Raw genomic sequence first — 56456 nt, 5'->3', positions numbered from 1 at the left:
GCTGCGTCGGAGCGGTGACCACCAGGAAGCCGCCGACGTCGCCTCGCGCGTGTTGTGGATCCGCCGCCTGGCGATCCTGCTGCTGGCGCTGATGGCCTACAGCTACTACCGCACCAGCAGCAACGACAGCACGCTGGCCTCGTACGGCCTGATGGCGTTCGCAGCGGTGGCGCAGTTCGCGCCCGGCCTGATCGGCGGCCTGTACTGGCGCGGTGCCAGCCGGCGCGGCGTCGAAGTGGGCATGCTGCTGGGCTTCGCCACCTGGCTGTACACCCTGCTGCTGCCGGCGATGACCATGGCCGGCTGGGTCGACGCCGGCTGGGTGCAGCACGGCCCGTTCGGCATCGAGTGGCTGCGTCCGCAGCAGCTGTTCGGCATGTCCGGCTGGGATCCGCTGACCCACGGCACGTTCTGGTCGCTGCTGGTCAATGCGGCCACGATGATGCTGGTGTCCGCACGCTGGCGGCCCGGCGTCGACGAGCGCCTGCGTGCGGCACCGTTCCTCGACCCGTATGCCGAGCGCCCGTCGGTGGCCGGCGGCTGGCCCGGCCACGTGCATGTGGGCGACCTGCTGGCGCTGGCCTCGCGCGTGGTCGGCGAACGTCATGCGCGGCGTTCGTTCTTCGAGCAGGCGCAGTCACTGGGCCGTGAACTGCAATCCTCCGCGCCTGCAGACCGCCCGTGGGTGCAGTTCACCGAACGCCTGCTGGCCGCGTCGATCGGCGCGGCGTCCGCACGCCTGCTGCTGACCAGCCTGCTGCGTGGCTCGGGCATGGACCTGGGTGAAGTGGTGGCGGTACTGGACGAAGCCGGGCAGGAACTGCGCTTCAACCGCGAGATCCTGTCGACCACGCTGGAGAACATCAGCGCCGGGGTCAGCGTGGTCGATCCGGACATGCGCCTGACCGCATGGAACCGCCGCTACCAGGACATGTTCGGCTACCCCGACGGCATGCTCTACGTGGGCCGCCCGGTGGCCGACCTGATCCGCTACAACGCCGAGCGCGGCGAGCTGGGCGAGGGCGATATCGAAGTGCAGATCAACCGCCGCATCGGTTACATGCGCGCCGGTTCGCCGCACGTGTTCGAGCGCACCCGCAGCGACGGCAAGGTGATCGAGATGCGCGGCCAGGCGCTGCCGGGCGGCGGCTACGTGACCAGCTACAACGACATCACCGACTACAAGCACGCTGAAAGGGCGCTGCTTGAAGCCAACGAGACGCTGGAACAGCGCGTGGCCGAGCGCTCGCATGAGGCCGAGGTCGCGCAGCAGTCGAAGACCCGTTTCCTGGCGGCGATCAGCCATGACGTGCTGCAGCCGTTGAATGCGGCGCGCCTGTTTGCGTCCGCGCTGCGCGACAGCGATCACGTGAGCGACGAACAAAAGCATCTGGCCGAACGCGTGGACGCGTCGCTGCGCGCAGCCGAAGAACTGCTTGATGGCCTGCTGGACGTGTCGCGGCTGGATGCCGGTGGCCTGCACCCGGTGATCGGCGAGTTCGATGTGAGTGCGTTGATGCGCGAGCTGGCCGCGCAGTACACGCCGGTCGCCGCAGGCCGTGGCCTGCGCCTGGATCTGTTCGCACGCGCGGCCTGGGTACGCAGCGATCGCCGCCTGCTGCGCCGCGTACTGCAGAACTTCCTGGCCAATGCGCTGCGCTACACGCGCCAGGGGCGCATCGTGCTGGCCGTGCGCCAGCGCGGCGACGAGGTGGAACTGCAGGTGTGGGACACCGGCCCGGGCATTCCCGAACACCACATGCGGCAGATCTTCGACGAGTTCCACCGCTACCAGCAGCCGTTCGACTGGGGCGAGCAGGGGTTGGGCCTGGGCCTGTCGATCTGCCAGCGCATCTCGCGCCTGCTCGACCATCGTCTCAATGCACGCAGCCGCGTTGGCAGTGGCTCGATGTTCTCGATCATCCTGCCGCGGGTTGCGCCCTTGCCCGGCTACACCGAGCCTGCCAAGGCGACCCAGGCCGTGGCCACACCGGTGCGCAGCGATTCGCTGGCGGGCCTGCGGGTGCTGTGCGTGGACAACGACGAGGAAATCCTCGACGGCATGCGCGCACTGCTCGGCCGTTGGCAGGTGCAGGTGATCACCGCCGCCACCGTCGACCAGGCGCTGGAGAAGATTGCCGAGCGTCCGCAGGTGATGCTGGTGGACTACCACCTGCACGATCGCATGGATGGCCTTGATGCCCTGGTGGCGCTGCGCGAGGCCGCCGGCTACCCGCTGCCGGGTGCGCTGCTGACCGCCGATGGGCGTGACGAACTGAAGCGGATGGCACGCGAGCGTGGCTACCGCGTGCTGACCAAGCCGATCAAGCCGGCCTCGCTGCGCGCCTTCCTCGGCGCGCTGCGCGATGCCGGCAAAAGCGATGCCTGATGGCGATGTAGAGCCGAGTCCGCACTCGGCTGCTGCGCGGGGCATGGTGTTCCGTGGCCCGGCCGAACAGCAGCCGAGCATTGGCTCGGCTCTACAAAAATCCAGTTGCGTGGGCCCTCTGTAGAGCCGAGCCCGCGCGCAGCGACGTGCTGATATAGCCATCGCTATACAAACCAGCCCTGCCTGCGCGTTTCGATGGAAATGCGCCACGCGTGGATCGCGATGCTAAGCTTCGCGTCCCCTTGGGGAGTAGCCGGATTCCTTCGCAGGAATCGTCCACGTCAACATACTCGGCCAGTGCGCCGTGGCGTGGACAACCATGATGGTTGGCGAGACCAGCGGCCCGCGCGCGCAACGTCAGGTTGGGCGCGAGCGCCGGCCGTGCGTCCGTCCTAGCCCGACCTTCAGCAGTCGCCAATGTCCCCCATCTCGATCCTCTTGATCGGCTTTGCCATGTCCACCGATGCCTTCGCAGCCGCGATCGGCAAGGGTGCCGCCATGCGCAAACCGGTGTTCCGTGACGCGCTGCGCGCCGGCATCATCTTCGGTGTCATCGAGGCAATCACGCCCATCATCGGCTGGCTGCTCGGCCGTGCCGCCCTGCAGTACGTGGAAGCTTTCGACCACTGGATCGCCTTCGGCCTGCTCGGCGCGCTGGGCATCCACATGATCTACAACGGCCTGCGCCCGGACAGTGGCGAAGATGATGAAGACCCTTCGCAGCACCACGGCTTCTGGAAGCTGGCGCTGACCGGTTTCGCCACCAGCATCGACGCAATGGCCGTGGGCATCGGCCTGGCCTTCATGGACGTGCATATCGGCGTGATGGCCGCGGTCATCGGTCTGTGCACGCTGACCATGGTGACCGTCGGCATCATGCTCGGCCGCGTGCTGGGCAGCATGGTCGGCAAGCGTGCCGAGATCATCGGCGGCGTGATCCTGGTGATCATCGGCGCGACGATCCTGTACGAACACCTGCACGGCGTGGGGTGAGCAGGGAAACCTGTAGAGCCGAGCCCACGCTCGGCTGCTTTGCATGGCAGCCGAGCATGGGCTCGGCTCTACATCAGAGTGTTGGCTGACAAGCATTGCGGTGTTGCACTGATGGAGAGACTGGCATGCGTGCCATAGCCTCTTCGCATGGCCAGTCCCGCACTCCGTTATGGTCGTTGGTCGCATACCGGCAATGTCTATGCACTTACCACGGTGACGCATGCGCGTCGTCCCTGGTTCAGTGACAAGGCCAACGTCGATCTGCTGATCGAAGCCCTGCGGACCGTAGAGCGGACGGGGCGCACCTCCTCCCTCGCCTGGGTGGTCATGCCGGATCATCTGCATTGGCTGTTCGAACTCCGTACCGGCACGCTTGCCGGCTGCATGCAGATCCTCAAATCACGGAGCGGGCGTTCCATCGGCAGGCGCGCTGAGGCCAACGCGCCGATCTGGCAGCCGGGATACTACGATCATGCGCTGCGCGGCGATGAGTGCCTGCGCACGCAGGCGATGTACATCGCGGCCAATCCAGTGCGTGCTGGGCTGGCCACGCGCATCGGGGAATACCCCTATGTGTGGAGTCGATGGCCGCTTGAGGAGTGATTGGTATTGAGGCAAAGAGCAGCCGAGCATGGGCTCGGCTCTACAGGGGCATCATGACGTCTGTAGAGCCGAGCCCATGCTCGGCTCCATAGTCGGTCACAATCAGTCTTCTTCCGGCGGCAGCACGATGGCGTCGTCGTCGATGGCCAGCTTGCCGGCCATCAGTACGGCCTGGGTGCGGTTGGTCACGCCCAGCTTGCGCAGGATGGCGGTGACGTGGGCCTTGATCGTCGCTTCGGAGACGTTGAGGTCGTAGGCGATCTGCTTGTTCAAGCGGCCGGCGCCGAGCATCTGCAGCACGCGGAACTGCTGCGGGGTCAGCTCGCGCAGGCGCTGGCCGACTTCGCGTTCTTCGCTGCCGGTGGGCGGTACGTTGTGCGCTTCCGGCGGTGCCCAGGTCTCGCCATCGAGGATGGTGCCCAGCGCATGGCCGATGGTGTCCGAATCCGCAGACTTCGGGATGAAGCCCAGCGCACCGTGGTCGAGCGCGCGGCGCATCACCGTGGCCTCTTCGCGCGCGGACACCACCACCACTGGCAGCTGGGGGTGCAGTGAGCGCATGTGCACCAGTGCGTTGAAGCCCTGCGCACCGGGCATGTTGAGATCCATCAGGACCAGGTCGGCGTCGTTGTGCTGGTCGGCCAGCGCGTACAGCGCTTCCACGCTGTCGGCCTCGAACAGCTGCACGCCCGGGATGACCCGCTGCACGGCGCCGCGCAGGGCTTCGCGGAACAGCGGGTGGTCATCGGCAATCAGGAGGGTGGTCATGGTCGGGGGGAACCGTGGGGGAAAGCAGATGGGGTCAGAGCCCTTTCCTTGAGGAAAGGGATCCGACCCCGGGTCGTACGTCATCGCACCTTGCGCTCGTCCACCAGCGATGCCACCACCGATGGATCGGCCAGGGTCGAGGTGTCGCCGAGCTGGTCCGGTGCGTTTTCGGCGATCTTGCGCAGGATGCGGCGCATGATCTTGCCCGAGCGGGTCTTCGGCAGGCCCGGCGCCCACTGCAGGTGGTCCGGTGTGGCGATCGGGCCGATCTCCTTGCGCACCCAGGCGATCAGTTCCTTGTGCAGCTCATCGCTCGGCGCCTCTTCGGCCACCAGGGTGACGTAGGCGTAGATGCCCTGGCCCTTCACGTCGTGCGGGAAGCCGACCACGGCCGCTTCGGCCACCTTCGGGTGCGAGACCAGCGCGCTTTCCACTTCGGCGGTGCCGATGCGGTGGCCGGACACATTGATCACGTCGTCAACGCGGCCGGTGATCCAGTAATAGCCGTCTTCGTCGCGGCGGCACCCGTCACCGGTGAAGTAGCTGCCCGGGTAGGTGCGGAAATAGGTATCGATGAAGCGCTGGTGGTCGCCGTACACCGTGCGCATCTGGCCCGGCCAGGAATCACGGATGATCAGGTTGCCCTCGGTCGGGCCGTTCTGGATCTCGCCATCGGCATTGACCAGCGCCGGCTGCACGCCGAAGAAGGGCAGGGTGGCCGAACCCGGCTTGAGGTCCATCGCGCCGGCCAGCGGCGAGATCAGGATGCCGCCGGTCTCGGTCTGCCACCAGGTATCGACGATCGGGCAGCGGCTGTCGCCGACCACCTCGTAGTACCAGCGCCAGGCTTCCGGGTTGATCGGCTCGCCGACGCTGCCGAGCAGGCGCAGCGACGCGCGCGAGGTCTTCTTCACCGGCTCCTCGCCCTCGCGCATCAGTGCACGGATGGCGGTCGGGGCGGTGTAGAAGATGGTCACCTTGTGCTTGTCGATGACATTCCAGAAGCGCGAGGTGTCCGGGTAGTTCGGCACGCCTTCGAACATCAGCGAGGTCGCGCCGTTGGCCAGCGGGCCGTACACGATGTAGCTGTGGCCGGTGACCCAGCCGACGTCGGCGGTGCACCAGTAGATGTCGTCCTCGCGCAGGTCGAACACCGCTTCATGGGTGTAGGCCGCATACAGCAGGTAACCGCCGGTGGTGTGCAGCACACCCTTCGGCTTGCCGGTGGAACCGGAGGTGTAGAGGATGAACAACGGGTCTTCCGCGTTCATGCGTTCCGGTTCGCAGGTGGACGGCTGGCTGTCCACCACGTCGTGGAACCAGCGGTCGCGCGGGGCCTGCATGTCCACCGCGCCGCCGGTGTGGCGCACCACCAGCACGGTTTCAACCGTGTTCGTGCCCGGCAGCTTCAGCGCGGCATCGACGTTGGCCTTCAGCGGAATCCTGCGGCCACCACGCAGGCCTTCGTCGGCGGTAATGATCAGCTTGCTCTGGCAGTCGCTGACGCGGTCGGCGATCGAGTTCGGCGCGAAGCCACCGAACACCACCGAGTGGATCGCACCGATGCGCGCGCAGGCCAGCATGGCCACGGCGGCGTCGACGATCATCGGCAGGTAGATGGTGACGCGGTCGCCCTTCTTGACCCCGAGGTTGCGCAGCGCATTGCCGAGGCGGCAGGTGCGCTCGTACAGCTCGCGATAGGTCACGTGCTGGGCGGGTGCATCCGGGCCGTCCGGCTCGAACAGCAGGGCGGTCTTGTCGCCGCGCGTCTCGAGCTGGCGATCCAGGCAGTTCACGCTGGCATTGAGCTCGCCATCCTCGAACCACTTGATGTGGAAGTCGGACAGGTCATAGCTGACGTTCTTGATCTTCGTCGGCTTGCGCATCCATTGCAGGCGCTCGGCGGCCTTGCCCCAGAATCCATCCGGATCGGCCACCGACGCCTGGTACTGCTGTTCATAGGTCTTCTTGTCGATGCGTGCCTTGGCGGCGAACTGCGGATCGACGGGGTAGATATCAGCCATGGCACCCTCACTTGCACGTTGACTTTGTATGTGCGGTCGCAGCATCGCGGCGACCGATCCCCCTCAGTTTGCCCCATCCACCCCCGGCCGCGTCACCACCCTGGTTAGACCATGGTCGAAAGTGAGCGCCCTGCAGGGCCGGGTTCGACCAATGGCGAATAGCCGCTATACATAATCGCCCCGCAGTCTCGGCTCGACCGTGCCCCACGCGCGGCATCACCTTGCCACTTGGGAGAGAGGGCAACATGAGCCACCGTACGTTGAAAGCCGTGCGCACACCTTTGGCGGCCTGCATGCTGGTCGCCCTGGTCGCACCGGGCATGGCGTTCGCAGAGACCGCCAAAGAGAAGGCACTGGAAGCACGCGTTGCCGAACTGGAACGCCAGGTCCAGCTGCTGTTGTCTTCGCAGCAACAACAACAGACCCAGATCAGCCAGACCCAGCAGGCGGTGACCGAAGTGCGCACGGTGCAGGCCGGGCAGAAGCCGGTCGCACAGGTGCCGGCCGGCAAGCAGCCGATCCAGGTCACCACCCTCACCCCGGGCGCGGCACCGGGCACCACGGTCAAGATCGGCGGCTTCATCAAGGCCGACTTCCTGGCCACCCAGACCAGCGATGGCCAGCTGGCCGACGACGCCACCGGCCGTTCGCTGTATCTGCCGGGCCAGACCCCGGTGGAAGGCGCCGGCGGCAGCGGCAAGCGCTCGGGCACCGATTTCAACGCCCACGCCAAGTTCTCGCGCTTCAACCTGGGCATCGACAACGTCAGCGAATCGGGCAACAAGGCCGGTGCGTTCTTCGAGATGGACTTCTTCGGCAACTCGCTGGGCAACCAGACCGCCACCAATACCTACGGCGTGACCCTGCGCCACGCCTACATGTACTGGAACAACTGGCTGGCCGGCCAGACCTGGTCCAACTTCATGGACGCGGCCGCACTGCCGGAAGCGGTCGACTTCGTCGGCCCCACCGACGGCGTGATCTTCGTGCGCCAGGCGCAGGTGCGCTACACCCAGGGCGGCTTCAGCGTCGCACTGGAAAACCCGGAAACCACCACCCTCACCGGCACCCGCAACCCGGTCACCGGTGCCTGGACCAACGCCAGCGCCAACTCCGACCGTGGCAGCCTGCCCGACCTGACCCTGCGCTATGGCTGGAAGGGCGACTGGGGCACCTTCGGCGTCGGCGGCATCGTCCGTCAGCTGAAGGTCGACAACCAGGCGACCGGCGCGAAGGCCGACAAGGTGGCCGGCGGCCTGACCCTGGGCGGCAAGTGGGTGATGGGTGACAGCGATTCGCTGCATTACCAGTTGACCGGCGGCGAAGGCATCGCCCGCTACATCGGCCTGGGCATCACTGCCGACAGCGCCTACGACGTGGCCCGTGATGAGCTCAACCCGACCGGCGTGCTGGCCGGCTATGTCGGCTGGCGGCATGCGTTCTCGCCGAAGCTGCGCACCAACCTGATCTACGCGCGCAGCGACTACGACAACGACAGCATCCTCGGCCCGCTGGTGACCAAGAGCGTGCAGAGCGTCCGCGGCAACATTTTCTATTCACCGCTGCCCAAGGTCGATATCGGCGCCGAGCTGATGTATGGCCGTCGCGAAGTGGAGAACGGCAACAAGGGTGACATCACCCGGTTGCAGTTCACTACGAAGTACAGCTTCTAGGAGCGTGCCGGCCAGCGGCCGGCACCTACCGAGATGGGGTGCCGGCCAAGGTCGGCATCTACCGAATTGAGTGCCGACCAACGGTCGGCACCCACCAACAACGATTGCTTCGGAGGGGAAGCGTCCCATGTCCAGTACACCCAGCACCGCACATAAAGCGGGCACCCTGACCAAGGGCCACAAGAAGGTCATCTTCGCATCGAGCCTCGGCACGGTGTTCGAGTGGTATGACTTCTTCCTGTACGGCTCGCTCGCGGCCATCATCGCCAAGCAGTTCTTCAGTGGCGTCAATGAAACCACGGGCATGATCTTCGCCCTGCTGGCGTTCGCCGCCGGCTTCTTCGTGCGTCCGTTCGGCGCGGCCTTCTTCGGCAGCCTCGGCGACCGCATCGGCCGCAAGTACACCTTCCTGGTCACCATCCTGATCATGGGCATCTCGACCTTCCTGGTCGGCGTGCTGCCCAACTACGCTTCGATCGGTTTCGCCGCTCCGGTGATCCTGATCATCCTGCGTCTGGCCCAGGGCCTGGCGATGGGCGGCGAGTACGGCGGTGCCGCCACCTACGTGGCCGAGCACGCGCCGGACGACAAGCGCGGCCTGTACACCAGCTTCATCCAGTGCACCGCCACGCTGGGCCTGTTCCTGTCGCTGCTGATCATCCTGGCCTGCCGCATGACGCTGGGCAACGAGGCCTTCGAGGCCTGGGGCTGGCGCATCCCGTTCCTGGTCTCGATCCTGCTGCTGGGCATTTCGGTATGGATTCGCCTGCAGCTGAGCGAATCGCCGCTGTTCCAGCAGATGAAGGCTGAAGGCAAGGGCTCCAAGACCCCGTTCCGCGACAGCCTGAAGGGCGGCAACCTGAAGCTGATGCTGCTGGTCCTGCTCGGTGCGGCGGCGGGCCAGGCCGTGGTCTGGTACGGCGGCCAGTTCTACGCGCTGTTCTTCCTCAGCAGCATGCTGAAGGTCGATGCCACCACCTCCTACCTGCTGATCGCCGCTGCGCTGGCACTGGGCACGCCGTTCTTCATCTTCTTCGGCTGGCTGTCCGACCGCATCGGCCGCAAGAAGATCATCCTGGCCGGCTGCCTGCTGGCGGCCATCACCTACATCCCGATCTTCAAGGGCCTGACCCACTTCGCCAACCCGGCCATCGAAGAAGCGCGCAGCAGCTCGCCGGCCCTGGTCGTCGCCGATCCGGCCACCTGCTCGTTCCAGTTCGATCCAGTCGGCCTGCGCAAGTTCACCAGCTCCTGCGACGTGGCCACCGCCGCGCTGACCAAGGCCGGTGTGCCGTACGACGTGCAGCCCGCCGCCGCCGGTTCGCTGGCGGTGGTGAACGTGGGCAGTGCCAGCGTCACCTCGTATGAGGCCGCTGGCTTGACCAAGGAAGAAGGCAAGGCCAAGGCCGATGCGTTCGGCGCGGAGCTGAAGACCGCGCTGACCTCTGCCGGCTACCCGGCCAAGGCCGATGGTGCGCGCATCAACATCGCCGGCACCATCTTCATGCTGTGGCTGCTGGTGCTGTACGTGACCATGGTCTACGGCCCGATCGCCGCCTACCTGGTCGAACTGTTCCCGACCCGCATCCGCTACACCTCGATGTCGCTGCCGTACCACATCGGCAACGGCTGGTTCGGTGGCTTCCTGCCGGCCATCTCGTTCGCGCTGGTGGCCGGTACCGGCAACCTGTACTACGGCCTGTGGTACCCGATTGCGATCGCACTGATGTCGGTGGTGATCGGCGGCCTGTTCCTGCGCGAGACCAAGGACGTGGATATCACCAAGTAAGAATGATGTTCATCGGATAAAGGAGAGGCCGTGGTGCAGACCACGGCCTTTTCGTTTCCCTGTAGCGCCGAGCCATGCTCGGCGAACGCGCAACGCGCGGCACAAAACTCCGCAGACGCGAAAAGGCAGAACTCAATGCCGCCATCGCGGTTGACAGGCATCCGAAGCCGCAGGCCCTCTCGCGCCCGGGGTCAGATCCCTTTCGCGCGCGAAAGGGATCTGACCCCATCCAAACGTGCAGCACCCCGTATAGTCGGCCCATGACGACCGCCGCCCCAGCCGACCTTCCCGCTCTCCTGCACACCCTGCGCAGTACCTGGCAGGCCCAGCGCCCTTCGCTGGACCAGCGCGAAGCCGACCTGCGTCGCCTGCGCGAGGCGTTGAAGCCACGCCTGGACGAAATGGCCCAGGCCATCGCCGAGGACTTCGGCCACCGCGCCCACACCGAATCGAAGCTGGCCGACGGCATGAGCGTGCTGTCGGCCATCGACCACCTGCGCCGCCACCTGCGGCGATGGTCGAAGCCGCAGCGGGCATCGGCGGGATGGAAGCTGTGGCCGGCGCGTGCGCAGCTGCGGCCGACGCCGCTGGGCGTGGTCGGGGTGATCTCGCCCTGGAACTACCCGGTTACGTTGGCGCTGGTGCCGCTGGCTACCGCGATTGCCGCTGGCAACCATGTACTGCTGAAGCCTTCGGAACACACGCCGCGCACCAGCGCGTTCCTGGCCGATCTGCTGGCCAGCGTGTTCCCGCCCGAGCGCGTGGCGGTGGTGCAGGGTGGGGCGGACGTGGCTGCGGCGGTGTCCTCGCTGCCGCTGGACCATCTGCTGTTCACCGGCTCGACGGCCGTTGGCCGTAAGGTGATGGCCGCCGCCGCCGAGCATCTGGTGCCGGTCACGCTGGAACTGGGCGGCAAGTCGCCGGCGATCGTCTGCCGCGATTTCCCGCTGGACAAAGCCGCCGCGCGGCTGGCCACCGGCAAGTGGTTCAACGCGGGCCAGACCTGCATCGCGCCGGATTACGTGCTGATCGATACCGTGCGCCAGCGCGAGTTCGTACAGGCGCTGCAGCAGCAGGTGCGCGAACGCTATGGCGACTTCAGCAATGCCGACGACTACACGCGCATCATCAACGAGGGGCAGTACCAGCGCCTGCAGCGCTACCTGGTGCAAGCGCGCGAACGCGGCGTGCCGGTGATTCCGCTGGCGCAGGTGGATCCTGCGCGCGCCGACCGCGAGCGCCTGCTGGTGCCGACCGTGGTGCTGGACCCGCCGGACGACCTGGACCTGATGCGCGAGGAGATCTTCGGCCCGATCCTGCCGGTGCGGGCCTACCCGGATCTGGAGGCGGCGCTGGCCGACGTGCTGTCCCGTGACCGGCCGCTGGCGCTGTATCCCTTCAGCCACGACACGGCGACGGTGGAGCGCATCCTCGGCCAGGTGGTGGCCGGTGGGGTGACGGTGAATGACACACTGCTGCACTTCGCCGCTGATGGGCTGCCGTTTGGCGGGGTTGGGGCAAGCGGCATGGGTGCCTACCACGGGCGGGCGGGTTTCGATGCGATGAGCAAGCGCCTGCCGGTGCTGTGGCAGTCGCGCTGGGCGGCCAGCGACCGGCTGCGGCCGCCGTATTCGAAGATTGCGGGGTTGTTGAAGCTGCTGCTGCGGTGAACCCAGGCAGGGCGTGGCACTACTGAATCAGGGCCCGATTCTTCTGTAGAGCCGAGCCCACGCTCGGCTGCTCCTGGCTGGGTGCCCGATCAATGCAGCCGAGCGTGGGCTCGGCTCTACACGGGAATCCGGGCCGCCCCCATCCCGGCCACCCGGGTAGAATGCCCGCATGAAAATCGCCTCGTGGAACGTCAATTCGCTCAATGTCCGCCTGCCGCACCTGGAGCAGTGGCTCAAGGCGTTCGGCCCGGACATCGTCGGTATCCAGGAAACCAAGCTGGAGGACCACAAGTTCCCCGACTCTGCGCTGATCGCGGCGGGCTACCGCAGCGTGTTCGCCGGCCAGAAGACCTACAACGGCGTGGCGCTGCTGTCGCGTGAACCGGCGCAGGACGTGCAGATCGGCATTCCCGGCTTCGAGGACGAGCAGAAGCGTGTCATCGCCGGTACCTTCGGCGACCTGCGGGTGATCAACCTGTATGTGGTCAACGGCCAGGACATCGGCACCGACAAGTACGAGTACAAGTTGCGCTGGCTTGAGGCGGTGCATGCCTGGATCGCCGGAGAACTGCAGCGGCACCCGAAGCTGATCGTGATGGGCGATTTCAACATCGCCCCGGACGCACGCGACGTGCACGACCCGGAGGTGTGGAACGACAACCACATCCTCACTTCCACCGCCGAGCGCGGCGCGCTCAACAAGCTGCTGCAGCTGGGGCTGCACGATGGCTTCCGCCTGCACAACGACGAGGCGGGCACCTTCAGCTGGTGGGATTACCGCGCCGCCGGCTTCCGTCGCAACCTGGGCCTGCGCATCGACCTGACCCTGGTCTCCGATGCGTTGAAGAGCGGTGCGGTGGCTTCGGGCATCGACCGCGAGCCGCGCACCTGGGAACGCCCGAGCGACCATGCGCCGGCGTGGGTACAGTTGGGTTGAGTTGAGGTAGCGCCGGGCCATGCCCGGCGAGCGCAGCGGCGGCAGGGTGACGCCGGGCATGGCCCGGCGCTACCCCCCAGATCACCGTATGCTCTTGCGGGTGAACAGGTTGACGATCGCCAGCAGGATCACCGCACCGATCAGCGAGAACAGGAAGGTGCGGATGGTGATCGCTTCGTTGATGCCACCGCCGAACAGCCAGCCGGAAATCAGCGCGCCGACGATGCCGACCACGATGTTGAGGATGATGCCCTGCTGGGCATCGCGCTTCATGATGATGCTGGCCAGCCAGCCTACGATGCCGCCGACGATCAGCCAGATGATGATGCCCATGATCGAACCTCCGGTGGGGAACTGTGACCAGTTGACGCGCACGGCCGTGAACCCGTCGTGGAATTGCGTGATGGGCGCGTGCGGATGAGCCTACCAGCCACCCTAGATGGCCCGTGGCGCTTCGGTCCGGTGACGGTCTGGCGGCGCCCGCACGTGCCCGGCCATCGCGGCGAACCGCAGGCACGCCAGGTGCTGGCGCAGGCCCTCGGGGCCGATCCGGAGACGCTGCCGCTGGTCCGCGATGACAAGGGCCGGCCGGAGCTGAGCGGCGCATTGGCCCACTACGGCACCGGCTGGAGCCACAGCGGTGAGGTGCTGCTGGTGGCGCTGGGCGAAGGCGTGCGGCTGGGCGTGGACCTGGAACTGCTGCGGCCGCGCGCCCGCCTGCTGGAGATCGTGCAGCGCTTCTTCCACCCGGAGGAGGTGGCGTGGCTGGAAAGCCTGGACCAGGCCGACCGCGAACACTGGTTCTTCCGCGTGTGGTGCGCCAAGGAAGCGATGCTGAAGGCGCACGGCCAGGGTATCTCGTTCGGCCTGCACCGTCTGCAGCTGGCGCCGGGGGCCGATGGCGCCCTGCACCTGCGCTGGTGCGACCCGGAACTGGGCGAGGCCGCGCGCTGGCACCTGCACGAATGGCAGGCCACCGGTCAGTTCCGGGCGGCGTTGGCCTGGTATCCGCACTGAGGCGGGGAATCAGCGCGCAAAACCGGCGATAATGCCGGCATGAGCGAACACCCACTTCCCGCCAGCGTGGCTGCCACGCTGGAACAGGGCCTGGCCAGCATGGGCCTGGATGCCGCGCTGGCGCCGCCGCTGCTGCGCTACCTGGCCCTGCTGCACCGCTGGAACGGCACCTACAACCTCACCGCCATCCGCGACCCGCAGGAGATGGTCACCCGCCACCTGCTCGACTCGCTGGCGATGCAGCCGTTCGTGGCCGATGGCAGCCTGGCCGACCTCGGCACCGGGCCCGGGCTGCCCGGCATCCCGCTGGCGATCGCCTGCCCGGGCCTGCAGGTGACCCTGGTCGAGAGCAACGGCAAGAAGGCGCGCTTCATGCGCGAGGCCGTGCGCCAGCTCGGCCTGGACAATGCCCGCGTGGCCGAATCGCGCGCCGAGGCGCTGGACGAGGCCGGCCGCTACGACCAGCTGACCGCCCGTGCCATGGATACCCTCGCCGGCATCGTCCGCGTCGGTGGCCACCTGCTGCGGCCGGGGGGCGTGCTGCTGGCCATGAAGGGCGTCTACCCGCATGAGGAGATCGCGGACCTGCCGGCGGGCTGGCAGGTGCGCGAGGTGACCCCGCTGAGCGTGCCCGGCCTGGCCGGCGAACGCCACCTGGTCACTGTTACAGGCCCTTGATTCCCGCCGCCAGCCCCTTGTGCAACAACGGGTTGGCGATCCACGATTTCCGCAAGGGGCCGGTTGTACGCATAATGACCGGTCCCAGCACACGTCGACGAGGCACACCCGCATGGCCCGCATCATCGCCATCGCCAACCAGAAGGGTGGCGTCGGCAAGACCACGACCGCCGTCAACCTGGCCGCTTCCCTGGCCAACGCACCCAAGCGCGTGCTGCTGGTCGACCTGGATTCGCAGGGCAACGCGACCATGGGCAGTGGCGTGGACAAGCGTGAGCTGGCCGCTTCCACCTACGATCTGCTGCTGGGCGAGTCCAGCGCCGCCGATGTACGCGTGCAGACCGCCGAAGGCTACGACCTGCTGCCCGGCAACATCGACCTGACCGCCGCCGAGATCCAGCTGATGGCGCAGAGCGAGCGCGAGCAGCGGCTGAAGCGCGCGCTGGCACCGATCCGCGACGAGTACGACTACATCCTGATCGACTGCCCGCCGGCGCTGTCGCTGCTGACGCTCAACGCGCTGGCCGCCGCCGATTCGGTGATCGTGCCGATGCAGTGCGAGTACTACGCCCTGGAAGGCCTGAGCGCGCTGGTGGAAACCATCGAAGCGCTGCGTGCCAACCTCAATCCGGCGCTGGAGATCGAAGGCGTGCTGCGCACCATGTTCGACGTGCGCAACAACCTGGCCAACGCGGTGTCGGCCGAGCTCACCGAGCACTTCGGCGATCGCGTGTTCCGCACCATCGTGCCGCGCAACGTGCGCCTGGCCGAGGCACCCAGCCATGGCCAGAGCATCGTCGGCTACGACCGCGCCTCGCGCGGTGGCGTGGCCTACCTGGGCCTGGCCGGCGAGATCATCCGCCGCAACAACGAACGCAACAAGGCCACCAAGGCCGTGGAGACCGTCTGATGACCAGCAGCAAGCCGGCAGCCAAGAAGCGAGGCCTCGGCCGTGGCCTGGACGCGCTGCTGGGCCCGAAGGGGGCGGTCAGCCAGGTGCAGGCCACCACGGCGGTGATCGAGCCGCTGCCGGGGGAAGTGCTGCGCAAGTTGCCGGTCGGCCAGCTGCAGCCGGGCAAGTACCAGCCGCGCCGCGAGATGGACGAGGGCAAGCTGTCCGAGCTGGCCGACTCGATCAAGTCGCAGGGCGTGATCCAGCCGATCCTGGTGCGCCAGCTGCCGGCGGGCAACTACGAAATCGTCGCCGGTGAACGCCGCTGGCGCGCATCGCAGCTGGCCGGGCTGGACGAAGTGCCGGTGGTGGTGCGCGAGCTGGAAGACCGCACCGTCATCGCGATGGCGCTGATCGAGAACATCCAGCGCGAAGACCTCAACCCGCTGGAGGAAGCCGAAGCGCTGCAGCGCCTGATCAGCGAGTTCACCCTCACCCATGCCGAGGCCGCCGAGGCCGTCGGCCGCTCGCGCGCGGCGGTGTCCAACCTGCTGCGCCTGCTGGAACTGCCGGTGGCGATCCGCCTGCTGCTGGAAACCCGCCGCCTGGAAATGGGGCATGCCCGTGCGCTGCTGACCCTGGCCCCCGAACTGGCCGGCAAGCTGGCCCAGGAAGCGGCCGACGAAGGCTGGTCGGTGCGCGAGGTCGAGCGGCGCGCGCAGGCCTTCGCCGCCGGCAAGGTGCCGAGCAGCCGTCCGGTGGCCACGCCGAAGGTGCAGCAGGCCGACATCGCCTCGCTGGAAACCGAGCTGTCCGAAGCGCTCGGCGCCAAGGTGGCGATCAGCCACGGCCGTGGCGGCAAGGGCAAGCTGATCATCCACTACACCGACCTGGACACCCTGGACGGCGTGCTGGAAAAACTGCGCACGCGCCAGGGCTGAGCCCGGCGCCGCGTCGGGGGGCGGCCTGTTCCTGCCGCCCCGCGAATGACAGGGAACGCACCGCCACGCGCACCGGGAATGCACTGACCTCCCCGCCGTGGCCTCATCCAGGGAGCAGGACATGAGCAACGACTACGAGGACGTCAGCCCGGACGGCACCCAGATACTGGTACATCGCCGTGAGAAGGACTTTGTGCTCGCCATCGGCGAAGAACGGCACATCGAGGCGATCAGCGCCCACATCGAACGCCACCTGGGCCCGGTGTCCGGTGTCTTCCATGAAATCATCTCCGACCTGGTGCACATCGACGTGCACGTGGTGCCGGCCAATGACCACTGCCCGTACCTGCGCCTGGTCACCTCCGGCATGAGCGACCTGCCGATGACCGTGCCCGCCGAGGTGGACGCGGACGTGCCGCGCCACATGGAACTGATGGTGACCCTGCCGGCCGACTGGCCCATCTCCCAGGACGCCTTCGAGGACGAGCGCAATTACTGGCCGGTGCGCCTGCTGAAGGGCATGGCGCGGCTGCCGCACGAGTACGACACCTGGCTGGGCTTCGGCCACACCATTCCCAACGGCCATCCCAGCGAGCCCTATGCGCCGGGCGTGGGTTTCGACGGTGCCATCGTGCTGCCGCCGGTGACCGCCCCGGAGGACTTCGCCACGCTGGAGCTGGAGGATGGCAATACCATCAGCTTCATGAGCCTGGTTCCGCTGTACCCCGAAGAGATGGACCTGAAGCTGAAGAAGGGCGCCGACGCCCTGCTCGACCGCTTCGACGCGAAGAAGATCCAGGATGTAATCGAACCCGGCCGCACCAACGTGGCGAAGAAGCGTTTCGGTTTGTTCTGAGATCGGTAACATCAGGGGCCTGAACTTCGTTTCCAGGCCCCTGCCATGACCATCCTGCTCACCGGCGCTGCCGGCTTCATCGGTGCCTACACCGCCCGCGCGCTGCTGGAGGCCGGCCAGGCCGTGGTCGGCCTGGACAACTTCAACGATTACTACGACCCGCAGATCAAGCGTGACCGCGTGGCCGCGCTGTGTCCGGCGCTGGACCTGCGCACGCTGGACCTGACCGACCAGCAGGGCTTGGCCGCGCTGTTCGACGAGGTGCAGCCGACCGCGGTGATCCACCTGGCCGCGCAGGCCGGCGTGCGCTATTCGCTGGAAAACCCCCATGCCTACGTCGACAGCAACCTGGTCGGCTTCGTCAACATGCTCGAGCTGTGCCGCCACCGTGGCGTGCAGCACCTGGTGTACGCCTCCAGCAGTTCGGTCTACGGCGATTCGGCCACGCCGCCGTTCTCCGAAGACCAGCGCGTGGACCAGCCGCGCTCGCTGTATGCGGCGACCAAGGCGGCCAACGAGCTGATGGCCTACACCTACGCGCAGCTGTACGGCCTGCATGCCACCGGCCTGCGCTTCTTCACCGTGTACGGCCCGTGGGGCCGGCCGGACATGGCACCGCTGCTGTTCTCGCGCGCGGTGCTGGCCGGGCGGCCGATCGACGTGTTCAACGAAGGCCGCATGCAGCGCGATTTCACACATGTCTCCGACATCGTCTCCGGTATCCTCGGCGCCCTCGCGCATCCGGCCGACGGTCCGGTGCCGCACCGGGTGTTCAACCTCGGCAACCATACGCCGGTCGAGCTGGAGCGCTTCATCAGCGTGATCGAGCAGGCCGCCGGCCGCCCCGCGCAGAAGGTCTACAAGCCCATGCAGCCCGGCGACATGGTGCGCACGATGGCCGATACCCGGCGCGCACATGACGCTTTCGGCTTCGATGCGGTGACCCCGATCGAACAAGGCCTGCCGCCTGTGGTGCAGTGGTGCCGCGAGTATTTTGGCGATCGCGCCTGAGGACGGATCCTCACGCCGCCGGGTTCATCTTCGGATAACCTCGGTTTCGGAGAATGCGCGGTCTTTGTCCCCCCTTTGGCCGAGTGCCTTATGAGCCAACCCGAGCTTTCCGTTGTCGTCCCGGTGTTCAACGAGCGCGACAATGTTGCCCCGCTGGTCGCCGAAATCACCGCTGCGCTGCGTGGCCGGCTGCCGTTCGAGATCGTCTACATCGACGATCACTCGCGCGATGACACCCTGGCGGTGCTGCAGGGATTGAAGGCAACCACCCCGGAACTGCGCGTGCTGCACCATGTGAACCAGAGCGGGCAGAGCACGGCGGTGCGCACCGGCGTCAAGCACGCGCGCGCGCCGTGGATCGCCACCCTGGATGGCGATGGCCAGAACGATCCGGCCGATATTCCCAAGCTGCTCGCCGCACGCGACGCCGCCGACGCGCAGGTGAAGCTGTTCGCCGGCTGGCGCGTCAACCGCCAGGACAGCGGCAGCAAGCGCTGGGCCAGCAAGTGGGCCAACGCCATCCGTGCGCGCATGCTGCGCGACGACACGCCCGACACCGGTTGCGGCATCAAGCTGTTCGAACGCAGCGCGTTCCTCGACCTGCCGTACTTCGACCACATGCACCGTTACCTGCCGGCGCTGATGCAGCGTGCCGGCTGGAAGACCACCAGCGTGCCGGTCAACCACCGCCACCGTACCGCCGGCGTGTCCAAGTACAACAACCTCGGCCGCGCGCTGGTCGGCATCCGCGACCTGCGTGGCGTGGCCTGGCTGATCACCCGAAGCAAGCGCACCGCGGTGGAGGAGCGCTGATGGATCTGGAGCTGCACTGGCTGGATCAGCCCCTGACCTGGCTGTACTGGACCGGCCTGCATGTGACCGGCTGGAAGCTGATCGGCTACACCGGCGCACTGATGTTCGGCGGCCGCTGGCTGGTCCAGTTCATCGCCTCCAAGCGCGCCGGCAAGCCGGTCATCCCGCGCCTGTTCTGGTACATGAGCGTGATCGGCAGCCTGATGACCCTGAGCTACTTCCTGTTCTCGGCCAAGCAGGACTCGGTGGGCGTGCTGCAGAACCTGTTCCCGGCGTTCACCGCCCTGTACAGCCTGCACCTGGATATCAAGCACCGCGGCTGGAAGCGCGACAGGGCCAGCCACTGAGGGCGCGGGGTGCCTGCCATGGGTAGAGTCGACTGTCAGTCGACTTTCGCGCGGAGCGCGGGCTTTGCTACGTCTGGCGGAAGAGCAGCCGACTAACAGTCGGCTCTACCCAGTCGGCTCTACCACGCGCCTCCGGCGCTGGGGGCCCAACTTGCGGCCGGTTCCCGGTCCTGCCTGCGCTGCAAGCAGGACCTTCGTCCCATGCCATGGGCCGTGGGCGGTGCCATCATCGGAGCCTGCCTTCCCGGGAACCTGTGCTCGTGAAAACCCGTCTTGCCGTTGCCCTGCTGCTCGCCATGTCCGCCCCCACCGTGGCCTTGGCCGCTGCGCCCACCGCCGCCGCCGCGCCCGCCAGCGTGGCCACCGAATCGCCCGCAGATGCCGCCTTCCGCGCGCTGTACGAGAAGGAATGGAAGTGGCGCCAGCAGGGCGGTGGTGAAGCCAGCGAGGACGAAGACGCGCCCGCCAACGCCACCCGCATGCCCGACGTCGGCCCGGCCGCGCAGCAGGCACGCCTGAAGGTGTGGGACGAGACCCTGGCCGCGCTGAAGAAGATCGACCCGAAGACCCTGTCGCCGGACAACCAGGTCAACTACGCGATCTATCGCGACCAGGTGTTCAACCTGGCCGAAGAGACGCGCCTGCGCGGCTACGAAATGCCGTTCAACGCCGATTCCTCGTTCTGGTCCAACCTGTCCTTCATGGCCCGGCGCGAGATGAAGACCGTGCAGGATTACCAGAACTACATCGCACGGCTGAACGACGTGCCGCGTTATTTCGGCCAGCAGACCGAGAACATGCGAGCCGGCCTGAAGCGCGGCTTCAGCGTGCCGCGTGCGGTGCTGGATGGCCGCGAAGTGTCCATCGCCACCGTCGCCGAACTGAAGGACCCGACCGAATCGCCGCTGTACGCGCCGTTCAAGAAGCTGCCCAACAGCATCCCGGCCGCCGAACAGGCCAGGCTGCAGGCGCAGGCGCGTGAAGCGATCAGCGGCAAGGTGGTGCCGGCGTTCCAGCAGCTGCGCACCTTCTTCGTCAACGAGTACGTGCCGCAGGCACGCACCACCCTGGCCGCCGAAGCGATGCCCGATGGCAAGGCGTACTACAGGCAGCAGATCCACGAGTACACCACGCTGGACCTGTCGCCAGACGAGATCCATCGCATCGGCCTGGAGGAAGTCGCACGCATCCAGGGCGAGATGAACGCCATCATCAAGCAGGTGAAGTTCAAGGGCAGCTTCGCCGAGTTCCTGACCTTCCTGCGTACCGATCCGCAGTTCTATGCGAAGACGCCGGAAGAGCTGCTGTCGCGCGCCGCGTGGATCTCCAAGCGCGCCGATGGCCAGCTGGGCAAGTACATGACGTTGCCGCGCGCGCGCTTCACCATCGTGCCGGTGCCGCCGGACATCGCACCGTTCTGGACCGCCGGTCGCGGTGGCATGGGCACCTACTGGCTCAACACCTACAACCTGCCGTCGCGCCCGCTGTACAACCTGCCGGCGCTGACCCTGCATGAATCCGATCCGGGCCATGCGTTGCAGGGTGCCATTGCCGCCGAGCAGAAGAACCTGCCTGAGTTCCGCCGCAACGCCTACATCTCCGCCTATGGCGAAGGCTGGGCGCTGTACTGCGAGAAGCTGGGCGTGGAGATGGGCATCTACGAAACCCCGTATGAGGACTTCGGCCGCCTGACCTACGAGATGTGGCGCGCCGCGCGCCTGGTGATCGACACCGGCGTGCACAGCAAGGGCTGGACCCGCGAGCAGGCGCTGGCCTACCTGCGTGACCACACCGCGCTGAGCGAGCATGAAGTGACCACCGAAGTGGACCGCTACATTTCCTGGCCGGGCCAGGCGCTGAGCTACAAGCTGGGCGAGATCGCCATCGTGCGCCTGCGTGCGCAGGCCGAGAAGGAACTGGGCGACAAGTTCGACATCAAGGGCTTCCACGACACCCTGCTGAAGCAGGGCTCGGTGCCGCTGCCGGTGCTGGAACAGCAGATCCAGGCCTACATCGCCGAGCGCAAGAAGGCCTGACCCGACGCGTCGCCGGGCATGGCCCGGCGCTACCAGAATGCGCGGTGGTAGCGCCGGGCCATGCCCGGCGAGCGTGATGCGATCGGGTCGGAGCCCCGCCCGAAGGGCGGGGCTCCGACCCCCTCTCACCTCAGCCTACCGCCCGCGGCTTGGCCACGCGTGCCGCAAACGTCGGCAGCACCAGCAGGGTCAGCACGGTGGCGGTGATCAGGCCACCGATCACGACCGTCGCCAGCGGCTTCTGCACCTCCGCACCGGAACCGCTGGCGATCGCCATCGGAATGAAGCCGACGATCGCCACCAGCGCGGTGGTCAGCACCGCTCGGATGCGGCTTGACGCACCGTTGATCGCCGCCTGCAACGGCAGGTCGCCGGCGTCCAGGCGTTCGCGGATCGCCTGCATCAGCACCAGGCCGTTCAACGTGGCTACGCCGGAGACGGCGATGAAGCCGACCGCCGCCGACACCGAGAACGGCATGCCCCGCAGCAGCAGTGCGAGGATGCCGCCGACCAGCGCCAACGGCACGCAGCTGAACACCAGAATGGCTTCCTTGCCGCTGCGCAGGGCCATGAACAGCAGGCTGCCGATCAGCAGGAACACTACCGGTACCACCGTCGCCAGCCGCTTTTCCGCGCGCTGCAGGTTCTCGAACTGGCCACCCCAGGTCAGGTAGGCACCTGGCGGCAGTGCCACGTCGGCCACCGCGGCCTGCGCTTCGCCGACGAAGCCGCCCAGGTCACGGCCACGCACGTTGGCCTGCACCACCACGCGGCGGCTGCCGTTGTTGCGGCTGATCTGGTTCGGCCCTTCGCTGACCGTGATGCGCGCAACCGACGACAGCGGAATCACCAACCCCGACGGCGTGGCGATCGGCAGCGAGGCCAGCTGGTCCGGATCGTTGCGCGAGGCATCGTCCAGGCGCACCACCACGTTGAAGCGGCGGTCGCCTTCGAAGATCTTGCCGGCCGCGGTACCGCCGATGCCGGTGGAAAGTGCATCACTCACATCCGCCGCAGTCAGCCCGTACTGCGCCGCCGCCACATGATCGATCGCCACGTTCAGCGTGGGCAGGCCGGAGATCTGCTCCACCCGCACGTCGGCGGCGCCGTTCACCGCACGCAGCTTCAACGCCACCTGGTCGGCCACCTTCTGCAGCTGGCCGAAGTCATCGCCAAAGATCATTACGGCCAGGTCGGTACGCACGCCGGAAATCAGCTCGTTGAAGCGCAGTTCGATCGGCTGGCTGAACTCGAAACTGTTGCCCAGCTGCTGCCCAGCCAGCTTTTCGAAACGGGCCACCAGCGCGTCCTTGGCCAACTTCGGATCGGGCCAGTCCTTGCGCGGCTTCAGCACGATCACGCTGTCGGAAATGTTGGTCGGCATCGGATCGATCGCCGCCTCGGCGGTACCGGTACGCGAGAACAGGGTTTCCACTTCCGGCTGCGTGGCAATCACCTTTTCCAACGCCAGTTGCATGGCCAGTGACTGCTCCAGCGACGTCGACGGCACGCGCAACGCCTGCATCGCCACGTTGCCTTCGTCCAGCGTCGGCATGAACTCGCGGCCCAGCAGCGAGAACGAGCCGATGCCCACCACCATCATCATCACCGCACTGGCCACTACCGTGCGCGGATGCGCCACGGCCTTGCGGATCACCGGCTCGATGCGCGCACGCAGCACGCGTATCAGCCTGGTCTCGTGCTCGCCGTCGTCCGCATGTGCATCGCCGTCCTTCAGCTTCGGCTCGCGCACAAGCAGCGCCGTCATCGCCGGCACGAAAGTGAAGGAGAACAGGAAGGCACCGACCAGAGCCAGCATGAAGGTCGCCGCCATCGGGTGGAACGTCTTGCCCTCCACACCTTCCAGGGTGAGGATCGGCGCGAACACCAGCAGGATGATCAGCTGGCCGAACGCCGCCGGGCGCGCCATCTTCAGCGCCGAATCGGCGGCCACGCGCAGGCGTTCCATCGCGGTCAGCGCACGGCCCAGTTCGGCACGGCGCTGGCCCAGCATCAGCAGTGTCGACTCGACCACGATCACCGCACCGTCCACCAGGATGCCGAAGTCCAGCGCACCCAGGCTCATCAGGTTGCCGCTGATGCCGAAGCGGTTCATGCCGATCACCGCGAACAGGAACGACAGCGGAATCACCAGCGCGGTGATGGTGGCCGCGCGCAGGTTGCCCAGCAGCAGGAACAGCACCACCACCACCAGCAGCGCGCCCTCGGTGAGGTTCCTGGCCACGGTCTTGATGGTGGAATTGACCAGCACACTGCGGTCCAGCACCGGTGCGGCCACGATGTCGGCCGGCAGCGACGTGTTCACCTGTTCCAGACGCGCGGCCGCGGCCTGCGCCACGGTGCGGCTGTTGCCACCGGCAATCATCAGCGCGGTGCCCAGCACAGCCTCGTGGCCGTTGCGGCTGGCTGCACCCAGGCGCGGCGCGCGGCTCAGCTCCACGGTGGCCACATCGGCCACGCGTACCACCACGCCATTGCGGGTGGCCACCGGCGCCTGTGCAAGATCCTCGGTGGTCAGCGCCAGGCCATCGGCACGCACCACCAGGCCTTCGCCGGCACGCTGCACGAAGCCGGCGCCGGCCTGCACGTTGGAACGCTGCAGGGCAGTGACCAGGTCGGCCAGGCCGAGGCCATGCGCGGCCAGTTTGGCGCTGTCAGGATGCACGCCGTATTCCTTGACGTAGCCGCCGACCGTATCGACCCCGGCCAGCCCCGGGCTGGAGCGCATCTGCGGCGCGATGATCCAGTCCTGCACGGTGCGCAGGTAGGTCGCACGTTCTTCGGGTGTACGCAGCAGGTTGCCTTCCGGCGTGCGGTAGACCTCGCCGGCCTGCCAGCCCGCTTCATCGGGCTTGGCCAGTTTGGCCGGATCGAACGCGGTGAAGTCCACCGTCCACATCAGCACCTCGCCGAGGCCGGTGGTGACCGGCGACAGCATCGGCGACGCACCATCGGGCAGGTCCTCCGATGCCTCGCGCATGCGTTCGGCCACCTGCTGGCGGGCGAAGTAGATGTCGGTGGCATCGGTGAAGATCGCAGTGACCTGCGAGAAGCCATTGCGCGACAGCGAACGCGTGGTGGTCAGGCCGGGAATGCCGGCCAGCGCGGTTTCCAGCGGATAGGTCACCTGCCGTTCGATCTGCTCCGGGGTCAGCGCCGGGGCCACCGTGTTGATCTGTACCTGGCGATTGGTGATGTCCGGCACCGCGTCGATCGGCAGCTTGCCGAGCTGGAACAGGCCCACGGCGGCGATCAGCGCGGCCATGAACACCACCAGCCAGCGGTGGCGCACCGCTGTTTCAATGATCAGCTTGAACATGGTCGCCTCCTCAGTGGCCGTGCTCGGCTTCGCCCTTGGCCAGTTCGGCCTTGAGCAGGAAGGCGTTGGCACCGACGATGCGCTCGTTGCCGGTCAGCCCACCGAGGATCTCGATACGGTCGCCGGCGCGACGCCCGGCCAGCACCGGCTGCGCCTTGAAGCCGCCTTCGACGGCGACGAACACCGCGCTGCTGCCATCGACGTTCTGCACCGCATCGGCGGGCACGCTGAGCGAGCCGTCCTGGCCTTCGGTGACCACCACGGCCGACACCGGCGAACCGGCCGGCGGCAGCGACGCATCCACCGGCGTGGCGCGGATCACCGCGACGCCGCCCTGCTGGCGGACATCGGCGGCCGAGCCGGTGACGGTGGCGGTGAAGCTGCCCCCCGGCACGCTCACTTCCAGCTTCATGCCCGGCGTGACCTGTGCAGCCAGCGCCGGCGGTGCGGTGAACACCAGCTCGTTCATCGACGGGTCGGCTACATCGGCGACTGCACTGCCGGCGGCGACCACACCGCCCGGAGTGACCTGCACGTTACCGACGATGCCGGCCACCGGACTGGTGATGCGCACGCGGCCACTGGCATCGGGCGCGCCGTTGGCGGCGGCCTGGGCCTGCGCGGCAGCGGCCTGCGCCTGTGCCGCCAGCGAACGTGCGCGCGAGGCTTCCATCTCCTGGCGCGCGACCACGCCCTGGTCGACCAGCGCCTTGTCGCGGCCATAGGCCAGGCGCGCGGCCTCGGCTTCGGCCGAGGCGGCCAGCGCATTGGCACGGAACACCGCCGCTTCGCCACTGACCACGATGGCCAGGGCCTGGTTCTGCTTCACTGCGGTGCCCGGTGCGACCAGCACGCGTTCGACGCGGCCGGTCACGGTCGAGGCCACCGAGGCACGGGCACCCACCGACGGCTCGACGCGGCCGGACAGGCGCGTCGAGCCACCGCCACCGCGGCCGATGGCGACCACCTCGATACCGGACGCCTTGATCTGCTCCGGGGTCAGCGGCACCACGCCTTCATCGGCGTCAGCCGGCGCCTTGGCTTCCTTGCTGTCGGTCGCGTGGCCATGGCCATCGTCGGTGCCCGCCTTGGCCGCGGCGGAGTCTTCATTTGCAGGTGTCTGCGCATTGCCTGCGCAGCCGGCCAGCAGCACGGTCAGCAGCACGCCGCCGATCAGCGGGAAGGTACGGGAGAGAGTCATGGGGCCTCCACAAAAGGTGCGCGCCCTTCAAGGCGGGCAAGATCGATTTCCGCGCCGACGCGCGACAGGCGCGCATCCACAGCGGCGGCGCGGGCGGCGATGAGGGCGCTGCGCGTGCTGCGCAGTTCCAGCTGCGAGATGCGTCCGGCGTCGAAGCCGATGCGGGCCAGGCGATACGCCTCTTCGGCGGCGACCACGCTTTCATCGGCGGCGCGGGTACGGCTGCTGGCGGCCTTCAACCCGGCCACCGCGGAGAGGCGCTCTGCCTCGCTGTCGCGGCGCTGCTGGTCCAGGCGTGCCTCGGCCGCGCGCTGGTCGGCAGTGGCGGCGCGGATGCCCCCGCGGTTGCGGTCGAACAGCGGGATGCTGAGGCTGAGCCCGAGGTTGTAGGCACGCTCGCCCCCCTCGCGGAAGCGGGTCTGCGCGGCGGTGACGCTCAGATCGGGCAGGGCGCGCTTGCGCTCCACGTCGACCAGCTTGCCCGCCGCATCGGCCTCGGCTTCAGCGATGCGCACCGCCAGTGCGGTATCGATGGCACCGCGTGGAAGCGGCGGCGCACGGTCGAGCAGGCTGTCGTCGATCGATTGCACCGGCGCATCCAGCAGCGCGGTGCCGGCCAGGCGGGCCAGCGCGGCGTCGCGGAAGGCCTGCGCCTCATCCAGCGCGGCGCTGGCATTGGCCACTTCGCTCTGCGCCTGCACCGCACGCAGCTGCGGTTCGCGGCCCTGCTTGACCATGGCGTTGACGGCGTTGGCGTCATCGCGGGTCAGTGACAGTGCTTCCTCGGCCAGGGTGTAGCGGCGCAGTGCACTTTCCGCCTGTGCATAGACCACCGCCAGCTGGCTGGCCACGTCGCTGCGACTCTGCGCGCCACGCAGGTTGGCCGCCTGGGCCTCGGCACGGGCCGCACGGACGCGCGCGCCGCGCTGGCCCCAGACCTCCAACGGCTGGGACAGGGTAAGCACGCTGTCGGCCTTGCCCATGCCGCCATAGGAGCCGGTACCCCAGGCGTTCTCGGCGGAGTAGGAGAGTGAAGGGTTGGGCAACGCACGGGCTTGGTCGGCGCGCGCATCGGCGGCCTCGGCCAGCGCCGCACCGACGCGGGTACCGGGCAGCTGGTCCAGGCGTTCAAGCAGGGTGTCGTAGGAAGGGGCGGCTTGCGCCATCACCGATGCCGCCGGGGCCAGGCCCAGCAACACGGCGACGACCCGCCCGGCCGCACGCAGCGACCGAGGTGTCAGGATCGACATAGGGGGATTCCGGTTGTGAGTGAAACGGGAGCCCGCAATCGCGGGACGCGCTCAACTCACGCCCGGGGGGGACGCGTCAATTCATCCTGGGCGACCGCATAGGTCGCCGCGTCGCCGGCATTCATCCAGCGCGCCGGCAGTGGCGCACCGAAGGCGGCGAGGGTGCTGGCCGGAAGGCTCAGGTTGGAGTGGTGGCAGTGGTTGTGGCTGCAGGCACCGGCGTGCTTGCGGTCACTGTCACCCTCGGCATCGTTGGTGTTGCTTTCCACGTGCACCGCAGTGGTGTCGTGCGGTTCGACCGCGCAGGCCAGCACGTCGGCCACCGGAACGACCACGAATGCCGCCATCAGCAGCATCATCAGGTACGTACGCAGTTGGCGGGTGATCCGGCGCATGGACGGGAGGCTAGCAAGCGGTTTTCGCCGGATACAATATCAATGGCCACCTCGGGAATTCGTCGGAACCTCCCGTTCAGGTGGGCCGGGCACGCCTTTCGGCCCACCGGGCTGCGCTTCTGTAGAGCCGAGCCCATGCTCGGCTGCTGTCGCACGATCAGCCGAGCATGGGCTCGGCTCTACAACGAAGGTCACGGCAGCTTCGCGATCACCTTGATCTCGAACTGGAACCCGTACAGCCAGGTCACGCCGATACCGGTCAGGGTCGGGTGCGGCGCCTGGCCCCAGTACTCGGGCACGATCGCCCAGGCCTTCTCGAAGTTCTTCTCCGGATCGACCAGGAACACGGTCACGTCGATTACGTCATCGAACGTGCAGCCTGCGGCAGCCAACACCGCATTGAGATTCTCGAAGGCGCGGCGCACCTGCATTTCGAAGTCCGGCTCGGGCGAGCCGTCCTCACGGCTGCCGACCTGGCCGGAGACGAACAGGAAACCGTTGGATCGGATCGCCGGTGAGTAGCGGTTGCGCTCGTACAGCGCTTGGCGGCCGGCGGGGAAAACGACATCACGCTGTGACATGGGGAAGATCCCGTGGGAGAGGACGCCATCCTCCCCGCCAGCGGTGTCTGGATAAACCGCGATGATCGGCCTAGATTGATTGCCAATTCCAAACAATCCCGGCCAGCCATGGACCGTTTCGAGGCGATGCGGGCGTTTGCCCGGGTGGTGGAGACTGGCAGCTTCACCCGTGCGGCGCAGACCCTGCAGATCAGCCGCACCACGGCCACCCAGCTGGTGCAGCAGCTGGAGGCACACCTGCGGCTGCGCCTGCTCAACCGCACCACGCGCCGGGTCAGCGTCACCGCCGACGGCGCGGCCTACTACCCGCGCATCGCCCGCCTGCTGGCCGAGCTGGAAGAGGTGGAGGGCGGGCTGGGTGACGCAGCCAGCCAGCCGCGCGGCCGCCTGCGCGTGGATGTGCCGGGGCCTTACGCGCGGCTGCGGCTGGTACCGGCGCTGCCGGAGTTTCAGGCGCGCTACCCGGAGATCCAGCTGGATATCGGCGTCAGTGACCGCGAGGTCGACGTCATCGCCGACAACGTCGACTGCGTGATCCGCGGCGGCACCCCTGCCGACCCGGCACTGGTGGCGCGGCCGCTGGCGGCGCTGCCGATCGGCTTCCACGCCAGCCCCGGCTATGTGCAGCGTTTCGGCCTGCCGACCGATCCGCGCGCGCTGGAAGGGCCCGATCACCACATGGTCGGCTTCCTCAGCCCGCGTAGTGGCCGCGCACGCGTGTTCGTTGCACAGCGCGGCGATGAGCGCATCGAGGTGCAGGGCTGCTACACGGTCGGTTTTGACGACGGCAATGCCTATCTGGCCGCAGCGCTGGCGGGGTTGGGCGTGGTGGCGCTGCCCAGCTACATGGCCGAGCCGCACGTGGCGCGCGGCGAGCTGTTGCCGGTGTTGCCGGACTGGCAGCTGCCGCCGATGCCGATGCATGTGATGTTCCCGCCGAACCGGCACATGAGCCAGCGGCTGCGGGTGTTCATCGATTGGGTGGTGGAAGCGCTGGGGTGATCGCGCGCGCGCATCTGTAGAGCCGAGCTCACGCTCGGCTGCTTCTGTCACCAGCGCTCAAGGCCCGCGCTTCGCGCGTGAGCCGAGCGCGGGCTCGGCTCTACAGAGGGAGCTTCCTGCTGCAAGCATGCGAAAATCATCGCGGCACGCAACAGGAAACATCGCCACGCATGAATCGCATCGTCGCACTGGATACCGAAACCACCGGCATCTCCCACCGCCTGGGGCACCGGGTGATCGAAATCGGTGCCGTCGAACTGATCGATGGTCAGCTCACCGGCCGCCAGTTCCACACCTACCTGCAGCCGCAGCGCAAGGTGGACTGGGGCGCACAGCGCGTGCACGGCATCAGCGATGCGATGCTGGTGGGCAAGCCATTGTTCTCCAGCAAGGCTGCTGAACTGCTCGACTTCCTGCGCGGCAGCGAGATGGTCGCGCACAACGCCACCTTCGATGTGGGCTTCCTGGACAACGAGCTGCGTCTGTCCGGTATTCCTGGCACGCTGGCCCAGCATTGCCGCATCACCTGCAGCCTGAAGCTGGCGCGCGGGCGCTGGCCCGGCCAGGGCAACAAGCTGGATGATGTGCTGCAGCGCCTGCGCATTCCCAGCCAGCGCGGCCTGCACGGCGCGTTGAAGGATGCCCATCTTCTCGCCCAGGTGATTCCGCACCTGCGTTGAGCCGGCCCGGTCATTGTTGTAGAGCCGAGCCCACGCTCGGCTCAGGCGTTCCGGGACGCAGCAGCCGAGCGTGGGCTCGGCTCTACAGGGGGCGATCGCCGTGTTCAGCCCCCGCCTGTGGGTAACTTGCGCAAGTGCTTGAACCCGTGCATAATACGCGGCTCGCTGTGTCCGGTTTTCTACCGGGCGGCGCCCCCGGGAGCACGTCCCCGGCCGCCCAACGCCAGCGTAACCCTTTGATTCTCTTGACGTGTGGTGGGCAACCATCGAGGCCGCCGTCGCCCGGGCTACGGGCTGACAACTACTACTATCGAGGTGCGCAATGTCCCGCGTATGCCAGGTTTCCGGCAAGCGAGTGCAGACGGGTAACAACGTCTCGCACGCCAACAACAAGACCCGTCGTCGTTTCCTGCCGAATCTGCACGAGCGCCGTTTCTGGGTGGCCAGCGAGAACCGCTGGGTCAAGCTTCGTGTTTCCGCGCATGCACTGCGCACCATCGACAAGAACGGCATCGATTCCGTTCTGGCTGAGCTGCGTGCGCGCGGCGAAAAGGTCTGAGGAGTAAAGCATCATGGCAGGCAAGCGCGATAAGGTCCGTATGATTTCCTCGGCCGGTACCGGCCACTTCTACACGACCGACAAGAACAAGAAGAACACCCCGGGGAAGATGGAATTCCTGAAGTACGATCCGGTCGTGCGCAAGCACGTCCTGTACAAGGAAGGCAAGATCAAGTAATCCGCACGGATTGCTGATCCCCGCGAAGAAACCCGCCCTTGTGGCGGGTTTTTTTATGCCCTGCGTTTACCTGGTGGATACCGACCGTTCCGATGCTGCTGTGGTGGTGGTGGGTGCCGACCGTTGGTCGGCACTGGGCAGTCCCTGCGCACGCTGTCGCCAATGGCGCCATGTCTGGAGCGAAGGGCCGATTGCGATAAGTGATTCTTCCTACTGGTTCCGGCGCCTCGCGCTGTTCAAATCGATTGGAACGACGGGCGTGGCCGTGCCCATGATGGCGAGCCGCTGCGGTTGCAGCGGTCGGGCTTGCAATCCCGTGAAGTCAATCAATCAGTAGACTCGCCCGCCTTCGCCGGAGATCTCTCCGGCGACGGTTGGTGACCTATCCGCCTCTATGGCGGACGGTGCGAGGGGGCCTTGCGCCCGCCGGTTCGTTTGCTGATTGATTGCTTCCCGGTATTGCAACCACGCATCGTCCGCCACCTTCACGGTGGCCAGATCCGTTGAAGGAGGTTGCATGAACACCCCATCACACCGGCAGGACCTGGAACTGGGCTGGCTGCGCCTGCAGCGCATGTTGCAAGGCATCGAGGGCATGGCGCTGCTGCTGTGCGACCACCATCTGGCACTGGCCAACGGCGCGCCGTCACCGCTGCCGGAGGCGCAGCTGGAGCGGGCCGCACAGGCGATCGCCTGCATGGCGCTCAACGGCCGCCGTCATGCCGAATCGGTGCGGCAGCTGTGTGAGGTGCCGGTGCGGCATTGATCCATCCTGTAGAGCCGAGCCCACGCTCGGCTGCTCCGCTGTCGGGCCGAAAGGCAGTCGAGCATGGCTCGACTCTGCAAATCCTGCTGGGCAGAATGGCCCATCACCTCCCGACGGGCGACACGATGCTGTTCGAGTGGTTGCTGGGTTCCTACCTGCTGCTGATCGACTGGCTGATCCGGCTGGTCGCGCTGTGCTGGATTCCCACCCGCACCACGCCGGGGGCGGCGCGCAGCTGGCTGCTGCTGGTCGGCTTCGTGCCGCTGCTGGGCCTGCCGCTGTACCTGCTGTTCGGCCACCCGTGGCTGTCGCGCGAGCGCATCCGCCGCCAGGCCGAGGCCTCGCAGGTCATCCGCGAGGAACAGGCGCTGCAGCATCGCCTGCGCTGGACACCGCAGCCGGACACCGCCTGCGCCGAGATCGTGCCGCTGGTGCAGCGCCAGGGCGACTTCATGCCCGTGCACGGCAACGCGGTCGACCTGCTGACCGACTACGACGAATCGCTGCACACGCTGATTGCCGATATCGACCAGGCCGAAGACCGCGTGCACCTGCTGTACTACCTGATGTTCGATGACGCGGTCGGCGAGGCCATTGTCGAGGCCTTGCAGCGTGCCGCCGCGCGTGGCGTGCAGTGCCGCGTGCTGCTCGACGCGGTGGGCGCCAAGCGCGGCCTGCGTGCCTATCGCAAGCGCCTGCAGGCGCGCGACATCGAAGTGCGCGCGATGCTGCCCGGTGGCCTGCGCTGGCGCCGCAGCGGGCGCATGGACCTGCGCAACCACCGCAAGATCGCGGTGATCGACAACGAAGTGGCCTATGTCGGTTCGCAGAACCTGGCCGGCCCGCAGTTCGTGCCCGGCCACCCGAACCGCGAACTGGTGGCGCGCGTGCGCGGCCCGGCGGTGGCGCATCTGGAAGCGGTGTTCGCCAGCGACTGGTACATGGAAACCGGCCAGCGCCTGGACGTGATCGCCGATGTGCCCGAGTGCAGCGACGACATCGCCACCCAGCTGCTGCCCAGCGGCCCGGCTTATCCGTACAGCAACGCACGCGACGCGGTGGCGGCGTTGATCCATCTGGCGCGGCGACGGCTGGTGATGGTCACCCCGTACTTCGTGCCCGACGAAGCCACGCTCAGCGCCTTGCGCATTGCGGCGTTGTCCGGCGTGCAGGTGCAGCTGATCCTGTCGGCCAGCAACAACCAGCGGCTGACCTCGTGGGCGCAGGAGGCCTACTACGACGAGCTGCTGCGCTGTGGCGTGCGCATCGCGCTGTACGAGCCGCAGTTCCTGCATGCCAAGCACATGAGCGTGGACGAGGACATCGCCGTGCTCGGCTCGATCAACATGGACATCCGCTCATTCGCGCTGAATGCCGAAATCGGCCTGGTCTGCTACGACCGCGCGCTGGTGCAGCAGCTGTGCGCGATCGAGGATGGCTACCTGCGCGAGTCGCGGCAGCTGGACCTGCAGCAGTGGCGCAGCCGTCCCACGTGGCGGCGCAGCCGCGAAGGCATCGCACGGCTGGCCGATGCGTTGATGTGAAACGGTGGCAACCGCCCGCTTCGGCAATCCGGCCCGTCATCGCCGATGGCCTACAATCGGCGCATGACTGATTCACCGCGTAATGGCGAACTGGACCTGGCAATCATCGGTGGTGGTGCGGCCGGGGTGCTGGTGGCGATCCAGGTGCTGCGCCAAGCCAAGGCGCCACTGGCGTTGGCCATTCTCGAACCGGCTTCGCAGCTGGCCCAGGGCATCGCCTATGCCACGCCGTGGCCGGAGCACCTGCTGAACGTGCCGGCGGCGAAGATGAGTGCGTTTGCCGACCAGCCCGGCGATTTCCTCGACTACCTGATGGCCGCCAACGCCTACCCGGGCCAGGCGCGCGAGGTGCTGGGCGAGCGTTACGTATGCCGCCACTACTTTGCGGCCTACCTGCAGCAGCGCCTGCAGGAGGCCGCTGCGGCCAGCCCGGCGCAGCTGCAGGTGATCGCGCAGCCGGTGCTGGGCCTGCAGCCGGATGACCATGGCTACCGGCTGACACTTGGCGATGCCCGGACGCTGCACACCGTGCAGGCGGTGCTTGCCACCGGCAACAGCATGCGGCCGCTGCCGGTGGCCGGTGCCGAGGCACTGCCCGCCGATGATGTGATCGAGGCCTGGGACTACGACGGCGTGCGTACCCTGGCCGGTGAGCAGGCCGTGGCCATCGTCGGCTCCGGCCTGAGCATGGCCGACACCGTGCTGGCGCTGGTTGCCGCCGGCCACACCGGCCCGCTGCACGTGATCTCGCGCCATGGCCTGCTGCCGCTGCCGCATGCGCATGGCGGCCTGCCCACGTTCGACCCGGCCACGCTGCTGCAGATGAACCTGCGCCAGCGCCTGCGCGCGTTGCGTGGGTTTGCGCGCCAGGCGCAGGCCGACGGGCTGCCGTGGCAGGGCGTGATGGACCGCATCCGTCCGCACGGGCAGGCGCTGTGGTGCAGCCTCGACGCGGCCGACCAGCGCCGCTTCCTGCGCCATGTGGTGCGCTACTGGGACGTGCATCGCCACCGCATCGCCGAAGAGGTCGACGCACAGCTGCAGGCGCTGATCGAAAGCGGCCAACTGCGCATTCACCGGTCCCGCCTGCAATCCGTCGGCCGCGAAGGCGATGCCCTGCGGCTGTCGGGTCGCGATGCCAACGGCAATGAACAGCACTGGACGATCGGCGGTGTGGTCAACGCCACCGGCGTGGAAACCCGCGCCAGTGCGCTGCGCAATCCGTTGCTGCAGCAGCTGCAGGCCGAGGGCCTGGCACGCCCCGGCCCGCATGGGCTGGGCCTGGACAGCACGGTGCCGGGCGACCGCCTGCGCAGCGCCAGTGGCCAGCCGCAGGCACGGCTGGGCGTGCTCGGCAGCCTGCGCATCGGCAGCCTGTGGGAAAGCCTGGCGGTGCCTGAACTGCGTCAGCAGGCGCAGGCGCTGGCCACCCAGGTGGTCGCAGGAGCCGCGACGGCGATGCCGTAAAATGGGGGCATGGATGTCTCCCACCTGCTTGATGGCCTGAACCCGGCCCAGCGCGAAGCCGTCTCCGCTCCCCCCGGCCACCACCTGGTGCTGGCCGGTGCCGGTTCCGGCAAGACCCGCGTACTCACCCACCGCATCGCCTGGCTGCATGAAGTCGATGGCGTGCCGACCCACGGCGTTTTCGCGGTGACCTTCACCAACAAGGCGGCCGGCGAAATGCGCCACCGCATCGATGCCCAGCTGCCCCATGGCAGCCGTGGCATGTGGATCGGTACCTTCCACGGCCTGGCCAACCGCCTGCTGCGCCTGCATTGGCAGGATGCGAAGCTGCCCGAAGGCTTCCAGGTGATGGATTCGGACGACCAGCTGCGGCTGGTCAAGCGCGTGGTGCAGGCGCTGGAGCTGGACGACGGCAAGTACCCGCCCAAGCAGATCGCGTGGTGGATCAACGCGCAGAAGGACGAAGGCCGCCGCCCGCAGCACATCCAGCCCGAACCGCACGATGCGTGGCTGGAGACCATGCGGCAGGCCTACATCGAGTACCAGGCACGCTGCGACCGCGCCGGCCTGGTCGACTTCGCCGAGCTGCTGCTGCGCGCGCACGAACTGCTGCGCGACAACCCGGCGCTGCTGTCGCACTACCGCGCCCGCTTCCGCGAGATCCTGGTGGACGAGTTCCAGGACACCAATGCCATCCAGTACGCCTTCGTACGCGTGCTGGCCGGCGATTCCGGCCACGTATTCGTGGTCGGCGACGATGACCAGGCCATCTACGGCTGGCGCGGTGCCAAGGTCGAGAACGTGCAGGGCTTCCTGCGCGACTTCCCGGGTGCGCAGACCATCCGCCTGGAGCAGAACTACCGCTCCACCGCCAACATCCTCGGCGCCGCCAATGCGGTGATCGCGCACAACCCGGATCGCATCGGCAAGCAGCTGTGGACCGACAGCGGTGACGGCGAGCCGATCGACCTGTACGCCGCGTACAACGAGATGGACGAGGCGCGCTACATCGTCGAGCGCGCCCGCCAGTGGGTGCGCGACGGTGGCAGCTACACCGAAGTGGCCGTGCTCTATCGCAGCAACGCGCAGTCGCGCGCGCTGGAAGAAGCGCTGCTGAGCGAACAGGTGCCGTACCGCGTGTATGGCGGCATGCGCTTCTTCGAGCGTGCCGAAATCAAGGACGCGCTGGCCTACCTGCGCCTGCTGTCCAACCGCAACGATGACGCCGCCTTCGAGCGCGCGGTCAACACGCCGACGCGTGGCATCGGCGACCGCACGCTGGACGAAGTGCGCCGCGAGGCGCGCGCGCAGGGCATCTCGCTGTGGGAAGCAACGATGCTGGTCACCCAGGGCAGTGCGCTGGCCGCGCGCGCGCGCAATGCACTGGCCGGCTTCCTGGGGCTGGTCAACGAGCTGCAGGCGCAGACCGTGCACATGACCCTGGCCGAGCGCGTGGACCACGTGCTGGCCCGCTCGCAGCTGCGCGAGCACTGGAGCAAGGAAAGCCGCAACGCGCTGGACTCGGAATCGCGCACCGACAACCTCGACGAACTGGTCTCGGTCGCCTCGCGCTTCGTGCGCCGCGCCGACGACATCGAGGAAGTGGGCGAGGACATGGACGAGCTGGTCGCGTTCCTGGCCTATGCCGCGCTGGAGGCCGGTGAGGGCCAGGCGCAGGCCGGCGAGGACGGCGTGCAGCTGATGACCCTGCACTCGGCCAAGGGCCTGGAATTCCCGCTGGTGTTCCTGGCGGGCATGGAAGACGGCCTGTTCCCCAGCGCACGTTCGCTGGAAGAAAGCGGGCGTCTGGAGGAAGAGCGCCGCCTGGCCTACGTCGGCATCACCCGCGCGCGCCAGAAGCTGGTGCTGAGCTATGCCGAATCGCGCCGCATCCACGGCCAGGACAACTACAGCCTGCCGTCGCGCTTCCTGCGCGAGATTCCGCGTGAGCTGCTGCACGAAGTGCGCCCCAAGGTGCAGGTCTCGCGGCCGGCCTCGATGGGCGCCAGCCGGGTGATGGGCCATGCTTCGATCGAGGCGCCGCCGATCAAGCTCGGCGCGCTGGTCACCCATCCCAAGTTCGGCGAAGGCATGGTGACCGACTACGAAGGCAACGGCGCTCACGCCCGCGTGCAGGTCGAGTTTGCCGACGCCGGCAGCAAGTGGCTGGTGATGGCGTATGCCAACCTGACGGTGATCTGATCACCGCCAAGGGGTCGGATCACTTTCCGTTGGAAAAGGGATCCGACCCCGATTAGGCTGCCGGCATGACCCGCAACGTGCTCTTCCTCTGCAGCCAGAACCGCCTGCGCAGCCCCACCGCCGAGCAGGTCTTCGCCGATTGGCCGGGCATCGAGACCGCCTCAGCCGGGTTGCTGGCCGACGCCGAGGAAGTGCTCAGCCCCGAGCTGCTGCAGTGGGCCGACCTGGTGTTCGTGATGGAGCGCGCCCACCGCAACCGGCTGTCCAGCCGCTACAAGGCGTGGTTGAACGGCAAGCGAGTGATCTGCCTGGATATCCCGGATGACTACGAGTACATGGACCCGGTGCTGGTGGAGCTGCTCAAGCGCAAGGTGACCCCGTTCCTGCGCTGACGGGCTGTTGTAGAGCCGAGCCCATGCTCGGCTGCTTCTGGCGCGAAAAGCAGCCGAGCATGGGCTCGGCTCTACAATAGGCGGCACTTCTTTCAGGACCGCTCCCATGACCGAACCCACGCTGCACGTCACCGTGACGTTGAACGCCCGGCTGCAGCCCGAGCATCGCCACGAACTGTTCGAGGACCCACTCGATGCGCTGCTGCAGGCGGCCAATGTCGGCGAGATCACCGGCGGCGGCACGGCGATGTCCGACCTGGGTGAGGTCGAATACGGCGATATCGAAGTGGCGCTGGTCGATGCCGATGGCGTGCCGAAGCTGATCGATCTGCTGGAACAGCTGGGTGCGCCGAAGGGCTCGAAGATCCAGGGCGCGGGTGAAGCCGATCGCAGCTTCGGCGTGACCGAGGGCCTGGGCATCTACCTGGATGGCCTGAACCTGCCGGACGAGGTCTACGAACAGTGCGATTCCAACCACGTGTTCGAGCAGCTGTCCGAGCGCATTGATGGCCTTGGCGAGATCTGCAGCTGGTGGCAGGGCCCGAGCGAGACCGCGCTGTACATGTACGGCCAATCGTTCGAGGCGATGCGCGATGCGATCGCTGAATTCGTGGGCAGCTACCCCCTGTGCCAGAACGCACGCGTGGTGCAGATCGCCTGAGGGCGGAAAATGTGGAGCCGAGTCATGCTCGGCTCATGCATCCGAAGCCGAGCATGGGCTCGGCTCTACAGAAGGGGGGCGGGCAAGCGGGTGGCGCGCACGGGCCGCTGCACGGCGCCGGATTGATCCTGCTCAAGGCGCCGCCTCCACATCCGGTGTGCAATGGTGTTGTTCCCATCTGGCAGACCGCCACGGAGCCCTACCATGTACAAGCGCATCCTGATTGCCACTGACGGGTCCGAGCTGGCCGACAAGGGCCTGGCCAAGGGCCTGGAGCTGGCCAAGGACCTCAATGCCGAGGTCGATATCGTGACCGTGTCCGAGCCGTGGGCCGTGGGCATGTATGACGCCATGGGCTGGAGCGTGGGCTACATGAACAGCCCGGAATACAAGGCCGACCGCGAGGAGGGCGCGCAGAAGGTGCTGCAGCCGGCGCTGGCCAAGGCCGCCGAGCAGGGCATCACGGCCAACCCGGTGCACGTGCTGGACCGCTACGCGGCCGACGGCATCATCGAGACGGCGGCCGAGCGCAACAGCGACCTGATCGTGATGACCTCGCACGGCCGCCGTGGCGTGACCCGTGTACTGCTGGGCAGCCAGACTGCCGAGGTGCTGGCGCGCAGCACGCTGCCGGTACTGGTCATCCGCTGATCCATACCCGCTGATTGAAGCGTTCCCCGGGGAGGGGACCCGACGCCGGTGCGCAGGATGCGTGCCGGCGTTGTTTTTTTTAGGGGGCTGGGGTGAATCCACGCATGGCGTGGATCTACTGGATCGCAGGGATCCGACCCGGTCACCTCACCAGCTGTACAGCTTCCAGTAGACCGGCGACACGCCATCCTTGTCGTTGTCGAATCGGCCATCGCCGTTCTTGTCGTACATGTAGAACGGGGCACCGCGCGACGGGGTCACCTTGACCATGCGCAGCTGGCCGGACACACGGTATTCCTCGATGACATCGCCGTTGTCCATGGTGCGCCTGGACACATCCGCGCCCTTGACGTCCACCGGGGGAGCACCCGCGCCACCCATGCTGGCGCAGCCAGCGAGCAGGAGCAGGGAAGCCAGCATCAGGGTCTTCATCGGCGGGGGCCTTTGCCTGGAAAGAGCCCTGATTATGCCCCATCGCGGTGTGCGCGCCGTGTCGCCGCGGTGCAGGCACGGGCGCGTAGAATCGGCGCATGAGCAGATTAGTCCTGATCGACGGGTCCAGTTACCTGTACCGCGCGTTCCACGCGCTGCCGCCCCTGTCCAATGCACAGGGTGAACCCACCGGCGCGCTGTTCGGCGTGGTCAACATGCTGCGTTCGACGCTGAAGGAGCGCCCGGCCTACGTCGCGTTCGTGGTCGATGCGCCCGGCAAGACCTTCCGTGATGACCTGTACGACCAGTACAAGGCCAACCGCCCGCCGATGCCCGATGAACTGCGCAGCCAGGTCGAGCCGATGTGCCGCATCGTCGAAGCGCTGGGCATCAGCATCCTGCGCATCCCCGGCGTGGAAGCCGACGATGTGATCGGCACGCTTGCGCTGCAGGGCCTGGCGCAGGACCTGAAGGTGACCATTTCCACCGGTGACAAGGACTTCGCCCAGCTGGTGCGGCCGGGCATCGAACTGGTCAACACCATGACCGGCAGCCGCATGGATTCCGACGCGGCGGTGATGGACAAGTTCGGCGTGCGCGCCGATCAGATCATCGACCTGCTGGCGCTGATGGGCGACGCGGTCGACAACGTGCCGGGCGTGGAGAAGTGCGGGCCGAAGACCGCTGCCAAGTGGCTGGCCGAGTACCAGCACCTGGACGGGGTGATGGCGGCCGCGCCGACCATGAAGGGCAAGATCGGCGAGAACCTGCGTGCCGCCCTGGAGCGGCTGCCGCTGAACCGCGAGCTGGTGACCATCCGTACCGACGTGGAACTGGACGCCAGCCCGGCCACGCTGGCCCTGCGCGAGCAGGATGTGCCGGCGCTGACCGAGCTGTATACGCGCTATGGCTTCACCCAGGCGTTGAAGGAGCTGGGCGCGCCGGTGCCGGCACCGGTGGCCGCCAGCGAGGCGACCCCGAGCCTGCGCGGCACTGCGGCCGGCTTCGCGCGTGGCAGCGTCGAGGCGCCCGCCGCCGGCACGCTGGATCCGGCACTGTCCGCGCCGGGTGAATACGAGACCGTGCTGACCAGCGGGCAGCTGCAGGCCTGGATCGAACGCCTGCAGCAGGCCGAGCTGATCAGCTTCGATACTGAAACCGATGCGCTGGACGCGATGCGCGCGCGCCTGGTCGGCGTCAGCCTGGCGGTCGAGCCGGGCAGGGCGGCCTACATTCCGGTCGGCCACGATTACCCGGGTGCGCCGGCCCAGCTGCCGATGCAGCAGGTGCTGGATGCGCTGCGGCCGGTGCTGCAGGACCCGGCGAAGAAGAAGCTGGGCCAGCATGGCAAGTACGACCTGCATGTGCTGCGCCGCCACGGCGTGGAGGTGCAGGGCTACCACGACGACACCATGCTCGAGAGCTTCGTGCTCAACTCCACCGCCACCCGCCACGACATGGATTCGCTGGCCCTGCGTTACCTGGGCTACACCACCCTCAAGTTCGAGGACGTGGCCGGCAAGGGTGCCAAGCAGATTCCGTTCTCGCAGGTGGGCATCGACGAAGCCAGCCGCTATGCGGCGGAGGACGCCGACATCACCCTGCGCCTGCATCGCGCGCTGCAGCCGCAGCTGCTGGCCGAGCCGGCGCTGGACAGCGTGTACCGCACCATCGAGATGCCGCTGGTGCCGGTGCTGACCACGATCGAAGCCAACGGCGTGCGGATCGACACCGACGAACTGCGCCGCCAGAGCCAGGACCTGTCCTCGCGCATGCTGGCCGCGCAGCAGAAGGCCACCGAGCTGGCCGGGCGCAGCTTCAACCTGGATTCGCCCAAGCAGCTCCAGGCGGTGCTGTTCGACGAGCTGAAGCTGCCGGCGGTGGTGAAGACCCCGAAGGGCCAGCCCAGCACCAACGAAGAGGCGCTGGAGGCGATTGCCGACCAGCATGAACTGCCGCGGGTGATCCTCGACTACCGCGGATTGGCCAAGCTGCGCAGCACCTACACCGACAAGCTGCCGGAGATGGTCAATCCGGACACCGGCCGGGTGCACACCAGCTACCACCAGTCCGGCGCCGCTACCGGCCGCCTGTCCTCGTCGGACCCGAACCTGCAGAACATCCCGATCCGCACCGAGGACGGCCGCCGCATCCGCCGCGCGTTCGTGGCGCCGGAAGGCTTCCAGCTGCTGGCCGCCGACTATTCGCAGATCGAGCTGCGGATCATGGCGCACCTGTCCGAGGATCCGGGCCTGGTGCGCGCCTTCGAGCAGGGCGCCGACGTGCACCGTGCCACCGCCGCCGAGGTGTTCGGGCGCACGCTGGAAGAGGTGACCCCGAACGAGCGCCGCGCCGCCAAGGCGATCAACTTCGGCCTGATGTACGGCATGAGCGCCTTCGGCCTGGCCCGCAACCTGGGCATCGACCGGGGCCAGGCGCAGGACTATGTGGCGCTGTACTTCAGCCGCTACCCGGGCGTGCGCGACTTCATGGAGCGGATGCGCCAGCAGGCCCGCGACCAGGGCTACGTGGAAACCCTGTTCGGCCGCCGCCTGTACCTGAACGACATCCACGCCCGCAACCAGGGCCTGCGTGCCGGGGCCGAGCGCGCCGCGATCAACGCGCCGATGCAGGGCACCGCCGCCGACATCATCAAGCGTGCAATGGTGGATGTGGACCAGTGGCTGCGCGACAGCGGGGCACCGGCACGGATGATCCTGCAGGTGCACGATGAACTGGTGTTCGAAACCGAAAGCGGTTTCGTGGAAGACTTGCGTTTGCAGGTGGTGGAGCGCATGTCGCAAGCGGCCAAACTGCGGGTGCCTCTGGTGGTCGACACGGGCGTCGGCAACAACTGGGACGAAGCGCACTGACGGCATTTCAGGCCGAAAACGACGTGAATGTGTTCATGAGTCGGGGGTTTCTGACTCGACCATGAATGTTTCCCCGATTGAATTTCATTAAATGGGGCCCCTTCACGAACCGTTAGTGTTTGGAGTGCTTCTATAACTCCCGACAGGCGCAATGCCTGTTGTGGATCTCTCCCATCCCCTGGAGCAGATCTCGGAAGGGGACTCCTCCCCAAGTGCCCGTTCCCCGGCCCCGTTGACCTCCCCCTGGTCAGCGGGGCTTTTTATTTGTGCTGCCGGAACCGCAGATGGGGTCAGGCTGGGCCACTGTCCAGCAAGGGAAGACCATGCCCGACCTGTTCGCGCTGGCCATGCCGTGGTGGGAATTCATCCTGCGCGCGGTGGTCGCCTGTTCGAGGCGGTACTTCGGCGCGAGCTGATCAGCCGCGCCGACTTCGATGCCGCGCTCCGCCAGCAGGGCGGGCTGCAGATTGAAGACGTGCAGATTGCCCTGCTGGAGACGACAGGGCACATCACCATCATCGCGCGAAAGGGCAGCTGACCAGCGCCGAGCCCACGTCCCGCGCGACGACACCCCTCAGAGCCAGTCGCGCGGCACCAGGTAGTCGGCAAGTCGCGATTCGGGGCTGCCGGTTTCGGGCGAGAAGCCGTACTCCCAGCGCACCCGCGGCGGCAGGCTCATCAGGATGCTTTCGCTGCGGCCACCGCTCTGCAGCCCGAACAGGGTGCCGCGGTCGTAGACCAGGTTGAATTCCACGTAGCGGCCGCGGCGGTACAGCTGGAACTCGCGTTCGCGTTCGCCATGCGGGGTGTCCTTGCGCTGCTGCACGATCGGCAGGTACGCATCGAGGAAGCCGTCGCCGACCGCGCGCAGATAATCGAAATCGCGCTCGAAGTCGCCGTGCAGGTCGTCGAAGAACAGACCGCCGACGCCGCGCGTTTCGTTGCGATGACGCAGGAAGAAGTATTCGTCGCACCAGCGCTTGTGCGCGGCGTAGCGTTCGTCGCCGAACGGCGCACACAGATCGCGTGCGACCCGGTGCCAGTGCTGCACGTCCTCGTCGAACGGATAGAACGGGGTCAGGTCGAAGCCGCCGCCGAACCAGCTGGCCACCACTTCACCGTCGCGCTGCGCCTGGAAGAAGCGCACGTTGGCATGGGTGGTCGGCACGTACGGGTTGAGCGGGTGGAACACCAGCGACACGCCGGTGGCGCGCCAGGAGGCGCCCGCCAGTTCCGGGCGGTTGGCCGAGGCCGACGGCGGCAGGCGGCTGCCAGCGACGTCGGAGAAGCCGATGCCGGCCTGCTCGAACACCGCGCCGTCGCGCAGCACGCGGGTACGCCCGCCACCGCCCTCGGCACGCTGCCACAGGTCTTCCTGGAAGCGGGCCCGGCCATCGACGGCCTCGATCGCCGCACAGATGCGGTCCTGCAGCTCGGTGAGGTAGGCGCGAACGCGCTCGAATTCGTTCATGGCGCGTACTTTACCGCAGGGCCCGGCCAACGCTGCGGACAGGCCCTGGCAGGCTCAGCGCTTGCGATTGGAAGTGCGCGGCGCCGGAGCGTCCTCGGCCGTCGCTTCGTCCACCGCCTCCTGCAGGACGCGACCCAGCTCCAGGGCGCTCCAGTTTCCGGTGTCCAGCACATCGCAGGCGACGTGGCGCCCGCTGCGGTCGGCGGCGCACAGCCGCTCCAGCGTCGCATGGGCGTCGACGTCGCTGCTGCGGCCCTGCGCTGCGACCAGGTTCTCGCAGCCCTCGCGCACGCCGGCACGGCACACGGTGGTGTAGTGCTCTGCCGCCTGTCGCCACTGGCCGGACAGCGCAAGACGGTTGCCAAGAATGTTGCAGCCCTGCAGCTTGCCCTGCGCGCAGCAGGCTTCGGCACCGCCGCTGGCCAGCGCCTGCGGGCAGTCCTGCGGCAGCGGTAGCACCGTGTAGTGTTTCGGCGGGCTGCAGGTGCTCGCGCCCTCGCCGGTCGGCACGAACACCTGGAAGCGTGTCCACGTGTCCAGGCCCAGCAGCTGGCCGCCGGGCAACGGCCGCAGCACGAAGTCGCCGCCCTTGTCGTGGCGGATGCGGACGTCGCCGTCTTCGACACGGGCACGCAGCTGGCTGTCCCAGCCGATGCCGACCCGTCCTGCATCGCCGAAGTCCAGCGTATCCATCAGGCCACCCGCGGCGCGGAAGGTGCCGCAGGGCAGCGCCGTAGCCGGCTGCGGCCGCAACGAGGCGCCCAGCGCCTGCAACGCAGGCAGGCGCTCACAGGCGGCGCTGTCATTGCCGGGCGCGCACGCTGTGGCCAGTGCCTGCACCGCCTGCAAGGGGTCGCCGGATTCCCACGAGAGCTCGGCCACGCGGCTGCAGAAGCCGCCATGGCCGACCTGCTGGCACAACTGCAACAGCTGCTGGCGCTGCGCGGCCGGCACCACCACCGGCGTGGAGGGTGACAGCACGGAGCTCACCGCTTCGACCATCGCCGCACCCATCGCGGCCTTGACGATCTGCTCCTGCAGCGCCGGATCCGCTTCCAGCGCCGCTGCACAGGCCGGTGTCTCGTTGCTGAAGCCGCCATTCCGGCACGGCACAGGCAGTTCGATGCCGGCCAGTGCGGTATCGAGGATGGCCTGTTGCTGCGCCTCATCCGGCGTGGCCGGCGCCCTGGCCTCGTCATGCCAGCGATCGGCCAGCTGCAGGCACATCCCGGGCACGCCTTCCCGGCACGCCGCTGCCAGCGCGGTGGGGGTCGCCTCGTGGCGGTTGTCCAGGCAGGCCGCCGCATCGGCCAGGCAGCTGCCCGCAGCCGGCGCGGCGGCTGCGGCGCACTGTGCAGGGGCCTGCAGGGTGTAGACCGTGCCGTCCACCTCGAGGGTGCGGCCACGGTCGCGCACCTGCAGCGCGCTGGGCAGGCCATATTCCAGATTCACCAGCTGCAGCTTGCCTTCGATCTGCTGGAACGCGACCGGGGTCGGTGCGCTGCCGAAGTGCTTCTGCTCGCCACGGTTGGATGAGCTGACGCGCAGCGTGCTGCTGCCTTCGTCGGCCTTGAACAGGCCGCATTGCGGTGACTGTGCCGCGGCCACCGGCGTGGCCAGCAGCAACGCCCAGGCCAGCCAGTGGCGGTACGGTGCGAATGAGAGCATGTCGTCTCCTTGACGATCAAAGGCAAAACGCCGGGCGCTGCCGGAGGCCTTGGCCCACGCCCGGCAGAACTCAGTGGAAGCGCGCGCGCACGTCGGGGCGCAGCAGGCGCCAGGCCAGCCAGCCCTGCAGGCCGAGAAGCACGAACGACATGCCGACCACGGTCAGCGTGATCAGCCAGCGTTTCAGCTGCAGTTCCTGCAGCAGGGCCGGGTCATCGGCCAGCAACGGAATGAAGTCGCCCATGAACAGGTCCAGCCACCAGGCGGCTGCGAAGTTGGTCAGGGCACTCAGCAGCAGCAGTACCACGAAGCTCCACAGGCCCCAGCGACGTTCACGCAGCAGGCCCCAACTGGACACGGTCGAGGCCAGGCACAACAGCGCGACGATCATTGACGCGGCCACCGGGTGCGCCAGCAGCCAGACCAGGCTGTGCATCTGCTGGAGCTGCACTTCACCTTCCACCAGGTGCCACAGCGCGAGGTTCTGCAGCGGCCACAGCACCAGTCCCTGCAGCACGAAGTAGATCGTCAGCAGCAGTGACAGCCAGAACGAAGCCTGTGCGACCGGGCGCACCCAGGCGTGATAGGCCGGGGAAAGCGGCGAGGGGATCGACGGGATCGACATTGACATCCGATGTCCTTGCAGTCGGCGCCCGCCTGCTCAGCGGGCCGTCGCCCGGGTGGCGACGGCCGGCAGGATATGGTGTTCGCTCAAGGGTGCCAAGGGCAGGCCATGCGGCGGTTGCAGCGGCACCCAGGCCAGTTCGGCAATTTCGGCGCGCGCCTGCGGCGTGCCGTCCACCTGCACCCACCACGCCTGTGCCTGCACGCGGTGGCCGGGCTCGTTCACCGCCCAGTCCTCGAACGTGCCCAGCGCGATGGCGGCATCGGCGCGCAGCTGCACGCCCAGTTCCTCGTCCAGCTCGCGGGCCAGCGCCTGCAGGGGCGCCTCGCCGGGTTCGGGCTTGCCACCGGGTTGGATGAAGCGGCGCGCACCCTGCTTGCGCACCACCAGCGCCCGGCCGCGGTCATCCAGGATGACCGCAGCCACGATCCGGATCGTGGCTGCGGCGTCGCTCACTTCAGGTTCTGCTCGAACAGCTTGAGGATGCGCTTGTACTGGTCCAGCCAGGAATCGGCACGCACATAGCCGTGGCGTTCCAGCGGGTATGGGGCGATCGACCAGTTGTCCTTGTGCAGTTCGATCAGGCGCTGGGTGAGGTTCACCGAGTCCTGGAAGAACACGTTGTCATCCATCATGCCGTGGGCGATCAGCAGGTTGTCCTGCAGGTTCTGCGCGTACTCGATCGGCGAGGACACGCGGTACGCCTCCGGGTCGATGTCCGGGGTGTTGAGGATGTTGCTGGTGTAGCCGTGGTTGTAGTTGTGCCAATCCACCACCGGGCGCAGCGCGGCGCCGGCCTTGAAGGTGCCCGGCGCACGGAACAGCGCCATGAAGGTCATGAAGCCGCCATAGGAACCGCCGTAGATGCCGGCGTGGTCGCGGTCACCCTGCTGGGTGTCGACCAGCCAGTCCAGGCCGTCCTTGTAGTCTTCCAGTTCCGGGTGGCCCATGTTGCGGTAGATGGCCGTGCGCCAGTCGCGGCCGTAGCCCTCGCTGCCGCGGTAGTCCATGTCCAGCACGATGTAGCCCTTCTGCACCAGCAGGTTGTGGAACATCTGCTCGCGGAAATAGGCCGGGTAGCGCTGGTGCACGTTCTGCAGGTAGCCGGCGCCGTGCACGAACATCACGATCGGATACTTGCGGCCCGGTTCCTTGTTTTCCGGTTCGTAGTACTTGGCCCAGACCACGCCGGCACCATGCTTGGACGGCACTGCCACCAGCTTCGGCTGGATCCACTGGCGTGCCTTGTAGTCGGCGGTGCGGGTGTCGGTCAGCACGCGCGCCTGGCCACCGGCACTGGGCAGTACCGCCAGCTGCGGCGGCAGGTAGGCGCCGGAGTAGCGCACCAGTAGCTGCTGGCCGTCGGGCGACAGCGAGAAATCCTCCACGCCGTTGAGGCTGGTCAGCTCGCGCACCTGGCGGCTGCCGGTGTCGACCGTGCAGACTTCGTAGTCATGCGGCGCCTGCTGGTTGCACAGGAAGTAGAAACCCTTGCCATCGGCCGACGGCACCGGCGCCGAGGTTTCCCACTTGCCGCTGGTCAGCGCCTGCGGCTTGGCGGTGCCGGCCTGGGTGTACAGGTGCGAGAAGCCCGATTCCTCGGACAACAGCCACAGCGTGCGGCCATCGGCCATCCAGCCGAAATCGTTGAAGCCCCAGTTGATCCAGGCGTTGTCGGTCAGGCGGTGGCGGTTCTGCACGCGGCCGTCGGCAGCATTGACGCTGATGATCCAGCGGTCCTTGTTGTCGTTGGCGCGCAGCATCACCGCGGCCTGCTGGCCGTCGGCGCTCCAGCGGATGCCGCCGCCCATGAAGTCGCTCATCACCTGCACGCTGCGCTCGCCCTTCAGCGCATCCTTGCCGGCCTTGCGGCGCAGTTCGGCCAGCGGGTCGGTGCTGATGCCCGGCAGGCCGGACAGCGAGACCTTCTCGGCCTTGCCGGTGCGCACATCCACGTACCACAGGGTGTGTGGCTCGAAGCCGTTGCGGCCGACGCGGGTGCGGGTGTCCTCGGTTTCCTCGTAGCCCGACTCGGTCACGTACAGCGGCATCTTGCTGGTGCGGCCGTCGTCGAAGTCCTTCGGCTTGGTCACCACGATCAGGTGGGTCAGGTCCGGCGACAGCACGCTGTCACCGATCTCGACGTCGGCGCCCAGGTAGACCGGGCCCGGTGCGCGGGTCGGATCAGCCTGGCGCCAGCGCTGGTCCTGGTCCTTCAATGCCTCGCGCTGCTCGCGGTCGCGGCGCAGGGTTTCCAGCGTGCGCAGCTGCTGGTCGCGCAGCACGTCGGCCTTCGGCGGCGTGCGCGGGTCCTTCTCGGCCTTCAGGCTGGCCACCTGCTGCACGCCGCTGGCGGCGGTCCAGTGGAACCAGTTCTGGCCGACGCGCCAGATCACGCCGTTGTCCGCGGCAAAGTTCACGTTGCCCGCGCGCTCGTTGCTGCGGGTCAGCTGGGTCAGCGCGCCGCTGCGCAGGTCGCGCACGAACACATCGCCATTGCGCACGAAGGCGCTGCGGCTGCGGCTGCGGTCGTAGACCGGATCGGCCACGTCCAGGGTGCCGCGCTGGTCATCGGCCACCTGCGCGGCCACGCCGCCGGCCACCGGCTGGCGGAAGGTGTCGCGCACCGGGCTGCCGTTGCGCTTGAGCTGGTACTCCACCTGCTGGCTGTTCCACGACCACCAGGCCTTCTCTACCGGCGGACCGATCCAGTCCGGGTCGGCCATGGCCTGTTCGATGGTGATCGGCGTCGGCGCGGCATGCGCAGCCGGTGCGGCCAGCACGGCCGACAGCAGGAGGGACAGGGGCAGCACTCGGGACATGGGCGGACGGCACCAGAAGAGGAAACCGGCCAAGGGTAGCAGCCGCCCCGGCCCGGGGCAGGGGCCACAGGTCATGGCAGCGGGATTGGCAAAGTGGCGCAACCGGTTGCCGTGGTCGCGCATCCATTCTCCTGAACCCGCATCATCCACCGAACAGGAGCCCGACCATGCAGGAACTGATCCCGATCACCCTCTTCATCTGCATCGCCTACGCGATTCATGCCATTGCCGATGCCCGCGCCCGCAGCAAGCTGGTGGCTCCGCACGTGCCAGAGGAAGTTATCCGCTCGCTGGCGGTACTGGAAGAAGAACGCCGCCGCCAGGGCGCCCTGCGCTGGGGCATCAGCCTGGTCTGCCTGGCCCTGGCCATGGCCCTGCTGGAGGCCATCGGTGCGCGTGACCTGACCTTTGGTGCCGCTGCCGCGCTGGTCGGCAGTGCCGGCCTGGGCCAGCTGCTGGCCTGGCACTTCACCCGCCCCGGCGCACGCAAGGGCTGAGCCGGCGCATGCCACGGGCACAGGGGGCGCCCCGTAGATGAGCCTGCTCGGCGAAGCGCTGTCGGCACTGCGGGGCCGTCGCCGCGAGGATACGGCGGCGACGGCAGCCCCCGCCAAAGCGCTGGACGCGGACCAGGCCCTGGTGCGGGCCATCATCGATGGCTCGCAGTCGGCCTTCGCGCAGCTGGTGGAGACACACCAGCGCACCTGCGCGCATGTGATCGGACGCATGGTGGGCGACCGCGACCAGGTCGCCGACCTGCTGCAGGAAACTTTCCTTGCCGTGTTCCGCCAGCTGCATCGGTTTCGTTTTGAATGCTCGCTGCGCACCTGGGTTTCCCGGATCGCCTACACCACGGCGCTGCAGCACCTGCGCCGGCGGCGGCTGGAGGCGCAGTGGATGGTGGCGGTGGAGGTGCCGGAGGATCTGGGGATCGGTGACGAAGGCCCCGGGCCGGCCGAGTTGAGCGAGGCGCTGCAGGCCGGGCGCCAGCTCGGCGCGGCACTGGAACGGCTGAGTCCGCCGCAGCGCCTGATCGTCGGCCTGCATTACCTGGAGGATTTCGATCTGGCCGAGATCGAACAGGTGACCGGGCTGGCGCGCGGTACCATCAAGAGCCATCTGCACCGCGCGCGCCAGATCCTGAAGCAGGAACTGACGCGGCATGCCACCGCCGGAGAGCTGCTGTGAATCCACCGACCGACCCTCGCGATGCGGAAGCGCGCGCGCTGGCACAGGCGTTGCGTGAGCACGCGCAGCAGGAAGAAACGCCGGATGTGAGCGAGGCGCTGCAGAAGCGCATTGCCGCTGAGTCGCGCGACGGTGGCGTGGGTTATGTGGTGGTGCAGGTGCTGTTGTTTGGCGCCATGCTGGCTGCGGCGGCCTGGTATTTCTGGCACTGAGGCACCCGCCGGGCAAGGGGCCGCTCCAATCGCGGTGGGTAGAGGCCGACCTGGGTCGGCGTTGGGCGTGTGTGCCAACCAAGGTTGGCAGCTACCAGAACGGTTGACCCCTGCGACAAAGTGAAGCAGCGCGTCACCCGGTCGCATCCCGTCTTAACGAAATCCTCCTAAAGTGGTCCGGTATCCCACCGGTCGCAGGCAGGAGGCGTCCCTTGGACGCGTTGTTGTTGTCCCGGATCCAGTTCGGATTCGTCATCAGTTTCCACGTGCTGTTCCCCGCCTTCACCATCGGTACGGCCAGCTGGCTGGCCTTCATCGAATGGCGCTGGCTGCGCACGAGGCTGCCCGTGTGGCGCGAGCTGTACTTCTTCTGGCAGAAGATCTTCGCGGTGTCGTTCGGCATGGGCGTGGTCAGCGGCATCGTCATGGCCTTCCAGTTCGGTACCAACTGGCCGCGGCTGAGCGAGGTGGCCGGCACGGTCATCGGCCCGCTGCTGACCTACGAGGTGCTGACCGCGTTCTTCCTGGAAGCCAGCTTCCTCGGCGTGATGATGTTCGGCTGGGGCCGGGTCTCGCCGCGCCTGCATTTCCTGTCCACCTGCATGGTTGCGCTGGGCACGCTGTTCTCCACGTTCTGGATCCTGTCGTCCAACAGCTGGCTGCACACGCCGGCCGGCTACGAGATGGTCAACGGCATCGTGCATCCGGTGGACTGGTGGCAGGTGGTGTTCAATCCCTCGTTCCCCTACCGCCTCGCGCACATGGCGCTGGGCTCGTTCATCACCACCTGTTTCGTGATTGGTGGCGTGGGTGCGTGGTACCTGCGCAAGGGCACGCACGTGGAAGCGGGCCGGCGCATGCTGATCGCCGCCGTGGCATTCGCTGCGCTGACCGTGCCGGTGCAGATCTTCGTCGGCGACATGCACGGCCTGAACACGCTCAAGCACCAGCCGATGAAGATCGCGGCGGTGGAGGCGCATTGGCATGAGACCCGGGAAGGCGAGGGCGTACCGCTGGTGGTGTTCGCGCTGCCCAACGAGAAGGAGGAGCGCAACGATTTCGAAGTGGCCATCCCGAAGCTGGGCAGCGTGATCCTGACCCACAGCCTGGACGGCACCTTCGACCCGCTGACCTCGGTACCGGCCAGCGAGCGGCCGCCGGTGACGCCGGTGTTCTTTGCCTTCCGCATCATGGTCGGGCTGGGCACGCTGATGCTGCTGCTGGCCTGGGTGTCGGCCTTCCAGCTGTGGCGCAACAAGCTGCTCGATTCGCCATGGCTGCTGCGCGGCTGGAACTGGATGCTGCCTAGCGGTTTCATCGCGCTGCTGTCGGGGTGGTTCGTCACCGAGATGGGACGCCAGCCGTGGGTGGTGTATGGCCTGCTGCGCACCGCCGATGCGGTCGGCCCGCAGAGCGCGTGGATGACCGCGCTGTCGCTGGGCGTCTACGTGGTCGGCTACGCCTTCGTGTTCGGCTGGGGCATCTGGTACCTGGTGAAGATCCTGCGCCACGGACCGCAGCCCTACGCCGAAGGGCCGTCGCTGGACCACGGCAGCCACACCCCGGCGCGCCCGCTGTCGGCAGCCGACGAACCGCTGGAGGAGCGCTGACATGGACCTGATGACCTGGCTGCCGGTGGCGTGGTTCGCGGTGATCGGCTTCGGCGTGCTGATGTACGTGGTGCTGGACGGCTTCGTGCTTGGCATCGGCATCCTCGCCCCCTTCGCCGAGGACGAGGAGCAGCTGGACCTGATGATGAACACCGCCGCGCCGATCTGGGACGGCAACGAGACCTGGCTGGTGCTGGGGGGTGCCGGCCTGCTGGCGGCCTTCCCCAAGGCCTATGCGGTGCTGTTGTCGGCGCTGTACCTGCCGGTGCTGGTGCTGGTGGTGGCGCTGGTGTTCCGTGGCGTGGCCTTTGAATTCCGCTTCAAGGCACATCGGTCACGCCGGCTGTGGAGCGTGGCGTTCGGCCTCGGTTCGCTGCTGGCGACGTTCGCCCAGGGCGTGATCCTGGGCACGCTGGTGCAGGGCATCCCGCTGGTGGACGGTGTCTATCAGGGCGGGCCGTTCGCCTGGTTCAGCCCGTTCGCGATGCTGACCGGTGCCGCGCTGGTGGCCGGCTATGCGTTACTGGGCAGCACCTGGCTGATCCTGAAGACCGAAGGGCGCGTGCAGGCGCTGGCGCGGCAGATGACCCGGCCGCTGGTGGTGGCGGTGATCGCGGCGATGGGCCTGGTCAGCAGCTGGCTGCCGTTCCTCGACTCGCGGTTGATGGATCGCTGGTTCAGCGACGGCAACTTCTGGTGGCTGTCGCCGGTGCCGCTGCTGACCCTCGCGGTAGCCGCCGCGCTGTGGCGCAGTGCCACCCACCCGCGCCACGACCTGCCGCCGTTCGTGCTCAGCCTGGCCCTGTTCGTGCTCGGCTTCCTCGGCCTGGTACTCGGCATGTGGCCCTACCTGCTGCCACCGTCGATGACCCTGTGGCAGGCCGCCGCGCCGGCCTCCTCGCTGGGCTTTACCTTGGTTGGCCTGGTCATTCTGCTGCCGGTCATCCTCGGTTATACGGCGTGGTCGTACCGGGTGTTCCGTGGCAAGGTGCACGCCGATACCGGTTACCACTGATCGTTTGAAGCGGGGCCGCCGGTGCCGGCTCCCGTGTTGGGGAATGTGAAACCTGCACACCCCGTGCAGGACGTGCTAGCGTGCGCTCCTTTCCGGCAGCCAGGGGGGCAGCCGGCGACGTCCTGGACGGACGCACGGCTGCAGGACTGGGGGGCCGCCGCGCGTCGCCGTAATGGCTCGTGCCTATCGTTCTCCCGTTGAACCACCTTCGCTAAATGATCGAATTCTCCATCGTCGACTGGGCTGCCTGGGCGCCCGGCCTGAGCGAGCGTAGCCAGTGGCTGGGCTGGGCCGATGCGCCGTATCCGCCGGTTGGCGAGGACACGCCGGCGCTGGCCGAGATCCCGGCAATGCAGCGCCGGCGCATCGAGCGGCTGGGCCGGATGGCGATCCAGGCCGCCTGCTGGTGCGAGGAGGGGCAGGGGGCAGACAGCCAGGTCCCGCTGGTGTTCGCCAGCCGCCACGGCGACGTGGCCCGTTCGATGGAGCTGCTGGGGGCGCTGTCCAACGATCAGCCCTTGTCACCGACGGGGTTCGGCCTGTCGGTGCACAACGCGATCGCTGCGTTGTACTCGATCGCGCGCGGCCACCGTGGCAACTACCTGGCGCTGGCCGCCGGCCAGGCCACGGTCGAGACCGCCTGCCTGGAAGCGGCCGGTTTGCTCGCCGATGGCGCCCGCGAAGTGCGGGTGGTGGTGTATGAGTCGCGCCTTCCCGAGATTTACGCGACGTTCGCCGACGAACCCGACCCGTTCTTTGCCTGGTGTTGGCGTTTGACGGCGCCGATGCCGGGCCAGCCGACCCTCTCCCTGCAGTGGGAGGCGGCGCCGGAGGCCACTGCCACCGCCCCGGGCGCGCTGCCGCACGCGCTGGACCTGCACCGCTTCCTGCTGTCCGGTGCGCCGGCGCTGGAGCACGTGGCCCAAGGCCAGCGCTGGCGCTGGGGGCGCCGTGGCTGAGGCGCTGCGCCGTCTCGATCATGCCTGGCGGGTGCTCGGCACCGGCCTGAGCTTTGCCGCATTCGGCATGGGTGGCCTGTTGCTGGGCGTGCTGGTGATGCCGGTGCTGCTGCTGATGCGCGACCCGGTGGTCCGTCGCCGCCGGGCGCGCCGCGTGGTTCAGGTTGCCTTTGCCAGCCATCTGCGCCTGATGCGCGCGCTGGGGGTGATGACCTACCAGATCGAGGGCGGTGAACGCCTGCAGCGCGACGGTTTGCTGGTTCTGGCCAATCACCCGACCCTGATCGACGTGGTCTGCCTGATCTCGCTGCTGCCCAACGCCGATTGCGTGGTGAAACGCGCCGTGGCCCGCAACCCGTTCATGCGCGGTCCGGTGCGGGCGGCCGGCTACATCTCCAATGACGATGGCGCTGGCCTGGTCGATGACTGCGTGGCGGCGGTGCGCGCCGGCGGCACCCTGGTGATCTTCCCCGAAGGCACCCGCAGCGTGCCGGGCCAGCCGCCGCGGCTGCAGCGCGGGGCCGCCAACATCGCCGTCCGCGGCCGGCTGGACATCACCCCGGTGCGGATCACCTGCACCCCGCCCACGTTGACCAAGGGACAGAAGTGGTATCGTGTCCCCTCACGTCGCTTTCACGTTCGGCTGCAGATCGGCGAAGATATCCCGATCGCGCCCTTCCTGGCCGATGACGACTCGCCAAGGGGGGATGCCTTGGCAGCCCGCCGCGTCACCGAGCACCTTTCTCGTTATTTCGACCTGTCTGGAGATCCGCCCCGTGCAAGCACTTGAGCACGAGATCAAGGAATTGATCATTTCCTCCCTTTCGCTGGAGGACATCACGCCGGAGGACATCGATCCGACCGCGCCGCTGTTCGTCGAGGGCCTGGGCCTGGATTCGATCGACGCGCTGGAGCTGGGCCTGGCGCTGCAGAAGAAGTACGGTGTCAGCCTCTCGGCCGATTCGGAAGAAACCCGTCGCCATTTCTCCAGCGTGCGCGCGCTCGGCGAGTTCGTCGCCGCCCGCCAGTCGTAACGGCGCCAGGAATAGCCATGACCAAGAATGAACTGTTCGAACGCATCGTCAGCATCCTGACCGACAGCTTCGAGATTGAAACCGCCCGGATCACCCCCGAGGCCCGCCTGTATGACGACCTGGACATCGACAGCATCGATGCGGTCGACCTGATCGTGCAGCTCAAGCCACTGCTCGGCCGCAACCTGCAGCCGGAAGCGTTCAAGGCCGTGCGCACCGTGCAGGACATCGTTGATGTCGTGCATGGACTGCTGCCGGACCAGGCAGCCGCCTGACCGCAGCGCCGGCGGCTTCGCCATGGCTCGCGCACGTACCGTCGTGGTGGCAGCGATTTCGCTTGCCTACCCGCTGCTGGTGTACCTGGCGATGGGCCGCTTCGAGCCGCGCTGGCTGTCGCTGCTGCTGTTCACCCTGGCCCTGCTGCGTGCGCTGAGCACTCGCCAGCCGTTGTGGTGGGCCGCCGCCGCCGGCACCGGCCTGCTGGCGGTGCTGGCCACCGTGCTCAACCAGGCCCTGCCGCTGAAGCTATATCCGGCGCTGGTCAATGCGGTGATGCTGGCGGTGTTCGGCACCAGCCTGCGCTTCGGGCCGCCGTTGGTGGAGCGCCTGGCGCGGCTGCAGGAGCCGGACCTGCCCCCGTTCGCGGTGGCCTATACCCGCCGCGTCACCCAGGTGTGGTGCGGCTTCTTCGTTCTCAACGGCAGCCTGGCCCTGCTGACCGCGCTGTACGCGTCGGACCGGGCCTGGATGCTCTACAACGGACTGTTGGCGTACGTGATGATGGGCGTGTTGTTCGCAGGTGAGTGGCTGGTGCGGCGGCGGGTGAAGGCGGCACACGCGCATGGCTGAGTGGATTGCCCTGGACCGGCTGCTGCTGGAGGCGCGGCCGCAGCGCAGCGTCGGCCTGTGCGACGGAGACATGGTTGACCACGCCTGCTTCCGCCAGCGCGTGCTGGGCTGGCGCGCCGCCTTTGCGGCGGCCGAAGGCCGCGACTGGGCCCTGTATTTCGATGACGCCGTGGCCTTCGCTGCGGCGCTGTTCGGCGCCTGGCATGCCGGCAAGCGGGTGTTCCTGGCTGCTGACAACCTGCCGGCCACGCTGCAGGCGCTGCAGCCGCAGGTGAGCGGTTTCGCGGGCGACGTGCCGGCCGACTACCGCCCGCTGGCGGCGCTGGACGCGGCACTGGACGACGAACTGCAGGCGCTGGACGAGCGCGCCTGCGAGCTGTGCGTGTTCACCTCCGGCAGCACCGGCCAGCCCAGTGCGATCGGCAAGCGCCTGGACCAGCTGGCGCGCGAGGTGGAAGCGCTGCAGGCCGCGTTCGGCGCGCAGCTGGAGGGCGCGCAGGTGCACGGCACGGTGTCCCACCAGCACATCTACGGGCTGCTGTTCCGGGTGCTGTGGCCGCTGGCCGCCGGCCGCCTGATCCATCCGCGCCGGTTCTTCCACGAAGACCTGGTGGGTGCGCTGGCCGGTACCGACACGGTGCTGGTGGCGACGCCGGCCCATCTCAAGCGCCTGCCCGAGCAGCTCGACTGGGCCAGCCTGCATGGCCGCCTGCGCGCGGTGTTCTCCTCCGGTGGCCCGCTGCCGGAGGACGCGGCGCGACAGGTGCGGCAGTGGTTGGGCGTGGCGCCGACCGAGGTCTATGGCAGCAGCGAGACCGGCGGTATCGCCTGGCGCCGCTGGGACACCGACCTGCCGCCGTGGCAGCCGCTGCCGGGTGTGCAATGGCGGATCGACGACGGCTGCCTGGCGGTGGCCTCGGCGCATCTGGAAACTCCCGGCTGGTGGCGCACCCAGGACCGCGTGGAAGCCTTGGCCGATGGCCGTTTCCGGCTGCTGGGCCGCGCCGACCGCATCGTCAAGATCGAAGAGCGCCGCGTCTCGCTGGATGCACTGGAACGCGCGCTGCGCGAAGACACCGAAGTGGATGACGTGCGCGTGCTGGTGCTGCCCGGGCAGCGCGAGCAGTTGGCCGCCGTGGTGGTTCCGGCCGATCCGGCGCTGCTGGAGGGCGGCGACGCCGCGCGCCGTGCGCTCGGCCAACGCCTGGGCGCGCGCCTGGCGCATGCGCATGACGCGGTGACCCGGCCGCGCCGTTGGCGCCTGGTGCAGGCGTTGCCGATCAACGCGCAGGGCAAGGTGACCCAGGCGGCATTGGCGGCGCTGTTCCAGCCACTGATGCCGGTGCCGGTCTGGGACCGCCGCGACGCCGCCAGCGCCACGCTGCGCATGAC

General features: G+C 67.7%; 53 protein-coding genes, 1 pseudogene and 1 riboswitch (2 of these 55 cut by a window edge). Of the genes and pseudogenes, 40 read left to right on the top strand and 14 right to left on the bottom strand.

Annotated features, from left to right (window positions below; genetic code table 11):
• The 3 genes from AC5P5V_RS10060 to AC5P5V_RS10050 all read left to right on the top strand — a co-directional run.
• Window positions 1-2389: the 3' portion of a hybrid sensor histidine kinase/response regulator gene (locus tag AC5P5V_RS10060; protein WP_134968354.1), read on the top strand. 1070 nt of this gene lie to the left of the window's left edge; 2389 of the gene's 3459 nt are visible here — the last part of the coding sequence; the start codon falls outside the window, past its left edge; its stop codon occupies window positions 2387-2389.
• Window positions 2390-2627: 238 nt separating this feature from the next.
• A riboswitch (yybP-ykoY riboswitch) is annotated at window positions 2628-2717 on the top strand.
• A gap of 89 nt (window positions 2718-2806) precedes the next feature.
• The gene (locus AC5P5V_RS10055; RefSeq protein ID WP_053498787.1) at window positions 2807-3382 is read left to right on the top strand and encodes a manganese efflux pump MntP; all 576 of its coding nucleotides are present in this window, start codon (window positions 2807-2809) and stop codon (window positions 3380-3382) included.
• Window positions 3383-3529: 147 nt separating this feature from the next.
• On the top strand, window positions 3530-3985 hold the full coding sequence (locus AC5P5V_RS10050) for an REP-associated tyrosine transposase (RefSeq protein ID WP_061480442.1): 456 nt from the start codon (window positions 3530-3532) through the stop codon (window positions 3983-3985).
• A gap of 102 nt (window positions 3986-4087) precedes the next feature.
• On the opposite strand, the gene AC5P5V_RS10045 is transcribed toward AC5P5V_RS10050, so the two are convergent.
• Both AC5P5V_RS10045 and acs read right to left on the bottom strand, forming a co-directional pair.
• Entirely contained in the window at window positions 4088-4753 is a 666-nt protein-coding gene (locus AC5P5V_RS10045) for a response regulator transcription factor (protein WP_005420420.1), read from the bottom strand.
• A gap of 80 nt (window positions 4754-4833) precedes the next feature.
• Entirely contained in the window at window positions 4834-6777 is a 1944-nt protein-coding gene (gene acs / locus AC5P5V_RS10040; RefSeq protein ID WP_134968355.1) for an acetate--CoA ligase, read from the bottom strand.
• A gap of 245 nt (window positions 6778-7022) precedes the next feature.
• On the opposite strand from acs, the gene AC5P5V_RS10035 reads away from it, so the two are divergent.
• From AC5P5V_RS10035 to xth, 4 genes are all read left to right on the top strand, one after another.
• On the top strand, window positions 7023-8450 hold the full coding sequence (locus tag AC5P5V_RS10035) for a DcaP family trimeric outer membrane transporter (protein WP_061480444.1): 1428 nt from the start codon (window positions 7023-7025) through the stop codon (window positions 8448-8450).
• A gap of 127 nt (window positions 8451-8577) precedes the next feature.
• Window positions 8578-10239, top strand: a complete 1662-nt coding sequence (locus AC5P5V_RS10030) for an MFS transporter (protein ID WP_061480445.1) — start codon at window positions 8578-8580, stop codon at window positions 10237-10239.
• A 260-nt stretch (window positions 10240-10499) separates the two neighbouring features.
• The gene (locus AC5P5V_RS10025; RefSeq protein WP_134968356.1) at window positions 10500-11909 is read left to right on the top strand and encodes a coniferyl aldehyde dehydrogenase; all 1410 of its coding nucleotides are present in this window, start codon (window positions 10500-10502) and stop codon (window positions 11907-11909) included.
• A gap of 169 nt (window positions 11910-12078) precedes the next feature.
• Window positions 12079-12846 (top strand): exodeoxyribonuclease III, encoded by a 768-nt coding sequence (gene xth / locus AC5P5V_RS10020; protein WP_134968357.1) that lies wholly within the window; start codon window positions 12079-12081, stop codon window positions 12844-12846.
• An 81-nt stretch (window positions 12847-12927) separates the two neighbouring features.
• Here xth and AC5P5V_RS10015 read toward each other — a convergent pair whose 3' ends face one another.
• The gene (locus AC5P5V_RS10015) at window positions 12928-13179 is read right to left on the bottom strand and encodes a GlsB/YeaQ/YmgE family stress response membrane protein (protein ID WP_005411656.1); all 252 of its coding nucleotides are present in this window, start codon (window positions 13177-13179) and stop codon (window positions 12928-12930) included.
• Window positions 13180-13263: 84 nt separating this feature from the next.
• Between AC5P5V_RS10015 and AC5P5V_RS10010 the strand changes: the two genes are divergently transcribed.
• The 9 genes from AC5P5V_RS10010 to AC5P5V_RS09970 all read left to right on the top strand — a co-directional run bounded on the left by AC5P5V_RS10010 (window position 13264) and on the right by AC5P5V_RS09970 (window position 21437).
• Complete coding sequence (locus AC5P5V_RS10010; protein ID WP_061480448.1) at window positions 13264-13863, top strand: 4'-phosphopantetheinyl transferase family protein; 600 nt, start codon at window positions 13264-13266, stop codon at window positions 13861-13863.
• Window positions 13864-13902: 39 nt separating this feature from the next.
• Complete coding sequence (gene rsmG / locus AC5P5V_RS10005) at window positions 13903-14541, top strand: 16S rRNA (guanine(527)-N(7))-methyltransferase RsmG (RefSeq protein ID WP_049436024.1); 639 nt, start codon at window positions 13903-13905, stop codon at window positions 14539-14541.
• Between the two features lie 112 nt (window positions 14542-14653).
• Window positions 14654-15451 carry a ParA family protein gene (locus tag AC5P5V_RS10000; protein WP_005420387.1) on the top strand — a complete coding sequence of 266 codons (798 nt, stop codon included), beginning with the start codon at window positions 14654-14656 and terminating at the stop codon, window positions 15449-15451.
• The gene (locus tag AC5P5V_RS09995) at window positions 15451-16374 is read left to right on the top strand and encodes a ParB/RepB/Spo0J family partition protein (protein WP_049415931.1); all 924 of its coding nucleotides are present in this window, start codon (window positions 15451-15453) and stop codon (window positions 16372-16374) included. The genes AC5P5V_RS10000 and AC5P5V_RS09995 overlap by 1 nt, the downstream gene beginning before the upstream one ends.
• Window positions 16375-16495: 121 nt before the next feature.
• Window positions 16496-17230, top strand: coding sequence for a suppressor of fused domain protein (locus AC5P5V_RS09990; protein WP_134969022.1), 735 nt, complete (start codon window positions 16496-16498; stop codon window positions 17228-17230).
• Between the two features lie 45 nt (window positions 17231-17275).
• Window positions 17276-18241 carry an NAD-dependent epimerase/dehydratase family protein gene (locus tag AC5P5V_RS09985; protein ID WP_061480450.1) on the top strand — a complete coding sequence of 322 codons (966 nt, stop codon included), beginning with the start codon at window positions 17276-17278 and terminating at the stop codon, window positions 18239-18241.
• Between the two features lie 90 nt (window positions 18242-18331).
• On the top strand, window positions 18332-19054 hold the full coding sequence (locus AC5P5V_RS09980; protein ID WP_049415938.1) for a glycosyltransferase family 2 protein: 723 nt from the start codon (window positions 18332-18334) through the stop codon (window positions 19052-19054).
• The gene (locus AC5P5V_RS09975) at window positions 19054-19401 is read left to right on the top strand and encodes a lipid-A-disaccharide synthase N-terminal domain-containing protein (RefSeq protein ID WP_049415940.1); all 348 of its coding nucleotides are present in this window, start codon (window positions 19054-19056) and stop codon (window positions 19399-19401) included. Before AC5P5V_RS09980 ends, AC5P5V_RS09975 begins: the two co-directional genes overlap by 1 nt.
• A gap of 260 nt (window positions 19402-19661) precedes the next feature.
• Window positions 19662-21437, top strand: coding sequence for a DUF885 domain-containing protein (locus AC5P5V_RS09970; protein ID WP_181357908.1), 1776 nt, complete (start codon window positions 19662-19664; stop codon window positions 21435-21437).
• Window positions 21438-21567: 130 nt separating this feature from the next.
• Here the strand turns inward: AC5P5V_RS09970 and AC5P5V_RS09965 are convergent, their stop codons facing one another.
• From AC5P5V_RS09965 to AC5P5V_RS09945, 5 genes are all read right to left on the bottom strand, one after another.
• Window positions 21568-24777, bottom strand: a complete 3210-nt coding sequence (locus tag AC5P5V_RS09965; protein WP_134969023.1) for an efflux RND transporter permease subunit — start codon at window positions 24775-24777, stop codon at window positions 21568-21570.
• 10 nt (window positions 24778-24787) lie between these two features.
• Window positions 24788-25978, bottom strand: a complete 1191-nt coding sequence (locus AC5P5V_RS09960) for an efflux RND transporter periplasmic adaptor subunit (protein ID WP_231352401.1) — start codon at window positions 25976-25978, stop codon at window positions 24788-24790.
• On the bottom strand, window positions 25975-27228 hold the full coding sequence (locus AC5P5V_RS09955; protein WP_231352400.1) for a TolC family protein: 1254 nt from the start codon (window positions 27226-27228) through the stop codon (window positions 25975-25977). Before AC5P5V_RS09955 ends, AC5P5V_RS09960 begins: the two co-directional genes overlap by 4 nt.
• Window positions 27229-27284: 56 nt before the next feature.
• The gene (locus tag AC5P5V_RS09950) at window positions 27285-27623 is read right to left on the bottom strand and encodes a hypothetical protein (RefSeq protein ID WP_134969470.1); all 339 of its coding nucleotides are present in this window, start codon (window positions 27621-27623) and stop codon (window positions 27285-27287) included.
• Between the two features lie 191 nt (window positions 27624-27814).
• Window positions 27815-28204, bottom strand: coding sequence for a RidA family protein (locus tag AC5P5V_RS09945; RefSeq protein WP_061480533.1), 390 nt, complete (start codon window positions 28202-28204; stop codon window positions 27815-27817).
• A 108-nt stretch (window positions 28205-28312) separates the two neighbouring features.
• On the opposite strand from AC5P5V_RS09945, the gene AC5P5V_RS09940 reads away from it, so the two are divergent.
• The 11 genes from AC5P5V_RS09940 (at window position 28313) to AC5P5V_RS09890 (ending at window position 38306) form a co-directional block, all read left to right on the top strand.
• Entirely contained in the window at window positions 28313-29206 is an 894-nt protein-coding gene (locus tag AC5P5V_RS09940; protein WP_061480534.1) for a LysR family transcriptional regulator, read from the top strand.
• A 170-nt stretch (window positions 29207-29376) separates the two neighbouring features.
• Window positions 29377-29886: a DNA polymerase III subunit epsilon gene (gene dnaQ, locus AC5P5V_RS09935; protein ID WP_061480535.1), complete on the top strand. Its 510-nt coding sequence runs from the start codon at window positions 29377-29379 to the stop codon at window positions 29884-29886.
• A 322-nt stretch (window positions 29887-30208) separates the two neighbouring features.
• Window positions 30209-30445, top strand: coding sequence for a 50S ribosomal protein L28 (gene rpmB, locus AC5P5V_RS09930; protein ID WP_005411638.1), 237 nt, complete (start codon window positions 30209-30211; stop codon window positions 30443-30445).
• Window positions 30446-30455: 10 nt separating this feature from the next.
• Window positions 30456-30623, top strand: a complete 168-nt coding sequence (rpmG, locus tag AC5P5V_RS09925; RefSeq protein ID WP_169411268.1) for a 50S ribosomal protein L33 — start codon at window positions 30456-30458, stop codon at window positions 30621-30623.
• Between the two features lie 517 nt (window positions 30624-31140).
• Window positions 31141-31389 carry a hypothetical protein gene (locus tag AC5P5V_RS09920; RefSeq protein WP_014038959.1) on the top strand — a complete coding sequence of 83 codons (249 nt, stop codon included), beginning with the start codon at window positions 31141-31143 and terminating at the stop codon, window positions 31387-31389.
• Window positions 31390-31514: 125 nt separating this feature from the next.
• Complete coding sequence (gene cls, locus AC5P5V_RS09915) at window positions 31515-32933, top strand: cardiolipin synthase (RefSeq protein ID WP_061480536.1); 1419 nt, start codon at window positions 31515-31517, stop codon at window positions 32931-32933.
• Between the two features lie 45 nt (window positions 32934-32978).
• Window positions 32979-34400, top strand: a complete 1422-nt coding sequence (locus AC5P5V_RS09910; protein WP_231352399.1) for an FAD/NAD(P)-binding protein — start codon at window positions 32979-32981, stop codon at window positions 34398-34400.
• A 9-nt stretch (window positions 34401-34409) separates the two neighbouring features.
• Complete coding sequence (uvrD, locus tag AC5P5V_RS09905; protein WP_134969326.1) at window positions 34410-36602, top strand: DNA helicase II; 2193 nt, start codon at window positions 34410-34412, stop codon at window positions 36600-36602.
• A 65-nt stretch (window positions 36603-36667) separates the two neighbouring features.
• The gene (locus tag AC5P5V_RS09900) at window positions 36668-36994 is read left to right on the top strand and encodes a low molecular weight protein tyrosine phosphatase family protein (RefSeq protein ID WP_049454192.1); all 327 of its coding nucleotides are present in this window, start codon (window positions 36668-36670) and stop codon (window positions 36992-36994) included.
• A gap of 106 nt (window positions 36995-37100) precedes the next feature.
• The gene (locus AC5P5V_RS09895; protein WP_134969325.1) at window positions 37101-37655 is read left to right on the top strand and encodes a hypothetical protein; all 555 of its coding nucleotides are present in this window, start codon (window positions 37101-37103) and stop codon (window positions 37653-37655) included.
• Between the two features lie 204 nt (window positions 37656-37859).
• Window positions 37860-38306: a universal stress protein gene (locus AC5P5V_RS09890; protein WP_005420335.1), complete on the top strand. Its 447-nt coding sequence runs from the start codon at window positions 37860-37862 to the stop codon at window positions 38304-38306.
• A gap of 147 nt (window positions 38307-38453) precedes the next feature.
• Here AC5P5V_RS09890 and AC5P5V_RS09885 read toward each other — a convergent pair whose 3' ends face one another.
• Entirely contained in the window at window positions 38454-38738 is a 285-nt protein-coding gene (locus AC5P5V_RS09885) for a DUF2782 domain-containing protein (protein ID WP_049443782.1), read from the bottom strand.
• Between the two features lie 98 nt (window positions 38739-38836).
• Between AC5P5V_RS09885 and polA the strand changes: the two genes are divergently transcribed.
• Together polA and AC5P5V_RS09875 are read left to right on the top strand one after the other, a co-directional pair.
• Window positions 38837-41611, top strand: coding sequence for a DNA polymerase I (gene polA / locus AC5P5V_RS09880; protein ID WP_231352398.1), 2775 nt, complete (start codon window positions 38837-38839; stop codon window positions 41609-41611).
• Between the two features lie 370 nt (window positions 41612-41981).
• A pseudogene (locus tag AC5P5V_RS09875) lies at window positions 41982-42149 on the top strand (YetF domain-containing protein); the annotation flags it as partial.
• 36 nt (window positions 42150-42185) lie between these two features.
• Here the strand turns inward: AC5P5V_RS09875 and hemF are convergent.
• The 5 genes from hemF to AC5P5V_RS09850 all read right to left on the bottom strand — a co-directional run bounded on the left by hemF (window position 42186) and on the right by AC5P5V_RS09850 (window position 48197).
• Window positions 42186-43082 carry an oxygen-dependent coproporphyrinogen oxidase gene (gene hemF, locus AC5P5V_RS09870; RefSeq protein ID WP_154351638.1) on the bottom strand — a complete coding sequence of 299 codons (897 nt, stop codon included), beginning with the start codon at window positions 43080-43082 and terminating at the stop codon, window positions 42186-42188.
• A gap of 54 nt (window positions 43083-43136) precedes the next feature.
• Window positions 43137-44750, bottom strand: a complete 1614-nt coding sequence (locus AC5P5V_RS09865) for a hypothetical protein (RefSeq protein ID WP_134972533.1) — start codon at window positions 44748-44750, stop codon at window positions 43137-43139.
• A gap of 70 nt (window positions 44751-44820) precedes the next feature.
• Window positions 44821-45381 carry a hypothetical protein gene (locus AC5P5V_RS09860; RefSeq protein ID WP_134969425.1) on the bottom strand — a complete coding sequence of 187 codons (561 nt, stop codon included), beginning with the start codon at window positions 45379-45381 and terminating at the stop codon, window positions 44821-44823.
• A 30-nt stretch (window positions 45382-45411) separates the two neighbouring features.
• On the bottom strand, window positions 45412-45831 hold the full coding sequence (locus AC5P5V_RS09855) for an NUDIX hydrolase (protein WP_061480546.1): 420 nt from the start codon (window positions 45829-45831) through the stop codon (window positions 45412-45414).
• Complete coding sequence (locus tag AC5P5V_RS09850; RefSeq protein ID WP_134969423.1) at window positions 45828-48197, bottom strand: S9 family peptidase; 2370 nt, start codon at window positions 48195-48197, stop codon at window positions 45828-45830. The genes AC5P5V_RS09855 and AC5P5V_RS09850 overlap by 4 nt, the downstream gene beginning before the upstream one ends.
• 167 nt (window positions 48198-48364) lie before the next feature.
• Here AC5P5V_RS09850 and AC5P5V_RS09845 point away from each other — a divergent pair, with 167 nt between their 5' ends.
• From AC5P5V_RS09845 to AC5P5V_RS09795, 11 genes are all read left to right on the top strand, one after another.
• Entirely contained in the window at window positions 48365-48694 is a 330-nt protein-coding gene (locus AC5P5V_RS09845) for a hypothetical protein (RefSeq protein WP_134969422.1), read from the top strand.
• 37 nt (window positions 48695-48731) lie between these two features.
• Window positions 48732-49385, top strand: a complete 654-nt coding sequence (locus tag AC5P5V_RS09840; RefSeq protein WP_088496996.1) for an RNA polymerase sigma factor — start codon at window positions 48732-48734, stop codon at window positions 49383-49385.
• Window positions 49382-49597, top strand: a complete 216-nt coding sequence (locus tag AC5P5V_RS09835) for a hypothetical protein (protein WP_134969410.1) — start codon at window positions 49382-49384, stop codon at window positions 49595-49597. The genes AC5P5V_RS09840 and AC5P5V_RS09835 overlap by 4 nt, the downstream gene beginning before the upstream one ends.
• Window positions 49598-49809: 212 nt before the next feature.
• Window positions 49810-51207, top strand: coding sequence for a cytochrome ubiquinol oxidase subunit I (locus tag AC5P5V_RS09830; RefSeq protein WP_111201091.1), 1398 nt, complete (start codon window positions 49810-49812; stop codon window positions 51205-51207).
• A 1-nt stretch (window position 51208) separates the two neighbouring features.
• A complete protein-coding gene (gene cydB, locus AC5P5V_RS09825; RefSeq protein ID WP_134969411.1) occupies window positions 51209-52222 on the top strand; it encodes a cytochrome d ubiquinol oxidase subunit II in 1014 nt (337 codons plus the stop codon).
• Between the two features lie 215 nt (window positions 52223-52437).
• A complete protein-coding gene (locus tag AC5P5V_RS09820; RefSeq protein WP_231352397.1) occupies window positions 52438-53181 on the top strand; it encodes a beta-ketoacyl synthase chain length factor in 744 nt (247 codons plus the stop codon).
• Window positions 53174-53971, top strand: coding sequence for a lysophospholipid acyltransferase family protein (locus AC5P5V_RS09815; protein ID WP_061480640.1), 798 nt, complete (start codon window positions 53174-53176; stop codon window positions 53969-53971). Before AC5P5V_RS09820 ends, AC5P5V_RS09815 begins: the two co-directional genes overlap by 8 nt.
• Window positions 53958-54215, top strand: a complete 258-nt coding sequence (locus AC5P5V_RS09810) for a phosphopantetheine-binding protein (RefSeq protein WP_005411610.1) — start codon at window positions 53958-53960, stop codon at window positions 54213-54215. The genes AC5P5V_RS09815 and AC5P5V_RS09810 overlap by 14 nt, the downstream gene beginning before the upstream one ends.
• Window positions 54216-54232: 17 nt before the next feature.
• Window positions 54233-54490, top strand: coding sequence for an acyl carrier protein (locus AC5P5V_RS09805; protein WP_005411609.1), 258 nt, complete (start codon window positions 54233-54235; stop codon window positions 54488-54490).
• A 22-nt stretch (window positions 54491-54512) separates the two neighbouring features.
• Window positions 54513-55064 (top strand): COG4648 family protein, encoded by a 552-nt coding sequence (locus AC5P5V_RS09800; RefSeq protein ID WP_049416044.1) that lies wholly within the window; start codon window positions 54513-54515, stop codon window positions 55062-55064.
• On the top strand, window positions 55057-56456 hold the 5' portion of the coding sequence (locus AC5P5V_RS09795; protein ID WP_231352396.1) for an ApeI family dehydratase. It continues 286 nt past the right edge of the window; the window shows 1400 of its 1686 coding nt (coding positions 1-1400); its start codon is at window positions 55057-55059; its stop codon lies beyond the right edge, outside the window. Before AC5P5V_RS09800 ends, AC5P5V_RS09795 begins: the two co-directional genes overlap by 8 nt.

The sequence above is a fragment of the Stenotrophomonas sp. YJH_SMC_130 genome (assembly GCF_059369035.1).
This window is presented reverse-complemented; position numbering and strand designations above follow the sequence as displayed.

What these genes read in the sequence shown, in the direction of transcription:
- AC5P5V_RS09960 (WP_231352401.1), bottom strand. Translation starts at nt 25,978, where the DNA reads ATGACTCTCTCCCGTACCTTCCCGCTGATCGGCGGCGTGCTGCTGACC.
- AC5P5V_RS09845 (WP_134969422.1), top strand. Translation starts at nt 48,365, where the DNA reads ATGCAGGAACTGATCCCGATCACCCTCTTCATCTGCATCGCCTACGCG.
- AC5P5V_RS10055 (WP_053498787.1), top strand. Translation starts at nt 2,807, where the DNA reads ATGTCCCCCATCTCGATCCTCTTGATCGGCTTTGCCATGTCCACCGAT.
- AC5P5V_RS09900 (WP_049454192.1), top strand. Translation starts at nt 36,668, where the DNA reads ATGACCCGCAACGTGCTCTTCCTCTGCAGCCAGAACCGCCTGCGCAGC.
- AC5P5V_RS09985 (WP_061480450.1), top strand. Translation starts at nt 17,276, where the DNA reads ATGACCATCCTGCTCACCGGCGCTGCCGGCTTCATCGGTGCCTACACC.
- AC5P5V_RS10025 (WP_134968356.1), top strand. Translation starts at nt 10,500, where the DNA reads ATGACGACCGCCGCCCCAGCCGACCTTCCCGCTCTCCTGCACACCCTG.
- AC5P5V_RS09895 (WP_134969325.1), top strand. Translation starts at nt 37,101, where the DNA reads ATGACCGAACCCACGCTGCACGTCACCGTGACGTTGAACGCCCGGCTG.
- AC5P5V_RS09850 (WP_134969423.1), bottom strand. Translation starts at nt 48,197, where the DNA reads ATGTCCCGAGTGCTGCCCCTGTCCCTCCTGCTGTCGGCCGTGCTGGCC.
- uvrD (WP_134969326.1), top strand. Translation starts at nt 34,410, where the DNA reads ATGGATGTCTCCCACCTGCTTGATGGCCTGAACCCGGCCCAGCGCGAA.
- AC5P5V_RS09975 (WP_049415940.1), top strand. Translation starts at nt 19,054, where the DNA reads ATGGATCTGGAGCTGCACTGGCTGGATCAGCCCCTGACCTGGCTGTAC.
- AC5P5V_RS09890 (WP_005420335.1), top strand. Translation starts at nt 37,860, where the DNA reads ATGTACAAGCGCATCCTGATTGCCACTGACGGGTCCGAGCTGGCCGAC.
- AC5P5V_RS09805 (WP_005411609.1), top strand. Translation starts at nt 54,233, where the DNA reads ATGACCAAGAATGAACTGTTCGAACGCATCGTCAGCATCCTGACCGAC.
- AC5P5V_RS09965 (WP_134969023.1), bottom strand. Translation starts at nt 24,777, where the DNA reads ATGTTCAAGCTGATCATTGAAACAGCGGTGCGCCACCGCTGGCTGGTG.
- polA (WP_231352398.1), top strand. Translation starts at nt 38,837, where the DNA reads ATGAGCAGATTAGTCCTGATCGACGGGTCCAGTTACCTGTACCGCGCG.
- acs (WP_134968355.1), bottom strand. Translation starts at nt 6,777, where the DNA reads ATGGCTGATATCTACCCCGTCGATCCGCAGTTCGCCGCCAAGGCACGC.
- AC5P5V_RS10045 (WP_005420420.1), bottom strand. Translation starts at nt 4,753, where the DNA reads ATGACCACCCTCCTGATTGCCGATGACCACCCGCTGTTCCGCGAAGCC.
- AC5P5V_RS10035 (WP_061480444.1), top strand. Translation starts at nt 7,023, where the DNA reads ATGAGCCACCGTACGTTGAAAGCCGTGCGCACACCTTTGGCGGCCTGC.
- AC5P5V_RS09910 (WP_231352399.1), top strand. Translation starts at nt 32,979, where the DNA reads ATGGCCTACAATCGGCGCATGACTGATTCACCGCGTAATGGCGAACTG.
- AC5P5V_RS09865 (WP_134972533.1), bottom strand. Translation starts at nt 44,750, where the DNA reads ATGCTCTCATTCGCACCGTACCGCCACTGGCTGGCCTGGGCGTTGCTG.
- AC5P5V_RS09820 (WP_231352397.1), top strand. Translation starts at nt 52,438, where the DNA reads ATGATCGAATTCTCCATCGTCGACTGGGCTGCCTGGGCGCCCGGCCTG.
- rpmB (WP_005411638.1), top strand. Translation starts at nt 30,209, where the DNA reads ATGTCCCGCGTATGCCAGGTTTCCGGCAAGCGAGTGCAGACGGGTAAC.
- dnaQ (WP_061480535.1), top strand. Translation starts at nt 29,377, where the DNA reads ATGAATCGCATCGTCGCACTGGATACCGAAACCACCGGCATCTCCCAC.
- AC5P5V_RS10015 (WP_005411656.1), bottom strand. Translation starts at nt 13,179, where the DNA reads ATGGGCATCATCATCTGGCTGATCGTCGGCGGCATCGTAGGCTGGCTG.
- AC5P5V_RS10030 (WP_061480445.1), top strand. Translation starts at nt 8,578, where the DNA reads ATGTCCAGTACACCCAGCACCGCACATAAAGCGGGCACCCTGACCAAG.
- AC5P5V_RS09885 (WP_049443782.1), bottom strand. Translation starts at nt 38,738, where the DNA reads ATGAAGACCCTGATGCTGGCTTCCCTGCTCCTGCTCGCTGGCTGCGCC.
- AC5P5V_RS10000 (WP_005420387.1), top strand. Translation starts at nt 14,654, where the DNA reads ATGGCCCGCATCATCGCCATCGCCAACCAGAAGGGTGGCGTCGGCAAG.
- AC5P5V_RS09950 (WP_134969470.1), bottom strand. Translation starts at nt 27,623, where the DNA reads ATGCGCCGGATCACCCGCCAACTGCGTACGTACCTGATGATGCTGCTG.
- AC5P5V_RS09940 (WP_061480534.1), top strand. Translation starts at nt 28,313, where the DNA reads ATGGACCGTTTCGAGGCGATGCGGGCGTTTGCCCGGGTGGTGGAGACT.
- AC5P5V_RS09800 (WP_049416044.1), top strand. Translation starts at nt 54,513, where the DNA reads ATGGCTCGCGCACGTACCGTCGTGGTGGCAGCGATTTCGCTTGCCTAC.
- rsmG (WP_049436024.1), top strand. Translation starts at nt 13,903, where the DNA reads ATGAGCGAACACCCACTTCCCGCCAGCGTGGCTGCCACGCTGGAACAG.
- AC5P5V_RS09840 (WP_088496996.1), top strand. Translation starts at nt 48,732, where the DNA reads ATGAGCCTGCTCGGCGAAGCGCTGTCGGCACTGCGGGGCCGTCGCCGC.
- cls (WP_061480536.1), top strand. Translation starts at nt 31,515, where the DNA reads ATGCTGTTCGAGTGGTTGCTGGGTTCCTACCTGCTGCTGATCGACTGG.
- AC5P5V_RS09955 (WP_231352400.1), bottom strand. Translation starts at nt 27,228, where the DNA reads ATGTCGATCCTGACACCTCGGTCGCTGCGTGCGGCCGGGCGGGTCGTC.
- AC5P5V_RS09990 (WP_134969022.1), top strand. Translation starts at nt 16,496, where the DNA reads ATGAGCAACGACTACGAGGACGTCAGCCCGGACGGCACCCAGATACTG.
- AC5P5V_RS09980 (WP_049415938.1), top strand. Translation starts at nt 18,332, where the DNA reads ATGAGCCAACCCGAGCTTTCCGTTGTCGTCCCGGTGTTCAACGAGCGC.
- AC5P5V_RS09920 (WP_014038959.1), top strand. Translation starts at nt 31,141, where the DNA reads ATGAACACCCCATCACACCGGCAGGACCTGGAACTGGGCTGGCTGCGC.
- AC5P5V_RS10010 (WP_061480448.1), top strand. Translation starts at nt 13,264, where the DNA reads ATGAGCCTACCAGCCACCCTAGATGGCCCGTGGCGCTTCGGTCCGGTG.
- AC5P5V_RS09860 (WP_134969425.1), bottom strand. Translation starts at nt 45,381, where the DNA reads ATGTCAATGTCGATCCCGTCGATCCCCTCGCCGCTTTCCCCGGCCTAT.
- hemF (WP_154351638.1), bottom strand. Translation starts at nt 43,082, where the DNA reads ATGAACGAATTCGAGCGCGTTCGCGCCTACCTCACCGAGCTGCAGGAC.
- xth (WP_134968357.1), top strand. Translation starts at nt 12,079, where the DNA reads ATGAAAATCGCCTCGTGGAACGTCAATTCGCTCAATGTCCGCCTGCCG.
- AC5P5V_RS09995 (WP_049415931.1), top strand. Translation starts at nt 15,451, where the DNA reads ATGACCAGCAGCAAGCCGGCAGCCAAGAAGCGAGGCCTCGGCCGTGGC.
- AC5P5V_RS09945 (WP_061480533.1), bottom strand. Translation starts at nt 28,204, where the DNA reads ATGTCACAGCGTGATGTCGTTTTCCCCGCCGGCCGCCAAGCGCTGTAC.
- cydB (WP_134969411.1), top strand. Translation starts at nt 51,209, where the DNA reads ATGGACCTGATGACCTGGCTGCCGGTGGCGTGGTTCGCGGTGATCGGC.
- AC5P5V_RS10050 (WP_061480442.1), top strand. Translation starts at nt 3,530, where the DNA reads ATGGCCAGTCCCGCACTCCGTTATGGTCGTTGGTCGCATACCGGCAAT.